The sequence below is a fragment of the Serratia sp. PL7 genome (assembly GCF_945957435.1).
This window is the reverse complement of record NZ_CAMFLB010000024.1, coordinates 56,378-114,048: the sequence shown is the minus strand read 5'-3', so window position 1 is coordinate 114,048 and position 57,671 is coordinate 56,378. Positions and strand designations below refer to the sequence as shown.

Annotated in this window: 52 protein-coding genes and 1 tRNA gene (2 of these 53 running past the window's edge); 35 read left to right on the top strand and 18 right to left on the bottom strand. The window is 59.7% G+C overall.

Going from position 1 to position 57,671, the window contains the following annotated elements; all coding sequences use genetic code 11:
- A protein-coding gene (locus N6G83_RS44340; protein WP_260516200.1) for an amino acid adenylation domain-containing protein crosses the window boundary here: on the bottom strand, nt 1-916 show its 5' end (the start). It extends 2,180 nt beyond the left edge of the window; 916 of the gene's 3,096 nt are visible here — the first part of the coding sequence; the start codon lies at nt 914-916; its stop codon lies off the left edge, out of view.
- A 33-nt stretch (nt 917-949) separates the two neighbouring features.
- Nucleotides 950-2,560, bottom strand: coding sequence for a condensation domain-containing protein (locus N6G83_RS44335; RefSeq protein WP_260516199.1), 1,611 nt, complete (start codon nt 2,558-2,560; stop codon nt 950-952).
- A gap of 535 nt (nt 2,561-3,095) precedes the next feature.
- On the opposite strand from N6G83_RS44335, the gene N6G83_RS44330 reads away from it, so the two are divergent.
- From N6G83_RS44330 to N6G83_RS44320, 3 genes are all read left to right on the top strand, one after another.
- Nucleotides 3,096-5,189, top strand: coding sequence for a TonB-dependent receptor (locus tag N6G83_RS44330; RefSeq protein WP_025304960.1), 2,094 nt, complete (start codon nt 3,096-3,098; stop codon nt 5,187-5,189).
- 78 nt (nt 5,190-5,267) lie between these two features.
- Nucleotides 5,268-8,177, top strand: coding sequence for a condensation domain-containing protein (locus N6G83_RS44325; RefSeq protein WP_260516198.1), 2,910 nt, complete (start codon nt 5,268-5,270; stop codon nt 8,175-8,177).
- Nucleotides 8,178-8,224: 47 nt separating this feature from the next.
- Nucleotides 8,225-9,457, top strand: coding sequence for a YncE family protein (locus N6G83_RS44320; protein ID WP_260516197.1), 1,233 nt, complete (start codon nt 8,225-8,227; stop codon nt 9,455-9,457).
- A 219-nt stretch (nt 9,458-9,676) separates the two neighbouring features.
- Here N6G83_RS44320 and N6G83_RS44315 read toward each other — a convergent pair whose 3' ends face one another.
- Nucleotides 9,677-11,959 carry a TonB-dependent siderophore receptor gene (locus tag N6G83_RS44315; protein WP_141971570.1) on the bottom strand — a complete coding sequence of 761 codons (2,283 nt, stop codon included), beginning with the start codon at nt 11,957-11,959 and terminating at the stop codon, nt 9,677-9,679.
- A gap of 285 nt (nt 11,960-12,244) precedes the next feature.
- On the opposite strand from N6G83_RS44315, the gene fes reads away from it, so the two are divergent.
- The 11 genes from fes (at nt 12,245) to N6G83_RS44260 (ending at nt 26,539) form a co-directional block, all read left to right on the top strand.
- Nucleotides 12,245-13,618, top strand: coding sequence for an enterochelin esterase (gene fes, locus N6G83_RS44310; RefSeq protein ID WP_075201420.1), 1,374 nt, complete (start codon nt 12,245-12,247; stop codon nt 13,616-13,618).
- Complete coding sequence (locus N6G83_RS44305; protein WP_025304965.1) at nt 13,593-13,799, top strand: MbtH family protein; 207 nt, start codon at nt 13,593-13,595, stop codon at nt 13,797-13,799. Before fes ends, N6G83_RS44305 begins: the two co-directional genes overlap by 26 nt.
- A 32-nt stretch (nt 13,800-13,831) precedes the next feature.
- Nucleotides 13,832-17,776, top strand: a complete 3,945-nt coding sequence (locus tag N6G83_RS44300; protein WP_167324730.1) for an enterobactin synthase subunit F — start codon at nt 13,832-13,834, stop codon at nt 17,774-17,776.
- Nucleotides 17,777-17,952: 176 nt separating this feature from the next.
- On the top strand, nt 17,953-19,221 hold the full coding sequence (entS, locus tag N6G83_RS44295) for an enterobactin transporter EntS (RefSeq protein WP_197813024.1): 1,269 nt from the start codon (nt 17,953-17,955) through the stop codon (nt 19,219-19,221).
- A 211-nt stretch (nt 19,222-19,432) separates the two neighbouring features.
- Nucleotides 19,433-20,638 (top strand): isochorismate synthase, encoded by a 1,206-nt coding sequence (locus N6G83_RS44290; protein WP_260516196.1) that lies wholly within the window; start codon nt 19,433-19,435, stop codon nt 20,636-20,638.
- A 7-nt stretch (nt 20,639-20,645) separates the two neighbouring features.
- Nucleotides 20,646-22,274 carry a (2,3-dihydroxybenzoyl)adenylate synthase gene (locus N6G83_RS44285; RefSeq protein ID WP_260516195.1) on the top strand — a complete coding sequence of 543 codons (1,629 nt, stop codon included), beginning with the start codon at nt 20,646-20,648 and terminating at the stop codon, nt 22,272-22,274.
- A gap of 3 nt (nt 22,275-22,277) precedes the next feature.
- On the top strand, nt 22,278-23,138 hold the full coding sequence (locus N6G83_RS44280; RefSeq protein WP_004930014.1) for an isochorismatase: 861 nt from the start codon (nt 22,278-22,280) through the stop codon (nt 23,136-23,138).
- Between the two features lie 61 nt (nt 23,139-23,199).
- Nucleotides 23,200-24,264, top strand: coding sequence for a YncE family protein (locus N6G83_RS44275; RefSeq protein WP_260516194.1), 1,065 nt, complete (start codon nt 23,200-23,202; stop codon nt 24,262-24,264).
- A gap of 122 nt (nt 24,265-24,386) precedes the next feature.
- Nucleotides 24,387-25,007 carry a DUF2238 domain-containing protein gene (locus N6G83_RS44270; protein ID WP_260516193.1) on the top strand — a complete coding sequence of 207 codons (621 nt, stop codon included), beginning with the start codon at nt 24,387-24,389 and terminating at the stop codon, nt 25,005-25,007.
- Between the two features lie 325 nt (nt 25,008-25,332).
- Nucleotides 25,333-26,067: a transcriptional regulator gene (locus N6G83_RS44265; protein WP_239537019.1), complete on the top strand. Its 735-nt coding sequence runs from the start codon at nt 25,333-25,335 to the stop codon at nt 26,065-26,067.
- On the top strand, nt 26,048-26,539 hold the full coding sequence (locus N6G83_RS44260; protein WP_260516192.1) for a hypothetical protein: 492 nt from the start codon (nt 26,048-26,050) through the stop codon (nt 26,537-26,539). Before N6G83_RS44265 ends, N6G83_RS44260 begins: the two co-directional genes overlap by 20 nt.
- Nucleotides 26,540-26,605: 66 nt before the next feature.
- On the opposite strand, the gene N6G83_RS44255 is transcribed toward N6G83_RS44260, so the two are convergent.
- The gene (locus N6G83_RS44255; protein WP_060433939.1) at nt 26,606-27,364 is read right to left on the bottom strand and encodes a transcriptional regulator; all 759 of its coding nucleotides are present in this window, start codon (nt 27,362-27,364) and stop codon (nt 26,606-26,608) included.
- A 413-nt stretch (nt 27,365-27,777) separates the two neighbouring features.
- On the opposite strand from N6G83_RS44255, the gene N6G83_RS44250 reads away from it, so the two are divergent.
- From N6G83_RS44250 to N6G83_RS44215, 8 genes are all read left to right on the top strand, one after another.
- On the top strand, nt 27,778-28,326 hold the full coding sequence (locus N6G83_RS44250; RefSeq protein WP_025304976.1) for a fimbrial protein: 549 nt from the start codon (nt 27,778-27,780) through the stop codon (nt 28,324-28,326).
- Between the two features lie 74 nt (nt 28,327-28,400).
- The gene (locus N6G83_RS44245; RefSeq protein ID WP_260524177.1) at nt 28,401-28,964 is read left to right on the top strand and encodes a fimbrial protein; all 564 of its coding nucleotides are present in this window, start codon (nt 28,401-28,403) and stop codon (nt 28,962-28,964) included.
- 29 nt (nt 28,965-28,993) lie between these two features.
- Entirely contained in the window at nt 28,994-31,549 is a 2,556-nt protein-coding gene (locus tag N6G83_RS44240) for an outer membrane usher protein (RefSeq protein ID WP_025304978.1), read from the top strand.
- Nucleotides 31,550-31,579: 30 nt separating this feature from the next.
- Complete coding sequence (locus N6G83_RS44235) at nt 31,580-32,329, top strand: fimbria/pilus periplasmic chaperone (RefSeq protein WP_260516190.1); 750 nt, start codon at nt 31,580-31,582, stop codon at nt 32,327-32,329.
- Between the two features lie 47 nt (nt 32,330-32,376).
- Complete coding sequence (locus tag N6G83_RS44230; protein WP_127146728.1) at nt 32,377-32,982, top strand: fimbrial protein; 606 nt, start codon at nt 32,377-32,379, stop codon at nt 32,980-32,982.
- The gene (locus tag N6G83_RS44225) at nt 32,975-33,565 is read left to right on the top strand and encodes a fimbrial protein (protein ID WP_260516189.1); all 591 of its coding nucleotides are present in this window, start codon (nt 32,975-32,977) and stop codon (nt 33,563-33,565) included. Before N6G83_RS44230 ends, N6G83_RS44225 begins: the two co-directional genes overlap by 8 nt.
- Nucleotides 33,566-33,575: 10 nt before the next feature.
- Nucleotides 33,576-34,088, top strand: a complete 513-nt coding sequence (locus N6G83_RS44220; RefSeq protein WP_197771030.1) for a fimbrial protein — start codon at nt 33,576-33,578, stop codon at nt 34,086-34,088.
- 171 nt (nt 34,089-34,259) lie between these two features.
- Nucleotides 34,260-35,075 carry a hypothetical protein gene (locus N6G83_RS44215; RefSeq protein WP_260516188.1) on the top strand — a complete coding sequence of 272 codons (816 nt, stop codon included), beginning with the start codon at nt 34,260-34,262 and terminating at the stop codon, nt 35,073-35,075.
- A 4-nt stretch (nt 35,076-35,079) separates the two neighbouring features.
- On the opposite strand, the gene N6G83_RS44210 is transcribed toward N6G83_RS44215, so the two are convergent.
- Nucleotides 35,080-35,226, bottom strand: coding sequence for a hypothetical protein (locus N6G83_RS44210; protein ID WP_167324736.1), 147 nt, complete (start codon nt 35,224-35,226; stop codon nt 35,080-35,082).
- A gap of 223 nt (nt 35,227-35,449) precedes the next feature.
- Here N6G83_RS44210 and N6G83_RS44205 point away from each other — a divergent pair, with 223 nt between their 5' ends.
- From N6G83_RS44205 to N6G83_RS44195, 3 genes are all read left to right on the top strand, one after another.
- Entirely contained in the window at nt 35,450-35,959 is a 510-nt protein-coding gene (locus N6G83_RS44205) for a hypothetical protein (protein ID WP_167324737.1), read from the top strand.
- A gap of 256 nt (nt 35,960-36,215) precedes the next feature.
- Nucleotides 36,216-36,752, top strand: a complete 537-nt coding sequence (locus N6G83_RS44200; RefSeq protein WP_197837293.1) for a LuxR C-terminal-related transcriptional regulator — start codon at nt 36,216-36,218, stop codon at nt 36,750-36,752.
- Nucleotides 36,753-36,889: 137 nt separating this feature from the next.
- Entirely contained in the window at nt 36,890-37,174 is a 285-nt protein-coding gene (locus N6G83_RS44195; protein WP_197837292.1) for a hypothetical protein, read from the top strand.
- A gap of 774 nt (nt 37,175-37,948) precedes the next feature.
- On the opposite strand, the gene N6G83_RS44190 is transcribed toward N6G83_RS44195, so the two are convergent.
- From N6G83_RS44190 to aspA, 6 genes are all read right to left on the bottom strand, one after another.
- A tRNA-Phe gene (locus N6G83_RS44190) sits at nt 37,949-38,024 on the bottom strand.
- Nucleotides 38,025-38,184: 160 nt separating this feature from the next.
- Nucleotides 38,185-38,760 carry a division control transcriptional repressor DicD gene (dicD, locus tag N6G83_RS44185; RefSeq protein ID WP_004929655.1) on the bottom strand — a complete coding sequence of 192 codons (576 nt, stop codon included), beginning with the start codon at nt 38,758-38,760 and terminating at the stop codon, nt 38,185-38,187.
- A 42-nt stretch (nt 38,761-38,802) separates the two neighbouring features.
- Nucleotides 38,803-40,518 (bottom strand): protein-disulfide reductase DsbD, encoded by a 1,716-nt coding sequence (locus tag N6G83_RS44180; protein WP_197832096.1) that lies wholly within the window; start codon nt 40,516-40,518, stop codon nt 38,803-38,805.
- Nucleotides 40,494-40,817 (bottom strand): divalent cation tolerance protein CutA, encoded by a 324-nt coding sequence (cutA, locus tag N6G83_RS44175; protein ID WP_004929657.1) that lies wholly within the window; start codon nt 40,815-40,817, stop codon nt 40,494-40,496. The genes N6G83_RS44180 and cutA overlap by 25 nt, the downstream gene beginning before the upstream one ends.
- A 109-nt stretch (nt 40,818-40,926) precedes the next feature.
- Nucleotides 40,927-42,228, bottom strand: coding sequence for an anaerobic C4-dicarboxylate transporter (locus tag N6G83_RS44170; RefSeq protein ID WP_016929379.1), 1,302 nt, complete (start codon nt 42,226-42,228; stop codon nt 40,927-40,929).
- 125 nt (nt 42,229-42,353) lie between these two features.
- Nucleotides 42,354-43,790: an aspartate ammonia-lyase gene (gene aspA, locus N6G83_RS44165; protein ID WP_004929659.1), complete on the bottom strand. Its 1,437-nt coding sequence runs from the start codon at nt 43,788-43,790 to the stop codon at nt 42,354-42,356.
- A gap of 370 nt (nt 43,791-44,160) precedes the next feature.
- Between aspA and N6G83_RS44160 the strand changes: the two genes are divergently transcribed.
- The 5 genes from N6G83_RS44160 (at nt 44,161) to N6G83_RS44140 (ending at nt 49,322) form a co-directional block, all read left to right on the top strand.
- Complete coding sequence (locus N6G83_RS44160; protein WP_073531328.1) at nt 44,161-44,649, top strand: FxsA family protein; 489 nt, start codon at nt 44,161-44,163, stop codon at nt 44,647-44,649.
- A gap of 189 nt (nt 44,650-44,838) precedes the next feature.
- Nucleotides 44,839-45,132: a co-chaperone GroES gene (locus N6G83_RS44155; protein ID WP_004929661.1), complete on the top strand. Its 294-nt coding sequence runs from the start codon at nt 44,839-44,841 to the stop codon at nt 45,130-45,132.
- 44 nt (nt 45,133-45,176) lie between these two features.
- Nucleotides 45,177-46,823, top strand: a complete 1,647-nt coding sequence (gene groL / locus N6G83_RS44150; protein ID WP_004929662.1) for a chaperonin GroEL — start codon at nt 45,177-45,179, stop codon at nt 46,821-46,823.
- Nucleotides 46,824-47,048: 225 nt separating this feature from the next.
- Nucleotides 47,049-48,674 carry a methyl-accepting chemotaxis protein gene (locus tag N6G83_RS44145; protein ID WP_089196434.1) on the top strand — a complete coding sequence of 542 codons (1,626 nt, stop codon included), beginning with the start codon at nt 47,049-47,051 and terminating at the stop codon, nt 48,672-48,674.
- 303 nt (nt 48,675-48,977) lie between these two features.
- Nucleotides 48,978-49,322, top strand: a complete 345-nt coding sequence (locus N6G83_RS44140) for a DUF4156 domain-containing protein (protein WP_025305007.1) — start codon at nt 48,978-48,980, stop codon at nt 49,320-49,322.
- Nucleotides 49,323-49,405: 83 nt separating this feature from the next.
- On the opposite strand, the gene epmB is transcribed toward N6G83_RS44140, so the two are convergent.
- Complete coding sequence (gene epmB / locus N6G83_RS44135; RefSeq protein ID WP_049209618.1) at nt 49,406-50,434, bottom strand: EF-P beta-lysylation protein EpmB; 1,029 nt, start codon at nt 50,432-50,434, stop codon at nt 49,406-49,408.
- 42 nt (nt 50,435-50,476) lie between these two features.
- Between epmB and efp the strand changes: the two genes are divergently transcribed.
- The 4 genes from efp to sugE all read left to right on the top strand — a co-directional run bounded on the left by efp (nt 50,477) and on the right by sugE (nt 52,007).
- Nucleotides 50,477-51,043 carry an elongation factor P gene (efp, locus tag N6G83_RS44130; protein ID WP_004929666.1) on the top strand — a complete coding sequence of 189 codons (567 nt, stop codon included), beginning with the start codon at nt 50,477-50,479 and terminating at the stop codon, nt 51,041-51,043.
- A gap of 70 nt (nt 51,044-51,113) precedes the next feature.
- On the top strand, nt 51,114-51,245 hold the full coding sequence (locus N6G83_RS44125) for an entericidin A/B family lipoprotein (protein ID WP_004929667.1): 132 nt from the start codon (nt 51,114-51,116) through the stop codon (nt 51,243-51,245).
- A gap of 120 nt (nt 51,246-51,365) precedes the next feature.
- Nucleotides 51,366-51,497, top strand: coding sequence for an entericidin A/B family lipoprotein (locus N6G83_RS44120; RefSeq protein WP_004929668.1), 132 nt, complete (start codon nt 51,366-51,368; stop codon nt 51,495-51,497).
- A 192-nt stretch (nt 51,498-51,689) separates the two neighbouring features.
- Complete coding sequence (gene sugE, locus N6G83_RS44115) at nt 51,690-52,007, top strand: quaternary ammonium compound efflux SMR transporter SugE (RefSeq protein ID WP_004929669.1); 318 nt, start codon at nt 51,690-51,692, stop codon at nt 52,005-52,007.
- On the opposite strand, the gene blc is transcribed toward sugE, so the two are convergent.
- From blc to frdA, 5 genes are all read right to left on the bottom strand, one after another.
- Nucleotides 52,001-52,534: an outer membrane lipoprotein Blc gene (blc, locus tag N6G83_RS44110; RefSeq protein WP_049205241.1), complete on the bottom strand. Its 534-nt coding sequence runs from the start codon at nt 52,532-52,534 to the stop codon at nt 52,001-52,003. The two genes, sugE and blc, sit on opposite strands and share 7 nt — an antisense overlap.
- A gap of 84 nt (nt 52,535-52,618) precedes the next feature.
- Complete coding sequence (gene frdD / locus N6G83_RS44105; RefSeq protein WP_004929672.1) at nt 52,619-52,978, bottom strand: fumarate reductase subunit FrdD; 360 nt, start codon at nt 52,976-52,978, stop codon at nt 52,619-52,621.
- Between the two features lie 12 nt (nt 52,979-52,990).
- On the bottom strand, nt 52,991-53,383 hold the full coding sequence (gene frdC / locus N6G83_RS44100) for a fumarate reductase subunit FrdC (protein WP_025305010.1): 393 nt from the start codon (nt 53,381-53,383) through the stop codon (nt 52,991-52,993).
- A gap of 14 nt (nt 53,384-53,397) precedes the next feature.
- The gene (locus N6G83_RS44095; RefSeq protein ID WP_004929676.1) at nt 53,398-54,132 is read right to left on the bottom strand and encodes a succinate dehydrogenase/fumarate reductase iron-sulfur subunit; all 735 of its coding nucleotides are present in this window, start codon (nt 54,130-54,132) and stop codon (nt 53,398-53,400) included.
- Nucleotides 54,125-55,921 carry a fumarate reductase (quinol) flavoprotein subunit gene (gene frdA / locus N6G83_RS44090; RefSeq protein ID WP_049209616.1) on the bottom strand — a complete coding sequence of 599 codons (1,797 nt, stop codon included), beginning with the start codon at nt 55,919-55,921 and terminating at the stop codon, nt 54,125-54,127. The genes N6G83_RS44095 and frdA overlap by 8 nt, the downstream gene beginning before the upstream one ends.
- Before the next feature lie 385 nt (nt 55,922-56,306).
- On the opposite strand from frdA, the gene epmA reads away from it, so the two are divergent.
- Entirely contained in the window at nt 56,307-57,284 is a 978-nt protein-coding gene (gene epmA, locus N6G83_RS44085) for an elongation factor P--(R)-beta-lysine ligase (RefSeq protein ID WP_025305012.1), read from the top strand.
- 67 nt (nt 57,285-57,351) lie between these two features.
- Here the strand turns inward: epmA and mscM are convergent, their stop codons facing one another.
- A protein-coding gene (mscM, locus tag N6G83_RS44080) for a miniconductance mechanosensitive channel MscM (protein ID WP_049205242.1) crosses the window boundary here: on the bottom strand, nt 57,352-57,671 show its final stretch. The gene runs 3,028 nt beyond the window's last position; the window shows 320 of its 3,348 coding nt (coding positions 3,029-3,348); its start codon lies off the right edge, out of view; the stop codon is at nt 57,352-57,354.

Sequence of the window (57,671 nt, the reverse complement as noted above, 5' to 3'; positions counted from 1 at the left end):
GCACGTCGTCCTGCAAGGCTTGCGCGCGCTGGATAAAATCTTCGCCGTGGCGGGAATAGCGCACCGCCACGAAGCTGGAGGCGTTGCCCAGGGCGCCGTCGGCGGCGGGGAACGCTACCGGCACCCCGACACACAGCTCGCCGTCGGTGGTCCAGTGGGCCAGCGTATCGAGGATCAGCGCCGACAGCAGGCTGTTGCGCAGCAGCGCATGCGGCGATCCCAGACGGCCAAGCCGTTTAACCGTGTCGTGCGGCAACGTCAGGCTGGCGCGGCGATAGCGTGATGAGGTGAGATTGGCGAGCGGGGCGCGCCACGGCAACGCCGACGGGGTGGTGACATCCTGCAGCTTTTCGCGCCAGTAGGCGGCATCGGCCTGGCGTTGCGCCGCCGATGCGGCGGGGGGCGGCAAGGCGGCGGCGGTCGGCGCCAGAGGGCGATCGTCGAACAGGCGCGCGATCACGGTGGAGATCCCCTGGCCGTCTAAGATCAAGGCATCGAAGCTGGTAAAGATCAGCGTATCGTACGGCGATCCCGTCGGATCCTGCTGTTCGGCAAGTTGGATCACGGCGATGCGCCACAGCGGTTGGCTCGGATCGTGGCGCTGGTGGGAGTAACGCGCGCGCAGTTGTTCGACCTGGCGCTGCGCCGCTTCACCATCAAGGGCACGCAGATCGTGTCTATCCAGATGCAGCGTCACCTCCGGGCGTACGTGCTGCGTGCCGCGCGGCACATCGATGCAGGTGCGCAGTGCCGGGTAGTGTTGAACCAGCTCGGTCAGGCGCGCTTCAAGGCGCGGTACGTCCAGCTGCCGGGCACGGTATTCGCGAAAGTCGTGCATCGCCACGCCGCCCAGCGGCCATCGATCGCTGCGGCCCAGAAGATAGGCCTGCTGCAGTGCGGTTAATGGTGTCTCCATGGTACTTCCCTATAGTCGCTAACCGATTAAATCTCAGTGCTGCGGCGCCAGCGCGGCGAGCAGCGTTTTCGCATTCCGTCCTGCCTCGGGCGAGCGTTGGCAGATCAATGCCGCCAGCGCCGCCGGAGAGGGATGCGCCGCCAGATCCTGCGCCGTCAGCGCCGCCGCCAGATATTTGTTGAGCACCGTCAGCAGCGCGTTCACCCCAGCATCCGGCAGGGCCAAGCGGTGGATATCGTCGTGGTCGTGCAAGCTGGCCTCGGGAGCCACCCGCGCCAGCAGCCGGTGCAGCACCTGGCGCACCGGTGCCTGCTGCGCCAGCGCGTCGGGTGTGCATTGCGCCAACAGCTGTGACAGCGGGCGATCGAACGCCTCCGCTTGCCGTGCGGCCAGGTGCAGCAGCGCACGATAACAGGCCAGCAGGCGCGGCAGCGCGTGCTCGGGGAATGCGTCCAGCCGCACGTCCCAGTTAATCAGAATGCCGTCGTCGACGTGGGCGACCTGCGCATCCAGCGCAACCTGCGGTCCTTGAGAGATGACCCAGCCGAGACGGCCGAAGGTGTCGGTGACCCGTTCGGAAAACAGCGTCTTGCCGCGGATGCCGAAACCGGCGGTAAACACCACCGGAGAAGGCTGCAGGCTGCCGTGCAGGCGCGACAGATCGCGCATCACGTTCACGCCGGGGTAATCCGCATGTTCGATAAGCTCTGCCAGCTGTGCCATCAGGCGCCGGCAGAAAGCGCTCAGGTTTTCCGTCGGGTTCAGCTCCACGCCGAGCAGCACCAGGTTAGAGAAATCGCCGATAAGACGATGCGCGTCCTCCCGTTCGCTTTCGCGGTGGAACAGCGGCACGTTGAGCCGGAAGCGCGTCATATTCCAACCCTGGCCGACGGCCAGTGCGAACAGCGCTAAAAACAGCGTAGAGAGGGAGGTGTGGTGCCGCTTGGCGACATTCTCCAGCGCGCGGCTTTCTTCTGCATTCAGCTGTACGGCCAGGCGATCGCTGCGGCAGCGGTCCGGCGTGCGCAGCAGGCGCGGCGCCGGGGGCACCTGCGCCAGGCGTTCACGCCACCAACGCTGGCCGCGTTCGCGCCGCTGGCGTAGCGCCTCGTCGGCGTCGCGTCGTTCGAGGTGATCAAAGTAGGCCGCTGGTGCGTCATCGGAGGGGGGCAGCGGACACTGGTGATAAAACGCCGTCAGATCCTCCATCAACAGGCGAAAGCTCATGGCATCGCCGGCGATCATGTCGAGATCGACATGCAGGCGGCTGCGCCCTTCCGGCAACAGGCTCAGGCTGATATCGCAGGGCACGCCCTGTTCCAGCGGCAGCAGCTGGGTGCTTTTTGCCTGGCGTTTGGCGGCGAGCGCGGCTGCCAGCGTTGCTTCATCGGCGTGCTGCCAATCGTCGAGATGCAAGGCGTGCCGAGGGCCGGGAGGCGCGATCGTCTGCCGGCCATCGTCGGTAATGCGCAGGCGTAACAGCGGATGGTGCAGGTACAGCGCCTCGACGGCCTGGCGCAGCCGAGCGGTATCCAGCTCGCCGCCGTCGAATTCCGCATACAGGTGGGCGGCCATGCCGCCGAGGGGAGGAGCGGACTGTCGGCCTACCCAATAGGCGGCCTGCATCGTGGTCAAAGCTTTCATCGGGTATCCATTTTGATTCAGCCAACGAGACTGCAAGAATATATCCAAATGTTAATAGGAATGAAAATTATTATTATTTGATCCATTTGGCGATCGGGTGCTATCTATAAGGCGTTTTAGCGACGCCGGGCAGTGAGGGCATTGGGTGTGAATAATTTATCTATATTATTCTTAGCATTGAAATGATTGCTTGTTATTGCAGCGCTCGTTTTTCCTGCGAAAGTATAAGGGTTTCTGGCAGTTATCTTGTCAGGCCTCACACCTTTGTTGATAATGATTTGCATTAGAAAATGCAAAATATTATCATTCTTAACATTATTTTACGTTTTTATACAAGCTGCCGGCCGCTCCGCCGGCGGCTTAGCCGTGGACGGGGCCGCGCCCGTCCGGCCGCGAAAGGCATGGGTTTGCCGCAGGGATAAGCAACAGCAAGGCCGGGAAGGCCGCAGCGTCATGGTCTGTGTGAGTGTCGATGTAGGTTGTGTAAAAAAAAATCAAATTTTGTGCACCTCTGGGATGAAAGGAGAAGACATCTATGGGCAAGCATTTTGCGGCTCAACGGCATGAAAGCGTAGGAAACGGGGAAAAGGCGGGGTTGAAAGCCATTGGGGCGTTTTCCTCCGTATTTTTAGGGGTTTGTTCACTGGCGATCGGTAACGTCAACGCGGCGGAAACCAAGAGCAACGAAACCTACCAGGACGCGGAAACGCTGCTGGTCACCGGTGAGAAGATCAAACGTTCCATTTTCGACACCGGCTCCAGCGTGCAGGTGTTCGACAGCAACCGCATCGCCTCGATGCCTGACGCAGTGCAGATCCCCGATCTGCTGCGCATGACCCCCAACGTGGTGGATCTAGGCATCGGCAACGAACTGCCGACCGTGCGCGGCATCGACGGTTCCGGCCCGAACGTTGGCGCCAATGCCTTCCTCAGCGGCACCCGTCCGCGCCTCAATCTGTCGTTGGATGGCCGTTCGCTGACCTATAACGAACAGGCTTTCGGCCCACAGTCGCTGTGGGATCTGGATCGCGTCGAAGTGTTCCTCGGCCCGCAAAGCTACATTCAGGGGCGCAACGCCATCGCCGGCGCCATCGTCATGGCCAGTAAAGATCCGACCTTCGAATGGGAAAGCGCCTTCAAGGGCGGGGCCGGCAACCAGCACTCTTCACAGCTGGCCGCCATGGCGTCCGGCCCGCTGGTGGAAGATCAGCTGGCGTTCCGCGTCAGCGTCGATCGCCAGCGCCGCCGCAGCGAAGCCGATCTGCCGGCCTATGCGCCGGTGGGCGATCCACGCGAAGTGGAAGCCACCACCGCCCGTGCCAAGCTGTTGTTCAATCCGGCCGGCCTGCGCGATCTGACCACCAAGCTGACCTTTAACCACTTCGGCAGCACCGCGCCACAGAACGAAAGCCTCAACCCGCAGCCGCATCCGACCAACCCGCGCCACGATCCGCGCCGCGCCGTGTTCAAAAGCAACATGAACAGCACCATCTGGGATCTGGCCTGGGAGGCCTCTGATGCGCTGACGTTTGAAAACCGCGTTATCTATACCGATTTCAACATCAACCGTCCGACCGCTTACAACATCCAATACGCCGAGATCGACGGCCAGGAAGTTCACGTGGAGCCGGTGGTGCGCTTCGGCGGTGCGGACAGCCGCCTGCACGGGCTAGCGGGGCTGCGTTACTTCCACGGCACGCAGGATGAGTTCGTCAACATCTTCGGCGGATCGACCTTCAAAGATAAAACCGATACCCATTCGGCGTTCGCCGAGCTGACCTATGCGCTGACGCCGCAGGTGGACGTGACTGCCGCCAGCCGCCTGGAACGCGAACACCGTCGCCGCGACGGCGGCAGCCAGGCGGTGCGCATCGATTTCGACGAAACCTACACCGTGTTCCTGCCGAAGCTGGACGTGGCCTGGAAACCGACGGATACCCAAACCTACGGTGCCAAGATCGCCCGCGGCTATAACGCCGGCGGCGGCGGCATCACGATCGGCACGCCGGTGGTCAGCTACACCTACGGTTCCGAGTATGTCTGGAACTACGAGTTGTACACCCGCCATCACCTGAAAGACGCCAACGTGGTGCTGACAGGTAACATCTTCTACAACGATTACAAAGACATGCAGCTGCCGTACTCGCTGGGTGAGAACTCCAGCGTGATCCGCAACGCCGACAAGGTGGAAACCTACGGTGCGGAAATCGGCGCCACCTGGCAGCCGCGCTGGGATTTCGAGCTGTTCGGCAACCTCGGCCTGCTGAAAACCGACATCAAGAAGTTCTCGGGCAGCGGCGTGGAAGGGCATGAGCTGGCGCGCGCACCGGCTTACACCGCCAACATGGGGGCCAAATATCAGTTCCTGAAAGGATGGGAGCTGAGCAGCAACGTGGCGTTTACCGACTCCTACTATTCGCAATACGACAACGACTCGCGCGGGCGCATCGGCTCCTATTGGACGGCTAACGCCCAGCTGGCTTACACCTTCGACTACGGTCGCGCCACGCTGTATGCGAAAAACCTGTTTGATTCCGACCGTCGTGAGATGGTCAGAAGCAATGACATTTACACGGCGACTCTCCAGCGAGGCCGCCTGGTCGGCGCGGCGGTTGAGCTGAATTTCTAACGCTATCGCGATGATGGGGGACGAATGTCCCCCGTTTTATGCGCTATCCCGGCACGGCCGGGCAAAGGAGATAACGCAGTGATCGGTGATTTTGACAGCATTCTGAGCGATGAAGAGGCCCAGCGGCTGGAGAGCGCGTTTCAGGCGCTGGGCGCGCCGTCGGCGAACGGCGAGCGGCCGGTAAGCGAAGCCGAAGAACGGGCATGGTTTGCCCATCTGCAGCAGGGTGACGCACGCGGGCAGCGGGCGCTGGCCTGGCGCCTGACGGGAGAGGTGGATATCGCCCAACTGACGGCGGCGCTGCAAGCGCTGGTGCGGGAAACGCCGGGCGTGAACGTGCGTTACGTTTTTGATGACGAAAACGGTTTGGTTAAACGCGCTGCCGATTCGGCGCCGTTGCCGGTGAGCCTGCGTCAGGTGGCGGATGAACAACACGCCATTTGTCGTCTGCTGCAAGTGCAGGCGGCGCCATTTGAACTGGAAAGCGAAGCGCCGCTGCGCTGCCTGCTGTTGCTCACGCCTGCCGATGACGTGATTTTGGGCGTGGTATTGCATGACATCCTGGCGGAAGCGCTGCCGTGGCGCCATCTGCCGGCGATGCTGTCCGCCCGCTATAACGGAGATGCGATGCCTCTGCCTTTCGCGGCGGCGCCGGTCGAGCTGCCGGAAATCCCGGCGCCACAGCTGCCCTGGGCGCGCCAGGCGGTCTCGCTGCAGGATTACCGCAGCCCGGCGCAGCGTACTGAAGCGTTGCCGCCGGTGGGCGCGCGCGTGGTCACACGCATTGATCGCTCGCTGTTGCCCGCCAACGACACGCCGCGGGCCTTGCTGGCGGCGGTGGCGGCACGGTTTGCCGAGTTCGTCGCCACGCAGGCCGGCGGCCAAGCGGTGCAGCTGTGCGTGCCGGCCGCAGAAACGGCAGAGTTCGTCGGCCTGGATCTGGGCCTGACGGCGGCGCCGCTGATGCGCCTGACCGTGCAGCATGGCGAGGGCGACGTCGGGCAGCGGCTGCTGGCGCAGGCCGTGGCTGAACAGCCGGATCCGCAGCGGGCGCAGCTGCTGGTGGCCTGGCGTGACGATCTGGCCGCAGAGTGGCGGCTGGAAGGCGTTCACGCCGAACGCCTGTTGCTGCCGCCGCTGCATACGCCGTTTGAACTGGCGCTGCTATTGGGCTTGCCCGAAGCGGAAGCGTTAACGCTGGAGCTGGTCACCGACCCGCGCCTGTCTCCGCACGCGGCGCCTTTCCTGCTGGAGCAGTTCAGCGCGTTCCTGGCCGGGCAGCGAATTGCCGTCGCATTGCCGGTGGCTGAGGCCGTTTCCCCGGCGATGGCCGCGCCGGCGGCGAACGGCGACGCCAACGAAAGCGTTGCGCCGCTGATTTTGCAGGAGTTCCGTGAGGCGCTGGTGGCGCCGGAAATGACCCTGGATGAAGACTTCTTCGATCGCGGCGGCCATTCGCTGGTCGCTACCCGGGTGATCGGCCGTTTGCTGAGCCTGCATCAGATCGAAATCAACATTAACGATCTGTTCAGCCATCCGACGGCGCGTGGGTTGGCGGGCTACGCCAAACGCCTGAACGTTGCGCAGCCGAATGCCGCGCTAGCCATCGCCGACGATCATGAGGGGGCGCAGGCGCCACTGTCGCTGGCGCAGGAATCGCTGTGGAAGGTGTATGAAGCCTTCGGCCATGACGAGATTTTCAACCTGCCGTTCTCTCTGCGCTTCTTCGATGCGGTGGACGAAACGGCGCTGCACCAGGCGTTTATCGACGTCATGACTCGCCATACCGTGCTGCGTTCACGCTTTGTCGAGCAGCAGGGGGAGGTGGTGCAGGTGGTGGTGCCGGCCGCAGAACTGCCGGATTATCAGTGGTTCCGCTTCTCTCACGAGACGCCAGCGGGTAATGCCGCCGCCCTGTTGGCCGACGCCGGCCAGCACCGGTTCGATCTGGCCGCCGAGCTGCCGCTGCGCGCCACGCTGCTGCGCGATGCGGACAACGGCCAACAGCTGCTGTCGTTGCTGTTCCACCATGTGGTGCTGGATGAATGGTCGCTCAACCTGATGATGGACGAATTGGGCATCGCCTATCGCCATCGCGTCGTCGGCCAGGCGCCGCAGTGGAGCGGGCAGCCGCCGCAGTTCCACACTTTCGCCCGGCAGCAGCGGGCCTCCGGGGTGCAGCAGCAACATCTGGACTACTGGCTTGATGCGCTGCGCGGCGCGCCGGTCGGCCAGCCGATCTTCCGGCAAGAAGCATCCACCCATCCGGCGGTGCCGGCACCGGCGGACGTCAACGGCGGCTGGCTGGAGTTCGAGGTCGATCCTGCCGTGGCGGAAGGCCTGTATCAGCTTGCCCGCCGCAACAACGCGTCGCTGTTCAACGTGGTGTATGCCGGGATTACCTCGGCGCTGCGTCTGCTGGGCGGCCCGGCGGATCTGCTGGTGGGCACCTCGACTTCCGGCCGTAACGACGCCGAGTTCTTCGATACCGTCGGCTATTTCACCACCGTGGTGGTGCACCGCGTGCGCTTCGACGAAGGGCTGACGGTGGCCGGGTTGGTCAGCCAGGTGAAAAACACCATCAATGGCTCGCTGCCGTACACCGACATTCCGATCGATCTGGTGGAAGAAGGGCTGTTCGGCGTGGACGCCGACCGCAAGAACCACATGTTCGAAGTGTTCATCCAGATCCACAGCCGCATCAAGCTGAACGGCGAGTTCCGGCTGCAGGACGGCAGCACGATCGCCTACCGTCAGGTGGAGCCGGAGAAAGCCGAATCGTTGCTCGGCCTGCAGTTTGAGGTGATGGAAGACGATCTGGCCGGGAAGAAATCCCTGCGGGTGATGATGACCTACCGTCAGGACCACTACAGCCGGGAGCAGGCCAATCTGATCGCCGATGGCGTTCAGCACGTCTTTACCCAGTTTGCGCAGCACATCGCTGGCGATATCGCTCTGGCGGCGTTGCCGCCCGGGCCGCAGGCATGACGTTGTTTCACTCTAACCGAAAGCATGATTTTCAAGGAGATAAAAGGATGTCTGGAACCCTAGCAACCCCGCGCGCGCTACTGTCGCTGCTGGTGGCGGCCTCTCTGGTGGTCGCCGGCGCCGCGCAGGCGGACGATGTCGGCATCAAACCGCAGGACATCAAGCGTGAGGCGCTATCGTCGACGGTGGTGGAGATGGCCTACAGCACCTCGCAACAGGCGCTGTTCGTCAGCGCGCCGGACTGGAAGGAAGAGGCGCGCTCCCGCGTGCTGCGGCTGGATCCCAACACCCTGGCGATCAAGGCAGAGATCCCACTGCAGGTGAAAGGCTTCGGCGTGGCGCTGAACGACGCGGGCAATCGCCTGTACCTGACGCAGGCCTTCAACGGCGAAGTCGGGGTGGTGGACACCACTACCAACCACGCGCTGGGCAGCATCAAGCTGCTGGACAAAGCGGTGCTGGAGCAGGCTTACAAGCAGGCGGGCATCAGCGGCAAGCGTCTGGATTTCCTGTTGGCGGAGCTGAAGAAATTCAAAATCACCGAGGACTACCTGTACCGCCTCCGAGAGCTCAAGTATGACGCGCAAAGCGGCCGTCTGTTCCTGCCGGGTCTGGGTTTCGGCGTCGACAGCGTGCTGTACGTGGTCGATACCAAAGCCGGCAAGCTGGAGAAAGTGATCCCGGGCTTCGGCTACAACGCGGTGGGCATCACGCTGGATGAGAAGGGCCGTCGGGTATTCGTTTCCAACATGCAGGGGCAGGTGATCACCCTTAACGCCGACACGCTGGCGATCACCGCCACCCACGAAGTACAGGCCGATCAGCTGCTGAACCTGGTGTATGACCCGGCGAGCAATCGCCTGTTGGGCGTCGATCAGGGTATCGATCGCGACGACTACCGCAACCATCATCTGGGGCACGACTACGTGAAGCGCAGCAGTGGCCACCGGGTGTTTGCGCTGGATGCGGACAGCGGCAAAGTGCTGGCCAGCGAGCTGACGGATGAGGTGCCGATCGGCCTGCTACTCGACGAGCGCAGCCAGCGGCTGTATGTCGCCAACCGCAAAGGGGTACGCGTGGATCACGGCGCCGGGACGCTGACGGTGTTCGACGCCAAAACGCTCAAGCGCCTGCAAACCGTAGCCCTGCCGCCGCACCCTAACAGCCTGGCGTTGGATCCGAAAGGCGACGCGCTGTTCGTGACGGTGAAAAACGACGGCGCTTCCACCAAGGCCGGCACGCCGGAAAGCGTGGTGCGCATTCAACTGCACACCAGGTAACTGAATATAAATATAAAAAAAGGGCGCTGAGGCGCCCTTTCTAGTGGCTGACAAAGGAGGAAAAAGCGTGGTTTTTCCTCCTTTTGTGGTTATCAGCCGAAAATCAATGAATTGATTTTCCTTGTTTTCTATCTGTCGCCTAATGAAAGCCCGGCAACGTCATCCGCTTTGTCATTTACCTCAAGGGGGCTGAGCCCCCTTTGTCGTTGGGTCATGTCATCAGAAGTGGGTGTTGATGCTCATGTAGTAGGTACGGCCCGGTTCGTTGTAGGTGGCCGCGCCCGCGCCGGCGATGTTGATCGCGCCGGTAATCGGGTCGCCCACGTTCTGCGCGTTACCGGCGCGGAACTGGCGTTTGTCGAACAGGTTGTCGATGCCGGCAGTGACGCTGACGTTTTTGGTCAGGTCATAGGTCGCACTGGCGCCGACGACGGCGTAAGGGCTAACCTCGCGGGTTTCGCCGCCGGTGGCCGGTTTACCCTGGTAGTTGTACTTCTTCGGCTTCTGACGGCCGTACCAGGTCAGGGTGGACTGCATCGACAGATCCTGCGTAGCCTGCCAACTGAGGGTCGAGTTGACGGTGAACTTCGGGATCACCGACAGGTAATCGCCGGTGGTCTTGTTCTTGTTCTCGATCATGTAAGTGGCGTTGTTGCTCCAGGTGACGGTCTCGCTGACCGGCACGTTCAGCGAGCCTTCCAGCCCCTGCACCACCGCCTTCGGTACGTTCTCCCACTGATAGACCGCCGTGCCGGTGCTGCTGGTGGCGATGCGCGAGTTACCCGCTTCAATCTTGTTGTGGTAATCGTTGCGGAAGTAGGTGACGCCGGCCAGCCAGCCTTCGTTATGGAACTCCAGCCCGATCTCTTTGTTGACGCTGGTTTCCGCCTTCAGATCGTCGTTACCGAGCAGGTAGCAGCCGTTTCTGACATCGCTGCCCGCACACCCTTGGCCTTTGCTGTACAGCAGGTAGTTGCCGTTGGTCTGGTACAGGGTCGGCGCCTTGTAAGAACGGGCGATGCCCATTTTCAGCGTGAAGTAGTCGCCCAGTTCCTGCGACAGGTTCAGCGCCGGGCTCCAGTTGTTGCCGGATTCTGAATGCAGATCGTAACGCAGACCCGGCGTCAGCATGGTGGTGTCGGTCAGCTCGATGTTGTCTTCGGCGAACAGCGAGAAGATATGCGCGGAAGCGTAAGGGCTGCGCGTGCCGTTGCCCATGCCGGGAATAGTGCCGCCCATCAGCGTTTGGCTGGTGGACGTGCCGTCTTTCATCCGCTGTTGGGTCCACTCGGTACCCAGCGTGGCGGTCTGTGAAACGCCCAGCTCAAACGGCACGCTGACTTCGCTGTGCGCCAGGAAGTCGTCCAGCTTGGTGGTGCCGAAACCGGTATTTTTGGTGTCGAAGATGCCTTCGGTGCCGCCGGCCAAGCCCTCGTTCAGGCGGGTGTTGCGGGTGCGCTCGAACTGCACGTAGTTGTTGGTGCTCACGCCGTTGTCCCAGGCGCCGCGGTGGGTCAGGCCGAAGGTTTCACGGTAGATGCGGTTGGTCTCTTTGCCGTAGTTGCTCTGCACCAGGGCATTGGTGTTGGTGTTCTGGGTATCGCCAGAATACAGGTTGCCCTGGCGGCCGTAGGCGTACTCGAACTCCAATGACTGCAGATGGGCGAAGTCCCAGTGCAGCAAGGCGTCGATGTTTTTATCGACCACCCCTTCACGCCCGGCGGGCAGGCTGTTGGCGTAGGCGCCTACGCGTTCGGACTTGTGTGATTCGTTAATGTCCCAGGCGTCGGCCTGCGTTTTGCTGTAGCCGCCGAACAGGCGGAAGCTCAGGGAGTCGCTCAGCGGGCCGGACAGGCTGAAGTCGGTGCGCTTGGTGGCGCCTTCCTGCTTGTGCTGCGGCACGTTGAAGTAGCCGTTCAGCGAGCCGTGCAGCGCATCACCGGCCTTCTTGGTGATGATGTTGACCACGCCGCCCGCGGCGCCGTTGCCGTAGCGCGCTGCGGCAGGGCCGCGCAGTACTTCGATGCGCTCGATCATTTCTGGCGGCACCCAGGCGGTATCGCCGCGCGAGTCGCGCTCGCCGCGCCAGCCCTGACGCACCGAGTTGCGGCTGGAGGCCGGTTTGCCGTCGATCAGAATCAGGGTGTTTTCCGGGCCCATGCCGCGGATATCGATCTGGCGATTGTTGCCGCGCTGGCCGCTGGTGGAGTTGCCGGTCAGGTTAACCCCGGGCATGGTGCGGATCAGTTCGCTGATGTCGCGCGCCGGCGGGCGTTTTTTGATCTCTTCGGCGGTGATGGTGGACACCCCCGGCGCCTGCAGGTTCTGCCGGGCGGCGGTCACGACGATGGTGTCTTCGCCGCGCGGCTTTTTATCCGCTGTGCCGCTGTTTTCTTCCGTGGTGGGGGTGTCGGTCTGCTGCGCGGCGTTGGCGAACGCGGACGCGCCCAATCCCAAGCCGATAAGAGTGGCTAAAGAATAACGTGATAGCTTGCTTTTCATTTGAGTGTCCTACCTTGCTGCCATCCCTCGCCGAACGGGGGGGAAGGGCGGTTGTAGTTTTTGTGTAGTCGGAAATAGAAAATCGGCTGCGGCAAGGGATGCCATTGATGTATCCCCGATCCCTGTCCGTTGCGCGCAATACCAGCACGATCTCCAAGCCTTACACACTATTGCAAATGCAAATTATTATCAATAGTATTTGGCGTACAGTGCGTTCGGGCGGTGGCCGGCGATAGGGAAAAGTCGACGTTCCCGGTGCCGCCAACTACAAAATGGGTAGGCGTTGTGAATACAGAACTACAGTCAGAAAGCAGCAGATTATTGGCCAGCAGCAATGCGGGCAGTCCAGGGTGGTGGTTGACGGTGGCACGGCGCGGTACGCCATGGGTAGAACCGGCGGGTAACGGCCGCTGGCGAACCACCTTTTTCTGGCGCGATCCTCAGGGATGCGAATTGACCTCCGCCTACCGTCGCGTGTGGATTAACATTAACTGCTTGACCGACCATCACCAGCCGAATCCGCCGCAAAGCCTGCAGCGTTTGGCCGGTACCGACGTGTGGTACTGGCAGACCGAGCTGAGCGGCGCCTGGCGCGGCAGCTACTGCTTTATCCCCTGTTTTGACGAGCGGCCGCCGGCGTTCAGCGGCGACGATGCGCACGCCAACATGCACAACCTGCGCCACTGGTGGCATCAGGTGTTCGCCAGCGCCACCCCCGATCTGCTCAACCCTTATCGCTCCTGGCAAAGCGCCAGCGGCCACAGCGTCTCCGGCCTGCACATGCCGGATGCGCCGCCGCAGCCGGTATGGCGCTCGTTCGACGAGTATGAGATCGCCAGCGGGCGCTGCACGCCGCCGCTGCCGGCGCGTTTGCAGCGCCATACCTGGTGCAGTGAGCGCCTGGGCAACAGCCGCGATGTCTGGATCTACACGACCGGCGACAGCAAGCCGGCCGAGCGCCCGCTCGCGATCCTGCTCGACGGCCAGTTCTGGGCGAAGCAGATGCCGGTTTGGGAGCCGCTGATGCAGCTGACCCGCGAGGGGGCGTTGCCGGAAGCGGTGTATGTGCTGATCGACATCATCGATCTGCCGCACCGGGCGCGAGAATTAACCTGCAAGGACGATTTCTGGCTGGCGGTGCAGGAAGAATTGATGCCGCAGCTGGCCGACTGGGCGCCGCACAGCGACAAACCGGCCGACACGGTGGTGGCGGGGCAAAGCTTTGGCGGCCTGGCTTCCCTGTATGCCGGGCTGCGCTGGCCGCAGCGCTTCGGCGCGGTGATCACCCAGTCCGGTTCCTACTGGTGGCCGCGGCGCGACATGCTGCAGCTGCCGAGCATTCCCGACGATGCCTGCTGGCTGATGCAGCAGGTGGAACGGCACGGTTTGGGCAACCACGGCGCGCTGAAGGTATTTATGGAAGCCGGTTCGCAGGAAAAGCTGGTGCACCGGGTCAGCGGCGAAATGGCGGTGCGCCTGAGCGACGCTGGCCATCGGGTGCACTACCGGGTGGTGGAAGGCGGGCACGACGCGCTGTGTTGGCGCAGCGGCCTGACCGATGGGCTGCAGGCGGTCTGGGCTTCCGCTTTCGCCACCGCTTACCCGGCATCGGCGACGGCACGAGGAACACATGATGGAAAGCCTGAATCCGTTCGATGATCAACAGCAGCGCAGCCTGGTGCTGCGCAACGTACAACAACAATACAGTTTGTGGCCGGATTTCCGCGCCATTCCGTCCGAGTGGACGATCGTCTTTGGCCCGGCGGCGCACACCGCGTGCGCCGAATGGCTGGAACAGCATTGGCAAGACATTCTGCCGGTCGCAGCACGCGAGGCGTGACCGGCGCCAGGTAATCACGGGAGCAATAAGCAGTGTCACACACCCCTAACTCTCTCAGCGGCCCGGCGCTTGCGGGCGAATGGCCGTTGGTCGCGGCGCAACCCGGCATCTGGGTCGCCGATCAAATCTCACCGCATCGCAATGCCTACGCGGTCGCACATGCCATCGAACTCAACGGCCCTGTCACCGTAGAGCCTCTGCTGCAGGCCATCATCCAGGGCCTGAGCGAGGTGGACATGCTGCGCCTGCGTTTTGCGGAACGCGATGGCGTGCCGGTGCAATGGCTGGACGACGCGCTGGCGGTGCACGAGCCGGAACTTGTCGATCTGACGACGTCGCCGGACCCTGAAGCCGCCGCGCGTGCGCTGATGGACATCGATCTGGCGAGCGATCTGCGCGCCGGCAGCGGCGCACCGCTGTATCGCCATGTGGTGATGCGCCTGGCGGACGATCGCTGGTTCTGGTATCAGCGCTATCACCATCTGCTGGTGGACGGTTTCAGCTTCACCGCCATCGCTCGCCGTGTGGCGGCGATTTATACCCACCTTTGCCGCGGCGACGCGCTGGAGCCGACGCCATTTACGGCGTTCAGCGACGTGGTTGCGGAATACCAGGCTTACCGGCAGGCGCCGGCCTGGCAACGCGACGCCGATTTCTGGCTCGAAAAAGCGCGGCAGTTGCCGCCGCCGGCCACGCTCTGCCCGCAGCCGCTGGCTGGGCAAACGCCCACGCCGCGCATCCATCGATTGGAACAGCGCTGCGATCCGCAGGCCTTCGCCGAACTGGTGCAGTGTGGCGCGCAGCAGAAGTTGAACGCCGCCGATATGGCGGTGGCGCTGGTGGCGCTGTGGGTATCGCGCCTGAGCGGCCAACCGAGCTTCAGCGCCGGTTTTATCTTTATGCGCCGCACCGGATCGGCCGCCCTGTGCGCTGCCGGCCCGGTGATCAACGTGTTGCCGATGGAGATGCACCTCGAGCCGCAGGCCACGCTGTATGAGGCTGCCACCCGCATCAGCCGCGAGCTGAAAACGGTGCGCCGCCATCAGCGCTACGACGCCGAACAGGTGCAGCGCGATCTGGGCCGCATCGGCGACGGCGAACCGCTGTACGGCACGGTCTTCAACTTCAAAATGTTCGATTACCAGCTGGATTTCGCCGGTATCGAAGGCATTACCCACGATCTGGCCTCCGGGCCGGTGCGCGATCTGGAGATTGCGCTGTTTATCGACGAACACCATCAGCTGAAGGTGGAGCTGCTGGCCAACGCCGAGCGTTACAGCCGCCAGGAACTGCAGGCGCACCTGCAGCGGTTGCCGCTGCTGCTGGCGCAGTTCGCCGCGCAGGCAACGTTGCCGATCGGCGAAGCCGATATGCTGACCGCCGACGATCACGCGCTGCTGGCGCGGGTCAACGACACGGCGCACCCGGTGCCGGCGACCACGCTGAGCCAGTTGCTGGCGCAGCAGGCGCAAACCACGCCGGACGCACCGGCGCTGGCGGATGCGCATTTCAATTTCACCTACCGCGAAACGCGCGAGCAGGTTACGGCGCTGGCGCGCGAGCTGGTGGCGCAGGGCGTGCGGCCGGGCGACATCGTGGCAGTGGCGCTGCCGCGTTCGGTGTTCCTGTCGCTGGCGTTGATGGCGATCGTGGAAGCGGGCGCCGCCTATCTGCCGCTGGACACCGGTTATCCGGACGAGCGGCTGGCGATGATGCTGGAAGACGCCGCGCCCCGGCTGGTCATCACTAACCCGGCGCAGCAGGCGCGTTTCGCCGACAAGGGCGAAATCTTGCTGTATGACGCGCCGCTGGCGGCCGATCACGCCGCCGGGGTGGCGATCGCGGGCCCGACGCCGGACCATGCGGCCTATATCATCTTTACCTCCGGCTCCACCGGGCGCCCGAAAGGCGTGCTGGTCGGCCATCAGGCGATCGTCAACCGCCTACTGTGGATGCAACACCAGTATCCGCTGGGGGCGGACGACGCGGTGCTGCAGAAAACGCCGTGCAGTTTCGACGTCTCGGTGTGGGAATTCTTCTGGCCGCTGATGGTCGGCGCCCGGCTGGTGATGGCGCCGCCGGAGGCGCATCGCGATCCGCAGCAGCTGCAACAGCTGATCGCACAACACCGCATTACCACGATGCACTTCGTGCCGTCGATGCTGGCGGCCTTCGTCGCTGCCCTGGACGACGACGCGGCGGTGGCGAACTGCGCCGCGCTGCGCCAGGTGTTCTGCAGCGGCGAAGCGCTGCCGGCGGAGCTGTGCCGCCTGTGGCAAAGCCGCACGGCGGTGCCGTTGCATAACCTCTACGGCCCGACCGAAGCGGCGGTGGACGTGACCTGGCATCCGGCCTACGGTGACGCGCTGGCGAAAGTGACCGGCGCCAACGTGCCGATCGGTCTGCCGGTGTGGAACACCGGGCTGCGCATTCTGGACGCGCGCCTGCGGCCGGTACCGCCGGGCGTGGCGGGCGATCTGTATCTGACCGGCGTGCAGCTGGCGCACGGCTACCTGGGCCGGCCGGATCTGACCGCCAGCCGCTTTGTCGCCGATCCGTTCGGCGAGGGCGGGCGCATGTACCGCACCGGCGACGTGGCGCGCTGGCTGCCGGACGGCACGGTGGAATATTTAGGCCGCAGCGACGATCAGCTGAAGATCCGCGGGCAGCGTATCGAGCTGAGTGAAATCGACCACGCCTTGCTGTCGCTGCCGGGCGTGCGCCAGGCGGTGACGCACGCGCTGGTGCTGCAGGGCACGCCGGTGGATGCCGGCGGCGATGCGCGCCAGCTGGTGGGCTATCTGGTGATGCAGCCTGGCGCGAGCTGGGATGCGCAAGCCCTGCGCGCAGCGCTGGCCGACCGTCTGCCGCCGCACATGGTACCGGTGGCGCTGGTGGAAATGAGTGATTTGCCGCTGAGCGCCAACGGCAAGCTGGATCGCAAGGCCTTGCCGCAGCCGCAGGGCGGTGAGCGCAAGGCAGGACGGCCGCCGCAGGCCGGGCTGGAAAGCGAGATCGCGGCGGTGTTCGCCCGTTTGCTGCAGCGCGAGCAGGTGTTCGCCGACGACGATTTCTTCGCGCTCGGCGGCCATTCGCTGCTGGCGATGCGGCTGGCGGCGGAGCTGCGCCGCGATCTGGGCAAGGCGGTGTCCGTCGGCCAGGTGATGGTGGCGTCGCGCGTTGAGCAACTGGCTGTCTTGCTGGCGGAAGATCGCACGCAGGAAGAGGCCGATCGCAGCGGCTTCGACAGCGTATTGCCGCTGCGCGTCACCGAGGGGCCGACGCTGTTCTGTCTGCACCCGGCGTCCGGCTTCTCCTGGCAGTTCAGCGTATTGCCGCGCTATCTCGATCAGCACTGGTCGCTGGTCGGTATCCAGTCACCGCGGCCGGATGGCCCGCTGGCGCTGAGCGAAGATATGGATCAGGTGGTGGATGCCCACCTGCAGACGGTGTTGCAGGTCCAACCGCACGGGCCATACCACTTCATCGGCTACTCGCTGGGCGGCACGCTGGCCCAGGGCATCGCCGCCCGGCTGCAGGCGCGCGGCGAAGAGGTGGCGTTCCTCGGCCTGCTGGATACTTATCCGCCGGAGACCCAAAACTGGGACGTGATGCTGGACGACAACGTGTTGAAGGAAGTGCAGCGCGAGCGCGAGCAGTTTCTGGCGGTGTCGCAGGATACGCTCGATCCGGCGCTGGGCGAGACGCGCACGGCGATGTTCGACAACATCGAAGCCAACTACGCCGATTCGGTGCGGTTGCTGTCGCACACGCGTACCGCCCGTTTCCATGGACAGGCGACGCTGTTCGTCGCCAAACGTACGCTGCAGGAAGGGATGGACGTGCAGCAGACCTGGTCGCAGTACGTCGATGCGCTGCAGGCGCACGAGCTGGACTGCGCGCATGTCGATATCGTTTCGCCGGCGTCGTTCAAAGTGCTGGGGCCGCTGCTGAACCGGATCTTGCGCACGCTGTGATCGCGCCCGTCATCTCGCCGCCAGGCACGGGGATTACCCCGCGTGTGGCGGCGTTTCTTGCGGTTGCTCACAATTGAATATCAATGATTTTTATTATCATTATTGATTTCGTCATCTGTGCTAGCATAGCGGTCCGCAATTGCAGAATCCCCGTTTAAAGATGTGGTGAACAACCGATGAGTAGCAAACCCTCCATCCTGCTTGATTTCAGCCTGTTGAAAACTAACCGGGCTTTCCGCGCGGTGTTCTGCGCGCGCTTTATCTCCATTGTGGCGCTGGGGTTGATGGCGATCGCCATCCCGGTGCAGATCCAGGCGCTGACCGGTTCCACCCTGCAGGTCGGGTTGGCGGTGACGCTGGCCGGCGGCGGCATGTTCGCCGGGCTGCTGATGGGGGGCGTATTGGCCGATCGCTATGAGCGGCGCCGGTTGATCCTGTTCGCGCGATCCACCTGCGGCATCGGCTTCGTCGGCCTGTGCCTCAACGCCCTGTTGCCGTCGCCTTCGCTGGCGGCCATTTATCTGTTGGCGGTGTGGGACGGTTTCTTCGGCGCGGTGGGGGTGACGGCGCTGCTGGCGGCCACGCCGGCGCTGGTGGGCCGCGAAAACATCGTGCAGGCGGGCGCCATCAGCATGTTGACGGTGCGCTTCGGCTCGATTCTTTCCCCGGCGATTGGCGGCCTGGTGATCGCCCATATGGGCATTGCCTGGAACTACGGCCTGGCGGCGTTCGGCACCCTGCTGACGCTGTTGCCGTTGCTGAGCCTGCCGCAGCTAATGCCGCCACCGCAGCCGCGTGAACACCCGCTGCGCGCGCTGGCGGGCGGCTTCTCCTTCCTGTTCCAGAACAAGGTGATCGGCATGGTGGCGCTGATAGGCGCGCTGCTGACCATGGCCAGCGCGGTGCGCGTACTGTACCCGGCGATGGCGGAAAGCTGGCACATCGACGCTGCCCACCTCGGTTATATGTACGCCGCCGTGCCGCTCGGCGCGGCCATCGGCGCGTTTACCAGCGGGCGCGTGGCGCACGTGGCGCGCCCCGGCTGGGTGATGCTGCTGACGGCGATCGCGGCGTTCGCCGCCATTGGCCTGTTCGGCCTAATGCCGTGGTACAGCCTGGCGTTGCTGTGCCTGGTGGCGTTCGGCTATCTGAGCGCGCTGAACTCGCTGCTGCAATACGGCCTGATCCAGAGCCTGACGCCGGACAACTTCCTCGGCCGCATCAACGGCCTGTGGACGGCGCAGAACGTGGTGGGCGATGCGCTGGGCGCGTTGCTGCTGGGGGCGATGGGCGCCTTCATGCTGCCGGCGATGAGCGCCAGCGGTTTCGGCTTCGGCGCGGCGCTGCTCGGCATCCTGTTGCTGTTCGCCATGACCGGTTTGCGCCAGGTCACGCTGCACAAACCGGAGCCGCATAACGAGGCGCAACCAGCTAGCGAAAAGTAATGTCATGCGCTAATGCGACGCTGTGGGATCAAATAGCAATGCTTATCATCGGCATGCGTAAAACCCACAGCGTTTATGTCATGATTTCGAAATGAAAGAAGTGCTTACGTTTATTGACATAGCAAATATCGGCGAGTAATTTAGCGCGGAATTAACTCAAATGATAATCATTATTATATTGGTTATCACTTCAAAAGATGAGGGCGAAGCGATGGATACTGCCGTGAACGACATCAATCGAAAGGAAATGCAGGAGCGCGAAGAACACCGGTTCGCCGCTGATTTTTCTCCGGCGTCGGGCTTCTTCTTTACCTCCCCTTTCCGCAGCTTGACCACCACCGGTTGTTTCAGCCGCATTCGCCTGCCGGCCGCGGACGGCGCCGATCTGAACGGCGAGTTCCAGCGCAGCGTACGGCAGGCGTTTGCCGAAGCCCGTCAGGCCGGCATCAAAAAACCGCTGCTGTGCGGCGCCATCCCGTTCGATACCCGGCAGCCTTCGGCGCTGTTTATTCCGCAGCAGAGCCGCTGGTTCGATCGCGCCGCTTTTATGGCTGGCGTTCGGCCGCCGGCGAACGGTCCTGAACTGGCCGGCGTGACGGAGCTGCCGCCGCAGCAGCCGTTTATGAAGATGGTCAGCGATGCCGTCGACGCGATGAAGGCCGGTGAGCTGGATAAAGTGGTCTTGTCGCGCCTGCTGGAGATCGAAACGCGCCAGCCGGTGGATCGCCATGCGCTAATGGCGCGCGTGATCGCCCAGAACCCGCAAGGTTTCCATTTCCATGTGCCGCTGGAGCAGGGCGCGCTGTTGGGCGCCAGCCCGGAGCTGCTGCTGCGCCAGGACAGCGGCCGTTTCTATTCTAACCCGCTGGCCGGTTCCGCCCGGCGCGAGGCCGATCCGCAGCGCGATCGCGAAGTGGGGGAGCGGCTGATGGCCTCGGCGAAAGATCGCCATGAGCATCGCATCGTCACCGAAAGCATGCGTGACGTGCTGGCCGGCCGCTGCCGCTACCTGAACGTGCCGCAAACCCCTGAACTGCTGACCACCACGACGCTGTGGCATCTCTCCACGCCGATCGACGGCGAGGCGGCGTCTCCAGACGAAAATGCCCTGTCGCTGGCCTGCCTGCTGCACCCGACGCCGGCGCTGTGCGGCATGCCGACGGCCGAGGCGCACGCCCTGATCGGCAAGCTGGAGCCGTTCGATCGCGGCCTGTTCGGCGGCATCGTCGGCTGGTGCGACGACGAAGGCAACGGCGAGTGGGTTGTGACTATCCGCTGCGGCACCGTTGACGGCAACCGGGTACGGCTGTTCGCCGGCGCCGGCATCGTGGAAGACTCTTCACCCGAATCTGAATGGCATGAAACAGGCACCAAACTCAGCACCATTCTGCGTGCCTTTGGTATGAATCAAGGATAACGACAAGATGAGCATTGCCTTTACCCCCTGGCCGGCGGAGTTCGCCAGCCGCTATCGCGAGCGCGGCTACTGGACTGACAAGCCGCTGACCGAGATCCTCGACCGCCAGGCCAACAACGACGCCCCGGCGATTATCGATGCCCAGGGCAGCCTGACCTACCGCGAGCTGCAGCAGCGCTCCGATCGCCTGGCGGCCGCTTTGCTGCGCCGCGGCGTGAAATCCGGCGATACCGCGTTGGTCCAACTGGGCAACGTGGCGGAGTTCTATATCGTGTTCTTCGCGCTGCTGAAGATTGGCGTGGCGCCGGTCAACGCGCTGTTCAGCCATCAGCGCAGCGAACTGAATGCCTATGCCGAGCAGATCAAACCGGCGCTGCTGATCGCCGACCGCCAGCACGCGCTGTTTGCCGACGACCAATTCCTGAACGCGTTCCGCGATGCGCATCCTTCGCTGCGTGTCGTGGCGCTGCGCAGCCAGCCCGAGGGTGAGCTGGCGCTGGCCGCCTGGCTGGACGAAGCCAGCGACGGTTTCGTCGCGCAGCCTTCTGCGGCCGATCAGGTGGCGTTCTTCCAGCTTTCCGGCGGCAGCACCGGTACGCCGAAGCTGATCCCGCGTACCCACAATGACTACTACTACAGCATTCGCCGCAGCGTGGAGATCTGCCGTTTCGACGCGCAGACCCGCTATCTGTGCGCGCTGCCGGTGGCGCACAACTACCCGATGAGCTCGCCGGGCGTGTTGGGTGTGTTTTATGGCGCGGGGCGGGTAGTGTTCGCCGCCGATCCGGACGCCGCGCAGTGCTTCCGCCTGATCGAACAGCACCAAATCAACGTGACGGCGCTGGTGCCGCCGGCGGTCACGCTGTGGCTGCAGGCGATCGAAGAGTGGGGCGGCAATGCCCAGCTCGCCAGCCTGAAACTGCTGCAGGTGGGGGGCGCCAAGCTAGGCGAAACGCTGGCGGCGCGCATTCAGAACGAAATCGGCTGCCAACTGCAGCAGGTGTTCGGCATGGCGGAAGGGCTGGTGAACTACACCCGGCTGGACGACGACGAACGCCACATTCTGACGACGCAAGGGCGGCCGATGTCGCCGGACGACGAAGTATGGGTGGCGGATGACGACGGCAATCCGTTGCCGGCGGGCGAGGTCGGCCGGTTGATGACGCGCGGGCCTTATACCTTCCGCGGTTACTACCAGAGCCCGGCGCACAACGCCGACGCCTTCGACGCTGACGGTTTCTACTGCTCCGGCGATCTGATCAGCATCAGCGAAGACGGTTACATCACCGTGCAGGGGCGGCAAAAAGATCAGATCAATCGCGGCGGGGAGAAGATCGCCGCCGAGGAGATCGAGAACCTGCTGCTGCGTCACCCGGACGTGATCAACGCCGCGTTGGTGTCGATGCCGGACGCGCTGATGGGGGAGAAGAGCTGTGCCTATATCATCGCCAACGCTCCGCTGAAGCCGGTGGTGCTGCGCCGCCACCTGCGCGAACAGGGCGTGGCGGACTTCAAACTGCCGGATCGCTTTATTCAGGTGGACAGCCTGCCGCTGACCCCGGTCGGCAAAGTGGACAAAAAACGGCTGCGCCAGCAGCTCGACGCGCAACTACAGACTCAGGCTCAGGGAGATTAATCGATGGCCATTCCAAAACTTAATGACTACGCGCTGCCGACGGCGGACGAACTGCCGCAAAATAAAGTCACCTGGCAGGTAGAACCGCAGCGCGCCGCGCTGCTGATCCACGATATGCAGCAGTATTTCCTCAATTTCTGGGGCGAAGACAGCGCGCTGATCAAACAGGTGGTGGAGAACATCGCCAACCTGCGCCGCTACTGCAAACAGCAGGGCATTCCGGTGTTCTATACCGCGCAGCCGAACCAGCAGAGCGATGAAGACCGCGCGCTGTTGAACGACATGTGGGGGCCGGGCCTGAACAAGCACCCTGAGCAGCAGGCGGTGACCGCCGCGCTGGCGCCGGACGAAGACGACACGGTGCTGGTGAAATGGCGCTACAGCGCCTTCCACCGCTCGCCGCTGCAGGAGATCCTGCAGGAGTCCGGCCGCGATCAGCTGATCATCTGCGGCGTGTATGCGCACATCGGCTGCCTGACCACCGCCATTGACGCCTTCATGCGCAACATCCAGCCGTTCATGGTGGCCGACGGCCTGGCGGACTTCTCGCGCGACGAACACCTGATGGCGCTGCGCTATACCGCCGGCCGCTGCGGCCGGGTGGTGACCACCGCGTCGCTGTTACCGGCGGCAGGCATTGCCAGCATCGATGCGCTGCGTCAGCAGATCCTGCCGCTGCTGGACGAAGACAGCGAAGACATGGGCAACGATGAAAACCTGATCGATTATGGCCTGGATTCGGTGCGCATCATGGAGCTGGCGACCCGCTGGCGCAAGATCCGCGGCGACATCGACTTTATCGCGCTGGCGCGCAACCCGACCATCGACAGCTGGTGGGCGCTGCTTTCCGAAGAGAAAGCCTGATTTTAATAACGATGAGAGGGCGGCCGCTCGGCTGCCCCGTTGGCTCTATAAGGAGATTTCGATGAATGCTTTGATCACCAAGGGAAAACGCGCGGCATTCCCGCTGATGCTGCTGTCCACGCTGCTGTTCTCCAACTCGTTGCTGGCGCAGACTGCGCCGGAAGTGCTGCGCAAGCCGGTTGGCAAGGGCGCCTATGAAATGGCCTACAGCCCGAGCGAGAACGCGCTCTACCTGGCGACGTCGCAGAGCCGCAAGCTGGACAAGGGCGGTATCGTCTACCGTCTGGATCCGACCACGCTGGACGTGACCCAGATTATTCATAACGACATCAAGCCGTTTGGCGCCGCCGTCAACGCTAAAACCGGCACGCTGTTCTTCGGTAACACCGTCAATAACTCGGTGACCGCCATCGACGCCAAGACCGGCGAAGTGAAAGGCCGCCTGGTGCTGGACGCGCGCCAGCGCTCTGAGACCGTCAAGCCGCTGGCGCCGCGCGAGCTGGTGGCGGATGCCGACAGCGATACCCTGTACATTACCGGGCTGGGTGAATCCAGCGTGGTGTGGGTGGTGGATGGCAAGGATCTGACCCTGCGTGCCACCGTGACCGACACCGGCAAATACGGCACCGGCCTGGCGCTGGACGCCGCCGGCAAGCGCCTGTACGTCACCAACGCCGACGGCGAGCTGGTGACCATCGATACCCAGAGCAACAAGGTGCTGTCGCGCAAGAAGCTGGATGAGGCTAAAGAGCACTTCTTCCTGAACATCAGCCTGGATACCGCCACCCATCGCGCGTTCATCACCGATTCCAAGCAGCCACAGGTGCTGGTGGTGGATACCCGCAGCGGCAACATCCTGAGCAAGATCGACGTGCCGGAATCGCTGGCGGTGCTGTTCAACCCGGCGCGCAATGAAGTTTACGTGACCCATCGCCAGGCGGGTGAAGTGAGCGTGATCGACGCCAAGAGCTACAAGGTGCTGAACACCATCAAGACGCCGACCCACCCGAACAGCCTGGCGCTGTCGCCGGACGGCCAGACGCTGTACGTTAGCGTCAAGCAGGCTTCCAGCCGCGAGAAAGAAGCGACCGCGCCGGACGACGTGATCCGCGTAGCGCTGAAATAATCCCGCGCAGGGTAAACCCCCTCGAACAGGCGAAGCGGCGACGCTCCGCCTGTTTTTTTTTTCGCCGTGCGATCTGCGGTATAAAGTGTGGATTGCCTTATTGATCCGAAGGAACGTGGGTTATGCCTGCCTCACGCACACCGCTGTTGTTGTCCGTTATCACCCTGCTGCTGCTGGCCGCGCTGATCCACAGCGGCATCAGCCCCTACGATCGCGCGACCTGGTTGATGGAGGTGGCGCCGGTATTGATTGTTTTGCCGTTGCTGTGGCTGACCCATCGCCGTTATCCGCTGACGCCGCTGCTCTACACGCTGATTTTCTTCCATGCGCTGATCCTGATTTTCGGCGGCATGTACAGCTATGCTCGCGTGCCGCTGGGCTTTGAGGTGCAGCAGTGGCTGGATCTTGGCCGCAACCCGTACGACAAACTGGGGCATTTCTTCCAGGGATTGGTGCCGGCGCTGGCGGCGCGCGAGATCCTGCTGCGCGGCGGTTATGTGCAGGGCCGCAAGATGCTGGGCTTCGTGGTGTGCTGCATCGCGCTGGCGATCAGCGCGGTGTATGAGTTGATCGAGTGGTGGGCGGCACTGGCGCTGGGCCAGGGCGCCGACGAGTTTCTCGGCACCCAGGGCGACCCGTGGGACACGCAGTCCGATATGTTCTGCGCGTTGCTCGGCGCGATAGCCGGCCAGTGGCTGTTCGGTGGCTGGCAGGGTAGGCAACTGCGGCGTTTAAAAGAGTAAGCCTTGTTGCGTTAAGCCTAGTGAAAATAGCGACTTCTCGTGCCGCCCAGTATTTTCCGGGCGGCATTTTAATGTCGACATGATAAGAAATAGATAATCATCAGTTAAATGTTTGGCACCCTGTGAGACAGCACAATGTTATTTCTTATATTTATGATTATTTAGCTTTTTATGCGTTTCTCTAGGAATTTTCTTAACTCGCGCCGTGTGCTACTATTCTCATGTTTAACAAGGGCTAATTATTATTAATTAGTTTTTTGAGCGGGGAATAATGAGATACATAATTAATAATAAGATTAAATATCATGAAGATAGATCAGAGTTGGTGGATATCAATGCTGAGCTACCGCCTCAACCGCTTACCGCCACCCTGAACCGCCTGCTGTCCGCATTGGTCAGAAACAATAACCTGGTGCTCTCCCGCGATACCCTGCTGACGCAGGTATGGGAAGCGCACGGCCAGGTGGCCTCCGGCAATAACCTCAATAACACCATTTCCATCCTGCGCAAGATGTTCGCCGCCCTGGGCGAGGACGAGATTATCGTCACGCTGCCGCGCCAGGGATTTATGTTTACCGCCACTTCGTTGAAGACGACGGACAGCTTGGCGGAGAGTTCGCCGGAGCCGCCGATCCCGGCGGCTGCAGAAAGCGCCTTGCCGACCAAGCCGCTGCGAGCGCAGCGATTTAAGCGCCTCGGGTTGGCCGCGTTGCTGCTGTTGGCGGCGGGGAGCGGTCTGTGGGCCTGGCAGGACGCCGGCTATGCGCCGATCAGCACGGTAAGCGTAGGCAACATCGGCAGCTGTGAGGTGAAGTTCATCGCTTCTTATCATAAGACCGGTTCCGGCAAGGCGGATTTGGCGCACTTGCAAACGTTGCTGGATAAACGAAATCATATTCACTGTAGTGAACCGGCGACGCTGCTTTATTACGACAGCCAGTCGGTGGTACCAGGCAGCGCAGAACGCGTGCGATCTTCTTACTTCTTTTATTGTCCGCAGACGGCGATGGCGGCGGGCAAAGCGCAATGCGAGAACTACTATGAAAGTCTGGAAAAATAACCGGATATGGCATTACCGTTACGCGCTGTTAGTCTTTGCGGCGCTGGCCTGCTGTTGCGCCGCCGCTTATGTGCTGTTCGCTATGCCGCAGGTGCCGGAATGCCGGGCGTCGATGCGGGTGCATAATCATGATAAAGATGCGGCGATGGAGCGTGTGCTGCTGGTGAGCATCGTGCCTGAGGGCGCGCGACAGCTCACTATGTTGATGAGCGGCAGTTTTTTTGATGGTGATACACGTTATGTGGTCGATCGCTCCGTGGAAATGAGTTACCAGCGTCGCGGCAGCAACTACACCATGTGGGTAACGAAAAATACCCGCAAGCCGCAGGACTCTGTTATTCGCGAGGATATGAATCGCCGGTTACCTATCGCCGGGCAGCAGCTGCATTTGCGCATCGAGCGTATCGATCGGCATCACTATCTGTTTACTGATAACCATTCGCCGCTTTTTGTCTGCGTGACTGGCGCATAACGGTCCCCCCCAGAATTACCGGGGGGCCGATGTTGTCTCTGACCCTGGGTATCAAGAGCGAAAAGATTAAGGTTGATTGCCGGCTATATAATTATTGATGCAAGGGCTGTTACCGGTACGCGGGCAGTAGGTGACCTGCTGTTCATCCTGGTTAGTGCTCTCATTAAGAATGTTAGCGTAATAATAGACGTCGGCCCGCGTACGGCAATTGAAGCCCGCCTGTTGTATCACCTGCTTGATGTTCTCCAGGCTTCCTCCACCTAAAGTCATACTGTACACCTGGCAGCTTTGGTAATTCCCAAGTGGATAAACGCTGATACGCGTGCTGTTTTGATACAGCACAATGATGGCAAAAGGCACCAGACAGGCAGCGGCAATCATTATTAAGCGTTGTAATGCTCGTCGGATGCCGGGGGGAGAAGTCCCGGGGGGCGGCGTAGACGCTATTTCCGTTTCACGGTGCTTTTCTTCTCTATATATTTCCACCTTATTTTCATTCGCTTCATGAATGTTTCGTGCAATGAATTTAAACCCCTGGCGTGGATAGGTGACGATAATCTCCTCGGCGCCAAACTGCGCCAGTGATTTACGTAACCCGGAAACGTAATTGTTTAAGTTATTGTTGGAGGCTTTCAGCCCATAATCGACCCAAACATCATTAAGCAACCTCTCTCGCAACAACAGCTTGTTATTATTCTTGATGAACAACGAAAGCAGTCTGCTGGTCGGCTTCAGTAAAGCTATTTTATTGCTGGCATTATCGACATGCATCAATGTGCCTTCCTCCTCGTTATAGAGGATGCTCTCATTTATAATGAAAATCATTTTATTTACCCGTCAACTTTCCTGTCGAGAGATTATTCTGAGACCTCTGTGTACTTTTTTCAATCCCTTGAGTTGCAGGGCAATAGGATTTTTCTCTTTATTCGTGTAATTGAAATGAAATGTTTATCTGCTTACAAGTTTTTTAATATAAATACTGATAATTAAATCCTATTTATCGTGATTTTAATCTATTTAATTATTATTTTATCGATAATAATTCTGTGTTTTTGTATTTTTGCGACATAACATTTCAAATGGAAGGCGCTAAGTGTAAATTTGTCTCCACTGATACGGGGCGCGGAAACGCAGCGTATTAGCCACGGAGACAATGCGCAGGAATACTGCTTCATTGCATGCGTGACTTAAGGATTTAATTCTTCTCCACTACTTACTAAGGAATGTAAGGAATTTCTATGAAACTGAACAAAATTATGATTGCAGCGGTATTGGCCTTCGGCGCTTCTTCTATGATGGCCCAGGCAGCTAACACCGGTAAGGTTCACTTTGAAGGTTCTATTGCGAAAGCTGCATGTTCAATGGATCAGAAGAGCGTTGAGCAAACTGTAAAAATGGGCCAAATCGGCGACTCCAGCCTGCTGAATGGCCGTGATTCCGCTGTTAAGACTCCGTTCGATATTGTGCTGAGAGACTGTATTTTGCCTGACGCTCCTACTGAGACGGCGATGACGATCACTTTCAACGGTCTTAAAGGTGTTAAAGACGATATGCTGCAATTCGGTCCAATGAGCACCGCTAAAAACGCCGGTGTCGTTATCTCTCATGGCGCGGACACTGTTAAGCTGGGTACGCCAATTAACATTGGTGTACTGAAAGCGGGCGCAGATACTGAATATACTCTGAATTTCACCTCTCACCTGCGTGGTAATGGAGACGATAAAAATAAACCAATTCAAGCCGGTACCTTCTTCAGTACTGCTAACTTCATTGTAAATTATAACTAATCGATTTACGACAGGTTAAATAATTATAGCATGCGGGACTAGCCCGTATGCTTTTTCCCCGAATGGATTCCTGTTTGCAAGGGATAATCTCTATGGCCCTTATTGGCAAAAATGTAGTGGCGCCTTCCCTATTGGTCGCGATTTTTACGGCCCAGACGATGCCGGCAACGGCTTCGGTTATTGGCTGGGGAAGAGTCAATATGGAAGGCGCTATTGTCAACGCGGCCTGCGCCCTTGAAGCGGCCAGCCGTGATCAAACCATCGATATGAAAATTTTGCCGGTGGAACAAATTACCCGTGATGGGCACGGGCTGACCCGCCCCTTTACGCTGAAGCTGGTGAACTGCGGGCTGGCAGGGGAAAACAGTACCAATACCGGGCGCCAGCATTTCCGCATGATATTTGACGGTAATGCGGAAGGAAAAAACTTCGGCGTCATCGGCGATGCCCGTGGCGTGGCGTTACGCATTGTCGATAGCATCGGCACAGATATTTACCCTGGGGTGCCGATGTCAATAGAAAATACCCTAACAAAAGATTATCGATTGAATTATTCAATGCAGCTGGTGGCTAACAGCCAGGTATTGCGCGCAGGGGATTTCCGCTCCGCCATTCGTTTTAAATTGGATTACTACTGATTATAAATAAGTTAAAGGTTGGCGGGATCATGGATGCGAGAAAATTTAAATCGGGGGCGCTCCCGTTAAGTTTATTAGGGATATGTATTTCTCTGGCTCTCTGCGGCCTGGCGTTGCCGGGACGGGCGGATGATGCAATTCAGTTCAACACTGACATCCTGGATATCAACGATCGTAAAAATATCGATCTCGGCCGCTTTGCCAAAGGCGCCTTTATTATGCCGGGCAAGTACAGCATGACGGTAGTGGTGAACAAGCAGCCATTGGATGAGCAGCCGGTGGTTTTCTATCCGCCGGAAAACGATCCCGATGGCAGTGCGGCCTGCGTCTCGCCGGAGCTGGTTGAAAAACTGGGCCTTAAAACCGAGTTTCTCAAGCAGCTGCGCTGGTGGCATAACGAGCAGTGCCTGGATCTGAGCAGCCTCAAGGGCATCGAGGCCAGGGGCGATCTGGCGGTGTCGGCGCTGTATCTGAACATTCCCCAGGCCTATTTAGAGTACTCCTCGCCGGATTGGGATCCGCCGGCGCGCTGGGATAACGGCATTCCCGGCCTGCTGCTGGACTACAACCTGAACGGCCAGGTGCAGCAGAATAGCAACGGCGGCGGCCAGACGCAGCGCCTGGGCGGTAATGGTGCGGTGGGCGCCAACCTGGGCGCCTGGCGGCTGCGGGCCGATTGGCAGACCAGTCTCAATCACCAGACCGGCTCGGGGGAATCGAGCCAGAGAACGTTTGACTGGAGCCGCTATTACGCTTTCCGCGCGTTGCCGCAGTGGGGCGCGCGCCTGGCGTTGGGAGAGGATTCGCTGCAGAGCAACCTCTTCGACAGCTTCCGCTTTACCGGCTTCAGCCTGATGTCGGACGACAACATGCTGCCGCCCAACCTGCGCGGCTATGCGCCGGAGGTGACCGGCATCGCCAAAACCAACGCCAAAGTCACCATCAGCCAGCAGGGGCGCGTGCTGTATGAGGCGCAGGTCGCCGCCGGGCCGTTCCGCATCCAGGATCTGAGCGATTCGGTGATGGGCAAGCTGGACGTCAAGGTTGAGGAACAAGACGGCAGCGTGCAGCAGTTTCAGGTGGACACAGCCAGCATTCCTTATCTGACGCGCCCTGGCATGGTGCGCTTCAAGTTCGCCGGTGGTCGGCCGTCGAACTGGGAGCACCAGGTGCAGGGGCCAACCTTTGCCACCGGTGAATTCTCCTGGGGGGTCAGCAACGGTTGGTCGCTGTACGGCGGGGCTATCGCCGGTGGCGATTATAACGCGCTGTCGCTGGGGCTGGGGCGCGATCTGCTGGTGCTCGGCGCGCTGTCGTTTGATACCACATATTCGCGGGCAAGATTGCCGATTGACGACGGCACCAAAAAAGGCGGCTCGTACCGTTTGAGCTATTCGAAAAGCTTTGATGAATACGACAGTCAGATCACCTTCGCCGGTTATCGCTTCTCGGAAGAAAATTTTATGACCATGAGCGAATACCTGGACGCGCGTTATCACGGCTTGCGGAACGGCAAAAGCCGAGAAATGTACACCATCACCTTTAACAAGCAGTTCCGCGATCTGGGGGTCAGTACCTATCTCAACTACGACCACCAGACTTACTGGGATAAGCCGACCGACGAACGCTACAGCCTGGCGCTGTCGCGCTATTTCAACCTGGGATCGTGGAAAAACCTGAGCGCCTCACTCTCGGCTTATCGCAACAAGTCCAGAGGGACCAACGACGACGGCATGTATCTGAGCCTGACGGTGCCGTGGGGAGAAGATACCAACCTCAGCTACAGCAGTTCGTGGAACCGTAACAATAACAACCAGCGGGTGGGCTACTACCAACGGTTGGATGAACACAACAACTATCAGCTGACCGCCGGCAGCTCGCGCAACGGCGGCTCCGCCAGCGCGTTTTACAGCCACGACGGCGACGCGGCGCGTATCGACGCCAACGCGAGTTATCAGGGGGGCCAGTACTCCGCGTTCGGCATGAGCCTGCTGGGCGGGGCCACGCTTACCGCCCAGGGGGCGGCGCTGCACCGTAGCGGAAGCTTCGGTGGTACCCGCCTGATGCTGGACACCGATGGCGTGGCCGGGGTGCCGGTACGTGGCTATGGCGCCACGAGCCGCACCAACATGTTTGGCAAAGCGGTGGTGACGGACGTCGGCAACTTTTACCGCAGCCGGGCGAGCATCGATCTGACCAACTTATCGGACGAGGCTGAAGCGACGCAGTCGGTGGTGCAGGCGACGCTCACCGAAGGGGCCATTGGCTACCGGCGCTTCAACGTGATTTCCGGCCAGAAAGCGATGGCGGTGATCCGCCTGGCGGACGGCAGCACGCCGCCGTTTGGCGCCGAGGTGTTCAACCGCCGCAGGCAGCAGACCGGGATTGTGAATGACGGCGGCAGCGTTTACCTCAGCGGCATCCGCGCCGGTGAACAAATGACGGTGCATTGGGAAGGGAAGGCGCAATGCGAAATCGATCTGCCGGCGTTGCGCACGGATGTTGCTCTGAGCGATCTGCTGCTGCCGTGCCGGCGCGTGGCCGCAGGCAGTGAAGGCCAGGCAGATGCGCCGGAAAACCCGTAAATGCAATTTTTGACCAAATGGAAGCTTATTATGCGAAACAACACTGTAAAAACGCTGTCGGTAGCCGGCCTGCTAACCACCACCTTGCTGAGCGGCCAGGCGCAGGCCGCTATCGCGCTGGATCGCACCCGCGTGATTTTAAACGGCGGCGATAACTCGGCCAGCATGAGCATCACCAATAAAAACACCCAACTGCCTTATCTGGCTCAGGGCTGGCTGGAGAATGAGCAGGGTGAAAAAATCAACAGCCCGCTGATCGTGTTGCCGCCGGTGCAGCGGGTGGAGCCGGGCGCGCAAAGCCAGGTCAAGGTACAGGCGCTGCCGGCCGCCAAGGCGCTGCCGCAGGATCGCGAGAGCCTGTTCTACTTCAACCTGCGCGAGATCCCGCCGAAGAGCAACAAGGCCAACACGCTGCAGATCGCGCTGCAGACCCGCATCAAGCTGTTCTACCGCCCGGCGGCGATCGTGCCGAACAAAAATTCCGCGTACAGCCCGTGGCAAGAGCAGTTGACGCTGACCCGCCAGGGCGCGGGCTTTAGGGCCAATAACCCGACCCCTTATTACATCACGCTGGTCGATGCCCGCAGCAGCAAGAGCGGTAAAACCGCCGCCGGTTTTGAACCGCTGATGGTGCCGCCGAAAGGCAGCGTGGCGTTAGGCGCCACTGGCCTGGGCAATGCACCGGTGCTGACTTATGTCAATGACTATGGCGGCCGCCCGGATCTGACCTTCAAGTGTGGCACCGGTGATTGTCAGGTGGTGCCTGAGAAGCAAGGATAATCGGCGCCGGCAGCGGCGCTCCATCAGTTGAAGCGGCAGGGAAACTAATGCAAATAATCGATAGCGGCTGCAACAGCCAGGAGAGAGGCGCTTTAACGCGACGGGCAGGCCAGGCGGCGTTATTGGCGCTGGTTTTGCTGACGAATCGGGCAGAGTCAGGTAACCACGGCATGCTGTTTGTGCATGGCGCGCTGACCGAAGGCGCCTGCCGGCTGGAGATGTCTTCGGCCTACCAGGATATCTGGCTGGGTGAAACCACCACGAGCAGCCTGGCAGTGCCCGGCAACCGCACGCAGCCGGTGGCCTTCCAACTGCGCTTGCGTGACTGCACGCGCATGGGGGCGGCCATCAGAGACACTCGCCTGGGTTACCGGCTGTGGGATGCCTACCAGCCGGCAGTAACGGTGAGCTTCACCGCCCCGGCCGATGCGGATAACCCGCAGCTGGTGCAGGTGCAGGGCGCCGAAGGCCTGGGGCTGCGGCTGTTGGATGCGGATAACCGCGATGTGCGGCTGGGCAGCCGCAGCCGGCCGCAGCTGCTGGCGCTGGGCGATAACGGGCTGCAGTTTTATGTGATGGCGGAGCGCACGCGTGCGCCGCTGTTGGCGGGCGCCTACCGCGCGGCGATCGATTTCCGGCTGAACTATGACTGAGGTGGACGGTATGGGCGATACAGGGCGACGCACGCTGGCCATCGGCGGCGAATATCTCCTTCTGGGCTGTGCGCTGGCGGCCAGCACCGCTGCCGCTTCGGCGCTCACCCTGCTGGCGGTGCTGAGTTTTGGCCAGCTGGCGCAGGCCGCCACGGTGAATGTCACGGTGAAAGGTGAAGTGCTCGCGAAACCAAAGTGTGAAATCAACGGCGGCAATGACATCGATGTGCCCTTCAGCGAACTGAATATCGCAGACATTGACGGCGTCAACTACGGCAAGAAAAAGATCCCCTATAGCGTGAGCTGCAGCGGCGATACCTCCGGCTCGAACGGAAATATGAAAGTGTCATTGCAGGGCGATAGCCCGAATTTTGGCGTCGGTTTGCTGCGCACCCGCGAGAAGGAAGATTTGGCGATCAAGCTGCTGTTCGAAAATGGCCAGCAGCTAAAGCTGAACGAGTGGCATAACTTTTTTTATCCCAATTATCCACTGCTCTATGCCGTACCGGTCAAGCGCGGCGGCGCCAAGTTGAGTGGCGGGAACTTTTCCAGTTCCGCCACATTATTAGTCGAGGTTCAATAAGGAGATGAAGATGAAATATATTCCAGGGCTGGCCGCCTTGGCCTGTATGGGATTGCTGGCCAGCGGCGCGGCGCAGGCGATAAAGGTGAACTTTACCGGTACGCTGGTGGCGGCGCCAGACTGCACCCTCAACGAGGGTAACGATGTCAGCGTTAATTTTGCGGAAGTGGTGATCAACAAGATTAATGGTAAAGACTATAAGAAAATGCCGATCCCCTACGGCATCAAATGTGAGGGCGGTTCACCAGGCAGCGGCCAGCTTAAGGTGATGTTGGAATATACGACCGTCCCATGGGGCGATTACAACGCGATCCAGGCCCTACCCCTCCCGGCATTTAATAATCTCGGGTTGCGTATCATCGAGGGGGACGGGGATAAAACCTATGTGCCTAAGAGCAAGGTGGCGGTTACCGATGTGAATAACCCGCCTAAGTTTTACGCCGTGCCGATCGGCAAGCCGAACTCGGGTTTACCTACGGCGAGTTTCAATGCGTCGGCAACCATGACCGCCATATATGAGTAAAACGTTAGACCGGCACCGAAGCTGCACTGCTCCGGTGCCGGGCTGCGGCAGCAATTAAAGCCGCCGCGTTATAAACGCGGTGGAAAGAGGCGCACCGACGGCACTTAACCGGCGGAATATTTTCGCCATTGGCGATGGTCGGATAAGCTATTTTTCCGGCAGGGTAACCAGATGAAAAAGATTTTTTTATTATTGCTAATCGTATTTTTCGGCGGCATGAATGCGGCCCGCGCCGCTAATTTTGAGGCCATTCCTCGTATAGAGCCTACAAGTGGATCCTATGCTTTTCTCTCTTTTACGTTTCTCCGTATTTTACCGGAGTCGCAGGAACCCAACCCATGTTATGGACAAAGAGACTGCATGTTATCTGTGGTGATGACCTTATCGAGCTCCCCACGTGCCTCTGTGGCATTGGCTGAGGCCAACAGCAGCTGTAACACGGCGGATTGCAAGACCAGCACGAGCACGGCCAAAACCATGGGGGAGCTCGCGCCGTTAGTCAGGTATTTAGGGCGCAATGGGACGAACTCGACGAGAGATATAAACCAGGTTGGCAGCTGGCCTCTTCGACTCTGCTTCGGTGTGGCAATTAACGGTAGATGGAGTGGCGCTTTCGGCTGCGGCCCCGAAATACCCAAGACGAACAGTTGCGATATTCTTGACACTAACGCCATCGTTGACTTTGGCACATTCAGCAGCGATGTCACGGCCCGGCAGGCCACGGGAACCATCAAGATAAATTGTGCCAGCGAGGCTTACTTGCGCGTTAAGTTTAATTCCAATGTCACCAATATGCCGTTAAGCCAGGACGGGCGAATGACCGCCAGCCTGAAGTTTAGAGATCTGATCGCTGGCGTGGGCGAGAATTATGTCAAAGTGCCAGGCGGCAATAGAGAAATCTTTATCGATGGTGATATCAGGAATAACAATAGCTCGCATACCGGCCCGTTTTCTGTGCCTGTGGTGGCTATTGTTGAGATAATATGAAAGGTCATTCGATGAAAAGTGCTCTTTTATTTTTAATCGTGTTTTTTTGCAGCGTCAGCACGGCGAATGCCGCATACCACAACGCCACCACCATCATACGAAAAGGGGAGATCCCGGGGTCTTTCCTTGTCACCACCACGCTAAATGACATTGGGCCGATACCCGATAGTAATATATGCAATGGCACGATAACTAGTACTGCGTACCCATGTGGTTACACTTTCGCTATCTACCCAATTGCCTCGAACGGATCTGTGGCTACTGCCAGGTTGATCACTGACTTGGTTGACCGACGCCCCCCTAACCAGTGTTCGACCAGTACTTGCAAGACAAATATAGCAACAGCCAAAACTATTGGGGAACTGGTGCCATTGATGAAGTACCGTGGCGGCTTTGGCATAGCCAAGACGGAACTGATTCGTCCCTATTTTGAACTTGAGGGTTTCAGATCATGTTTGTATTTTTCTAATTCTTCAGCGGTTGGGAATGGGTCTTCGGGGCGATTCGATTGCAGCCCACTTATCCCTCTGACGACAAGCTGCGATATTCTGGATACTGATGCCCTGGTCAATTTTGGAACGTTCGGCAACGACGTGGTAAGCCGGCAGGCCAGTGGTTCATTTAAAATTGACTGCTCCGGTGACAGCAGCGTGCGGGTCAAGTTTGCCTCCAATGTGACGAATATGTCACTCAGCCAGGATGGAAAGCTGACGGCCAGCCTGAAAGTGAGGAATTCAACCCCGGGTGCGAACAGTTTGGAAAGTTTTGTTAACGTGCGGGCCGGTACGCAAGAGATATTTATCGATGGCGATCTTAAAAATAATAATACCTCACATACGGGCCCGTTTTCTGCCTCGGTGGTGCTCATCGTAGAGGTGGCATAAAGTAATGTGCTATCGCGCGTATTAAATAAGTCATTAGTCAATGAGCAAGTGAATGAGATTGTTGCCGTGTCGCTGCTTATTTGGTAAATGCGAAAAGAACATATGTGATATACGCATTCTCTTACCTGGCGATGTCATGGAGTGAGCCTGAACGACCCGCTATTTTCAGTCATACACTGTAAAAGCGAGAGACAAAGGGTCGGCGGAAGGTTATCGCCGGTACGAATTAATACTATGCCTACAGGAGGCTCAGGGAATGAAACCGATCAATATTGTGATTGATGACGAAAATCGCTATTTCGCTACCGGCTTGCGGTTAAGCATTGCGAAATATGCGCAGCAGTATAATAAAGTCGCGCATTTCCTGCGGCCAGGCAGCGATGAGCGGCCCGACATCGTGTTGACCTCGCAGCTCCGGCGCGCTCGGCGTTGGACTGCCTATTCAAGGGCACACGTCGTCACCATTGAAGAAAGACAGACCCTTGTTGCTAGGCGAGCGAAGCGAGTGCTTTATCGAACCGACGATCAACAACGGCTGTTTACGCTATTGACCGATGCCCTGGCCAATCCCGGCCCGGCATGCCATTTTTCCGGACTGGTGCTGACCCCTCGTGAGCGGCAGGTTATCGGCTATATGCGGCGCGGGTTGGATCAATCGCAAACCGCCAGAATAATGGGGGTGAGCGTTAAAACGGTGCACAGCCATAAACGTTCGGTAATGGGTAAGCTGATGTTAAACCGCAGCCATGACTTTATGTATTGGTTACTATCTCCAGAGGCAGAGTATTCCTAACTGTGATGGGGAATAATTATAATTATTCTCGTCTGTTATCTTTAGAACGCTAAAAGATATTTGATTCTGATTGAAATTCATCAGGGGAATGTTAATTCTCGCTTTATTCATTTATTAAATAACAAAAAGGGAAAATTATGAAAAAGACAGCAGCTTTACTTATTGGCGCTTGCATCATGATGGCATCTTATGCCTATGCCGGTTTTAACGGCAATCAGAACGTGCAGGGCAATAATGGCAACGCCAGCGGTGCCGGCAATAGCGATTTTGGCCAATGCATCAATGGTCAAGGGAAAAATGGCGGGCAATGTGCGGGCAACACCAACACAGGCGCCAAGCCTAAAGAAAAAGATAAAGGCGAAGTCATGAATGCGATATGTGAATCGCCGTTTATGAAAAAATACTCGCCGTTATGCCAGTAATATTTATTTTTTGAATGACAAGCAGGGTTATCCTCCCTGCTTTTTTTGTGACTGTTGATTAAATAGCCTGTTGTTCCGAATCAGATCATAAGTTAGGTGAATTATTATCGTTGGCAGTGATGGTAGCTGTACGTAATTTACTTTGGGTATTATCTACACCAAGGGAAAGGTGAAGTGGATTTGTTTTATTTCGCGATATTTTTGTTCTGTTTAAGCATCTATTCATTCTACAAACATGCGCAGCGGATGAAGAAAAGGCAGCTATCTATTCAAGAAATTGGCCATTCTTCCCGTTGGTTAGCATTGCGACGTCATCATTGACGCTGCTACGCATTGCATGACGTAGCGTTTTTTACCAGAGAGTAAGTATCCGCCTCAACGAAATTGGGCATTGCTCGTCTAGCGTCGCCACTTTCACACCTAATGCCGAGAATGCGGCAATTCGCTTACCCTTGGAGCCAACGTTTCTGGGGGATGCAAGTAGAGAAGGGAGCATTCGTCCTATGCCGCTGGCCCGCAGGGGGAGGCCTTTGGCCGAATAATCGAACGCAGTTCGATGAAGAGTCCAGTCCCTGAAAAGCAAAAACCCAGCCATAGATGGGTTCTTCTAAATAGGGCGACCGGACTCGGACAACCGGAGCTGGCGCCGCGTTGAACAGCGCTTCAGCGCTGGCCCGCAGGGTGAGGCCTTTGGCCGAATAATCGAACGCAGTTCGATGGAGAGTCCGTACCCCAGAAAGCGAAAAACCCGCCATAGGCGGGTTTTTCTGAATATGGTGCCCGGACTCGGAATCGAACCAAGGACACGGGGATTTTCAATCCCCTGCTCTACCGACTGAGCTATCCGGGCAACGGGCAGCATTAAACCGTATTGGCCGAAAGCCGTCAACGGCTTTATGCGTTAAAGACGTTAAAATACCTCCGGTTGCTGGCTTTTCAGGCAAAGGGCGCAAAAAATGCGCCTGTTCTGGCTATCACCTTGGGTTGGCTGTGCCGCCAACCCTGCCGATTCAGCTCAACGCCCCGTTGCGGCGGCACTGCGCCACCTGCAAGATGTCTTCCGCCAGCCGTTTGGCGACCGATACGTCCTGGAGCTGGCGTTTTACCAGCAGTTTGCTCAGGCAGCCTTCCTGAATCAGCTCCATTTGCTGTGCCACCATGTCGGCGTCGTCGGCGTCCATGTCGCGCAGCAGTTCGCGGGTCAGCTCCAGTGAGGTCAGCTTTTGCTGCTCCGCCAGTTGGTGGATCGGATGATCCGTTTCCGGGAAGAAGCTGCAGGCGGCGATAAACAGGCAGCCGGGGTAGCGGTCTTGCTGCACGTATTCCGCCAGCACGTCATAGCGCGCCAGCAGCTTTTGCTGCGGGCTCAGGCTCTCGTCCAGCAGCAGCTGGCGGCGCCAGGTGTCGATCTGTTGGCCGTGGTAGCGCAGGCAGTCGTACAGCAGCGCTTCGCGATCTGGCCAGAACCGCTTGAGATCGCCGGGCTGAACGTCGAGTTTTTCCGCCAGCATCTCTAATGTGGCGGTCGCCAGGCCCTGTTGTTCCAACAGGCCCAGCGCGGTATCAAGGACGTGTTCACGTTGCACTTGTGCTTCCTCCTCTTCGGTTCAGAACCTCAGTGTTATTTATCACATCACTTTCTGCAAATGCGCGTTGAAGGCTGCCGCCTTCATAAAACCGGTGACCCGCTGTACTGTCAGTTCCTGGCCCGCCGGATCGAAGAACAGGATCGTCGGCAGCCCCAGCACCTGCAGATGCTTCAGCAGCGCTGCCTGTTCCGCACTGTTAGCGGTGACGTCCGCCTGCAGCAGCACCGCGTTGGCCAGGCTCGCCTGCACCGCGGCGTCGCTGAAGGTGTATTTCTCGAACTCTTTGCAAGCTACGCACCAGTCGGCGTATAGGTCCAGCATCACCGGTTTGCCCCGCGCCTGTTGCAGCGCGAGATCGAGCTGTTCGACGTTGTTGATGCGGGTAAAGGCCAGATGCGGTTGAGCCGCCTGCTGCGCCTGGTCGGTGCCGAAAGCCCAGTCCTGCAGCGGCCGCGCGGCGATCACCGCCACCGCCAGCAACAGCAATTGCAGGGCACGCGCCCAGCCGCGTGCGCTTCTTAGGCTCAGGGCGAAGGCCCAGCTGAAGAACGCCAGGCCGAGCAGGCTCCATAGGCGCATGCCCCACAGGTCGCCGATCACCCGCTCCAGCAGGAACACCGGTAGCGCCAGAATGACGAAGCCGAAGGCCTCTTTCACGTACTGCATCCACGGGCCGCTGCGCGGCAGCAGGCGGTTGCCGAACAGGGTGACGATCACCAGCGGAATGCCCATTCCCAGCGCGTACAGGTACAGCGTGCCGCCGCCGGCCCACAGATTACCGCTCTGGGCGATATACAGCAGGATGGCGCTGAGTGGCGCGGTGGTGCAGGGGGAACAGATCAGCCCGGCCAGGGCGCCCATCAGGAACACGCCGGTCAGTGAGCCGCCGCGCTGGGTGTTGCTCCAGTTTGCCAGCCGGGTTTGCAGCGCCGAGGGCAACTGCAGGGAATAGAGGCCGAACATCGACAGCGCCAGCGCGATGAACAGCGCCGACAGGCCAATCAGGACGTAAGGATGCTGCAGCGCCGCCTGGAACTGCAATCCGGCGGCGGCCACCACCAAGCCCAGCAGGGTGTAGGTGAGCGCCATGCCCTGCACGTAAACCACCGCCAGCGCCAGAATGCGGCCGCTGCTTTGCGGCCGGTCGCGGCCGAGGATGATGCCGGAGATCAGCGGGTACATCGGCAGTACGCACGGGGTGAAGGCGATACCGATGCCGATCAGCAATGCCCACAGCGGCGAGAACGGCAGGCTGGCCGGTGCGGCAGGGGCTTCAGCCGGCGCAGAGGCCGAGAGCGGCGCGGCGGCGGTGGCGCTGACCGCGTCCAGCGGGATGGTTCGGGTTTCCGGCGGATAGCAGAAGCCGGCCTCGGCGCAGCCCTGATAGGTGACGCTGAGGCTGGCGTTGGCCGCCGCCTGTTGCAGCGGCACCTGCAGATTCAGCTGCTGTTTGAAAATCGCCACTTCGCCGAAGAATTCATCCTTGTGGCTCAGCCCTTCGGGCAGGGTAAACGCGCCGAGCGTCGCCTGCTGCGGCACCAGTTTGATCTGCTGACGATACAGGTAGTAGCCGGGGCGGATCTGCCAGTTCAGCGTTACCTGGTTGCCTTGCTGTTTGAAATCGAAAGTGAAGGCCTGATCGACAGGCACGAACTGGCTGCCGCCCTTCGGCGCGAACAGCGAAGCCTGCGCCGCCTGCGGCAGGAAGCACAGGCTGCACAGCAGCAAAATCAGTTTAAGGAAGCGTTGATCCATAACAGGTAGTCTTTATCTCCGGCCATCACCGGCAAGACCAGCAGCTCGGGCGTCTGGTAAGGGTGATGTTGTTTCAGGGTGTCGAGCAGGGCTTGCTGACGGCGGCGATCGCTTTTGAACAGCATCTGCACTTCGTATTCCTGTTCCAGTTTCCCTTCCCAGTAATACAGCGAGGTGGCGCCGGGCAGCAGCGTGGCGCAGGCCGCCAGCTTATCGCCCAAGACCCGCGCCGCCAGTTCCTGGGCGCTGGCTTCATCGGGTGCGGTACAGAGTATGACGACAGCTTCGCAATCAGACATCTTCAGCCCTCTCTTCGGTTTGAATGGGCACTATACCCTGAAGGCGGATTGGCTAGAAGGCGAGTTTATCGCCAGAAAGAAAACCGGGGCCGTAGCCCCGGTCGATGCCTTACAGCATGACGCTGCCGAGCAGGAAGCCGAATACCACCGCGAAGATCACGCCCATGGTGCCGGGAATGAAGAACGGATGGTTGAACACGAAGCGGCCGATGCGCGTGGTGCCGGTATCGTCCATCTGCACCGCGGCGACCAGCGTCGGGTAGGTCGGCAGGATGAACAGGCCGGAAACGGCGGCGAAGGAGGCGACGGCGGTCAGCGGCGACACGTTCAGCGCCAGCGCCATCGGCATCAGCGCCTTGGCGGTGGCGGCCTGCGAGTACAGCAGCGCCGAGCAGAAGAAGAAGATCACCGCCAGCAGCCACGGGTGCGCCTGAATGACGCTGCCGGCCGTCTCTTTGATCCAGTCGATGTTGGCTTGCACGAAGGTGTCGCCCAGCCAGGCGACGCCGAGGATACAGATACAGGCGCTCATGCCAGCCTTGAAGGTGCTGGAGTTCAGCACCATGTCGGTGTCGACGCGGCACAGCAGGGTGGTCAGCGTGGCGACGCTCAGCATGATGATCAGGATGGCGTTGGTGGTGTTCATCAGCGGCTTGGCCACCAGGCCCAGGCCAGGGCTGTTGATGATGGCGTAGGCGACCACGCACAGCACGCCCAGCAGGAACAGCAGCACCGAGGTTTTGGCGCGCGGTTTGATCGCCAGCGCGTTGTTGCCGCGCAGGGTGATCAGGCCTTCTTCCAGGCGTTTCAGGTACACCGGATCGTTAGACAGCTTGGAGTCGAACAGCCAGGTCACCAGCAGCGACATCACCAGCACGGCGCAGAAGGTGGATGGGATCACCACCATCAGCAAGTGCAGGTAGCTGACGCCGTGGCCTTCCATCACCGAAGACATGTACACCACCGCGGCGGAGATCGGCGAGGCGGTGATGGCGATCTGGGCGGAGACGACGGCGGTCGACAGCGGGCGGCAAGGCTTGATGCCCTGCTCTTTCGCCACCTCGGCGATCACCGGCAGCGCCGAGAGCGAGATGTTGCCGGTGCCGGCGAAGATGGTCAGGAAGTAAGTGACGATAGGGGCGAGAATGGTGATGTGTTTGGGGTTCTTGCGCAGCAGTTTTTCGGTCTGCTGCACCAGATAGTCCATCCCCCCGGCGACCTGCATCGCGGAGATCGCCGCGATCACCGCCATGATGATGGAAATCACGTCGAAGGGAATGCTGCCTGGCTTGACGCCGATCAGCGCCAGGACCAGAACGCCCAACCCCCCCGCGAACCCGATACCGATACCGCCCAACCTGGCCCCTAAAAAGATGGCCAGCAGAACGATAACCAATTCTACGGCTAGCATAGTGTTTACTCCTTAAAATGAGAGAAATTGAAAATCAAACGTTAAAATTTTGTGGGCGCCGGAAAGTAAAAAGGCACGCTATCCAGAGGATTTAGCGTGCCTTTCAGGGCTACCGGGTAGGTCTGTTATTGTTCATTTTCATCCGTATAGCGTTTAGCTTTATAAGCCGGGTGCATCAGGTTCTCCACGGAGAAGATGTCATCCAGCTCGGCTTCGGTCAGCAGGCCGCGTTCCAGCACCACTTCGCGCACGCTCTTGCCGGTTTCGGCGCAGATCTTCCCGACGATGTCACCGTTGTGGTGGCCAATGAACGGGTTCAGATAGGTGACGATACCGATCGAGTTGAAGACGTAGTGTTCGCAGACTTCTTTATTCGCGGTGATGCCGTTAATGCATTTTTCCAGCAGGTTGTAGCAGGCGTTGGTCAGGATGTGGATCGACTCGAACATCGCCTGGCCGATCACCGGCTCCATCACGTTCAGCTGCAGCTGGCCCGCTTCGGCCGCCATGGTAACGCAAGTGTCGTTGCCAATCACCTTGAAACACACCTGATTGACCACTTCCGGCACCACCGGGTTCACTTTGGCCGGCATGATGGACGACCCCGCCTGCAGCTCCGGCAGGTTGATTTCGTTCAGGCCGGCGCGGGGGCCGGAGGAGAGCAGGCGCAGATCGTTACAGATTTTGGACAGTTTCACCGCCAGGCGTTTGAGTGCGCTGTGCACCATCACGTAGGCGCCGCAGTCGGAGGTGGCTTCGATCAGGTCTTCCGCCGGCACCACCGGCAGGCCGCTGACTTCCGCCAGTTTTTGCACCGCCAGCGGCTGATAGCCTTCCGGGGTGTTGAGCGCGGTGCCGATGGCGGTGGCGCCCAGGTTAACTTCCAGCAGCAGCTCCGCGGTGCGGTGCAGGTTGCGGGTCTCTTCGTTCAGCAGCACGCTGAAGGCGTGGAATTCCTGGCCGAGGGTCATCGGCACCGCGTCCTGCAGCTGGGTGCGGCCCATTTTCAGGATGGTTTCGAACTCTTTCGCCTTGCGATCGAAGCCTTCACGCAGCTGGTTGATGGCGTCGATCAGTTTCTGGTTGGAGGCGTACACCGCGATGCGGAACCCGGTCGGGTAGGCGTCGTTGGTGGACTGGCACTTATTGAGGTGATCGTTCGGGTTCAGGTACTGGTATTCGCCTTTTTGATGGCCCATCAGCTCCAGGCCGATGTTCGCCAGCACTTCGTTGGTGTTCATGTTCAGCGAGGTGCCTGCGCCGCCCTGGAACACGTCCACCGGGAATTGATCCATGCACTTGCCTTTATCCAACACCTCGTCGCAGGCCTGGATGATCACGTCGGCGATTTTGCGCGGGATGGTTTTGAGTTCTTTATTGGCCATCGCCGCGGCCTTTTTCACCATCACCATGCCGCGAACGAACTCGGGGACATCGCTGATTTTGCTGTTGCTGATATAGAAGTTTTCAATCGCACGCAGAGTGTGAACTCCGTAGTAAGCGTCTGCGGGGACTTCACGTGTTCCTAACAGGTCTTCTTCGATACGAATGTTGTTTGACATGAGAACCTTCTCTATGTGTTGCTGCCGAATTAATAATTTGTCAGGTCAAGGCTAGTAAGGGCACAGCCTAAATTAATGTTGCCGAAGGCTTGGGGCGTGAAACGATTAACCAAATCGCCCGTTGCTGCCCAGATCATATGCTGGTTGGTAAGAAATGACTGAACCCAGATCACCTTATGGTGTTTAAGGATATGCCCTTTTCCGGTTCTGTGACTTCTTTCACGTTTGTGAACTTTAGCAATAAAAACCGGCTCTCGGTTGAAATGGTGGGGTGATGCCCTCATTGTAATGGTGTCGGCCGTTTACGGCCTCTTTTTTCGCGCTGTCGCCCCCATGGCGGCCGTGCTTTATCTACCGATAGGAGAACCAGGTGCGCTGGTTACCGCTACTGCTGATATTTCTGCTGGCTTACATAGAAATATCCATTTTTATCAAAGTCGCCGCCGTGCTCGGCGTGGCTGTCACCCTGCTGCTGGTGGTGTTCAGCTCCTGCGTCGGCATTTCGCTGGTGCGCAATCAGGGCATGAAAACCTTCGTGCAGATGCAGCAAAAACTGGCGGCCGGCGAAAGCCCGGCGGCGGAAATGGTGAAAAGCGTTTCGCTGGTGCTGGCGGGCTTCCTGCTGCTGATACCGGGCTTCTTCACCGATTTCCTCGGCCTGTTGCTGCTGCTGCCGCCGGTGCAAAAATCGCTGACGCTGAAGCTGATGCCGCACCTGTCGGTGTATCGCCCCGGCGGTTGGACCGGAGGCGACGCCGCCAACGGCAATACCTTCGACGGCGAATTCCAGCGCAAGGACGACGATCGCCCGGTGCTGGAACACCGCCCGGACGAGGATCGCAAACCTCACGATCGTTAAGCAAACGCGGCTCAGGCCGCGTTTTTCATCTCTGCGGCACTCGTCGGACCAAAAATGCGAAATTTTTTTTGTTCGCCCCCTTGAAGGGGGCTGGAACGCCCCCATCTCAAATGCCACGAGGCCGGTAATAACAACCATCCGGTGTACAACCCTAAATCTGATAGAGACCTTCTTACAGGAGAGCGTTCAATGAGTATTCGTCCATTGCATGACCGCGTTATCGTCAAGCGCAAAGAAGTTGAATCAAAATCTGCTGGCGGCATCGTCCTGACTGGCTCTGCTGCGGGTAAATCCACTCGCGGTGAAGTGGTTGCAGTGGGTAAAGGGCGTGTGCTGGAAAACGGCAACATCCAACCGCTGGATGTGAAAGTTGGCGATATCGTGATTTTCAACGACGGCTACGGCGTGAAAGCAGAGAAGATCGACAATGAAGAAGTGTTGATCATGTCCGAAAGCGACATTCTGGCAATTGTTGAAGCGTAATTGCGCTTTATCTTCTGAACTGAACGAGTTGAAGGGAAATACCAATGGCAGCTAAAGACGTAAAATTCGGCAATGACGCTCGCGTGAAAATGCTCCGCGGCGTGAATGTTCTCGCTGATGCAGTAAAAGTGACCCTGGGCCCGAAAGGCCGCAACGTAGTGCTGGATAAATCTTTCGGCGCACCGACCATCACCAAAGACGGCGTTTCCGTTGCGCGTGAAATCGAGCTGGAAGACAAGTTCGAGAACATGGGCGCACAGATGGTGAAAGAAGTGGCCTCCAAAGCGAACGACGCGGCGGGCGACGGCACCACCACTGCAACCGTACTGGCTCAATCCATCATCACCGAAGGCCTGAAAGCGGTTGCTGCAGGCATGAACCCGATGGATCTGAAGCGCGGCATCGACAAAGCGGTTGTCGCTGCGGTTGAAGAACTGAAAAAACTGTCCGTACCTTGCTCCGATTCCAAAGCTATCGCTCAGGTCGGCACCATCTCCGCCAACTCCGACGAAACCGTGGGTAAACTGATCGCGGAAGCGATGGAGAAAGTGGGCAAAGAAGGCGTTATCACCGTTGAAGAAGGCACCGGCCTGCAAGACGAGCTGGACGTGGTTGAAGGTATGCAGTTCGACCGCGGTTACCTGTCTCCATACTTCATCAACAAGCCGGAAACCGGTTCTGTTGAGCTGGAAAGCCCGTTCATCCTGCTGGCCGACAAGAAGATCTCCAACATCCGCGAAATGCTGCCGGTGCTGGAAGCCGTTGCCAAAGCAGGCAAACCGCTGCTGATCATCGCTGAAGACGTAGAAGGCGAAGCGCTGGCGACCCTGGTGGTCAACACCATGCGCGGCATCGTGAAAGTGGCTGCCGTTAAGGCGCCTGGCTTCGGCGACCGTCGTAAAGCCATGCTGCAGGACATCGCTACCCTGACTGCCGGTACCGTTATCTCTGAAGAGATCGGTCTGGAACTGGAAAAAGCCACCCTGGAAGATCTGGGTCAGGCGAAACGCGTTGTCATCAACAAAGACACCACCATCATCATCGATGGCGTGGGCGACGAAGCGACCATCCAGGGCCGCGTTGCTCAAATTCGTCAGCAGATCGAAGAAGCGACCTCTGACTACGATCGTGAAAAACTGCAGGAGCGCGTAGCGAAACTGGCCGGCGGCGTTGCCGTTATCAAGGTTGGCGCAGCCACTGAAGTTGAAATGAAAGAGAAGAAAGCCCGCGTTGAAGACGCCCTGCACGCAACCCGCGCCGCAGTGGAAGAAGGCGTGGTTGCCGGCGGCGGCGTCGCGCTGATCCGCGTTGCAGGCAAAATCGCTGCGCTGAAAGGCGACAACGAAGACCAGAACGTGGGTATCAAAGTTGCGCTGCGCGCAATGGAAGCCCCTCTGCGTCAGATCGTGGTCAACGCCGGTGAAGAAGCTTCCGTTATCGCCAACCAGGTGAAAGCGGGCGAAGGCAGCTACGGCTACAACGCTTACTCTGAAGAATACGGCGACATGATCGCGATGGGTATCCTGGATCCGACCAAAGTGACCCGTTCTGCTCTGCAGTACGCGGCTTCCGTGGCTGGCCTGATGATCACCACCGAATGCATGGTCACCGACCTGCCGAAGGCTGACGCACCGGATCTGGGCGCAGCAGGCGGCATGGGTGGCATGGGCGGTATGGGCGGCATGATGTAATCATCCCCCACACGCTTGTGTGCTGAGAACCCCGGTCAAACGACCGGGGTTTTTTTTATCTTAAAAATCAATAAAAAGAATGTTTATTTAGCCTGTTATTAGTTCACTGAATGAATTATTGCATTATTTTGTTTTTACCCTAAACCGTTGTCGTTTCGTACCGATATAGCCCCTACCAGGCGGGGAATTTCCCCTCGCCGGTGTGACTGTCAACGGAGACGACTTATGCTGAAAAATATGAAAATAGCCACCTGGCTGATGATGATGCTGTTGCTGCTGGGCTTGATGCCCATGGGAACCGGCGCCATTGCCTTCTATTTCATGCAGCAAAACGGCCACAGTATCGACAGGATGAGCACGTTCTCCGACGAGGAAGCGGCGCTTAACCGCAGTTGGCGTGCTTTGCTGCAAACGCAGACGCTGATCGACAACATGGCGTTCGAGCGCTGGGCGCAGACCAGCAGAGCCGATATTCAGCAGGGAATCGATGAGGCGCGCGGTGAGCTGCGCAGCGCCGACGTCGCGTTCAACCTGTTTTGGGAGACGCCGGGCCTGACGGTATCGCGCCCGGATCTGGGCGAGGCGATGAAAAAGGTTTACCTGGCGCAGCAGGCGGTGCTGAAGCTAGAACTGACGCTGTTGGCCGACACGCCACAGACGGCGCTGATCGAGCGGCTGCACGCCATGGCGACAGAGAAGCGCCAGGTGCGCCAGCGGCTGGATAACCAGTTTGCCGACTACATGCGGGCCACGGTGGCCGCCCACCGTCTGGCAGTGGAAGAGGCGGAGCAGACCCAAAAAGTCTTCGCCCGCCTGCTGAGCGGCACCCTGGCAGCGATCCTGTTGCTGCTGGTCGCCGTGCAGCGTGATTTCCGCCGGCGCTTGATTCTGCCGCTGCGCCAGATCGCCGAACACTTGCAAAAGGTTGGGCGCGGCGATCTACGCAGCGAGATCGCGGTACGCAACAACAATGAGATCGGCATGCTGTTCGCCAGCCTACGGACGATGCAGCAGGAGCTGAGTGCGACCGTGCAGCAGGTGCGTGACGGTGTGGAGTCGATCAACCACGGTACGCACGAGATCGCCGTCGGCAACGCCGATCTCTCCAGCCGCACCGAAGAACAAGCCAGCGCGCTGACGGAAACCGCCGCCAGCATGGAGCAGATTACCGCCACGGTGCGGCAAAACGCCGATAACGCCACTCAGGCCGCCGGCATGGTCAATCAGACCGCCGGCATTGCCCGCAACGGCGAAACGCTGATGGCCAGCGCGATCGACAAGATGCGGGCGATCAACGACAGCGCGCGTCAGGTGGGGGATATTACCAGCGTGATCGACGGCATCGCCTTCCAGACCAACATTCTGGCGCTGAACGCCGCCGTCGAGGCCGCACGTGCCGGGGAGCAGGGGCGGGGTTTTGCGGTGGTAGCCGGCGAAGTGCGCAATCTGGCGCAGCGCTGCGCGACTTCGGCCAAGGAGATCAGCGGTCTGGTCGACGGCGTAACCGGCGATATCGCCGCCGGCGTGCGGCTGGTGGAACAGGCGGGCGAGACGATGAATGCCATCGTCGGCTCGGTGAACCAGGTGACGTCGCTGATGGATAACATCTCCTATGCGTCGGAAGAGCAAAGCAAAGGCGTCGAGCAGGTCGGGGTGGCGGTGACCCAGATGGATCAGGTGACCCAGCAGAACGCCGCGCTGGTGGAGGAGGTGGCGACCACCGCCGTCGGCGTGGAGGAACAGGCGGCCCTGCTGGCGCAGGCGGTGGCGGTATTCAAACTGGCGGAGGGGGAACCGCGCCAGGGCGACGTGGAGGCGCAGGCATCGGCGGCCGTTGCCGGTTGGGTATAACGCCGCCGCACTGTATTTGATGATATTTTTGCCGCCCGGGGCGATTTAGCTGGTAAACTGGTAAGTCATCAGCTGTCGCTCAAGACGTTGGCCCGCTCGCGCGGCAACGGATGCTTAAGAGATGGCATCGCTTTCTGATATACCCTATGAATTTCAAGTTGTAGCTAGGCGGCCAGCTCGTGAGTCCCCAGGCGCTTACTTGAGTAAGTAACTGGGGTGAGCGAGCGCAGTCAACAACGCTACAGCTTGAAAGGCGACGGGTAGAAGATTTTGCGTAATTCTCAACATCGAATGGGGAACAAGATGCGGATTAAAGCCTTACTGGGTCTTTCGGCAGCGATGCTGCTGGCGGGTTGCAGCACCACTCATGAACTGACCGCTGCGGGTCAGCAGATCAAGTTCACCGACAGCAAGCCGGCGGCGGAATGCCAGCTGCTGGGGGAAGTGACCGGCACCCAGAGCAACTGGCTGTCCGGCAACGGCGGTGAAGGCAGCTCCATGCGCGGTGCGGCCAACGATCTGCGCAACAAGGCGGCGGCCATGGGCGGCAACGTGATCTACGGCGCCAACAGCCCGAGCCAGAATCTGCTCTCCAGCTTCGCACCGCTGGACAGCAAAATGGTCGGCCAGGTTTACAAGTGCCCGTAAGGCGCTGAGACCGCAGTCGCAAAGAGATAAAAAAAGAGGAATGCCACGGCATTCCTCTTTTTCGTTACGGCATTTGGCGCACGTCACTCCGGCATCAGGCGCAGGTCGATCGGCGTTTTGCTCGGTTCGCCGCCCACTTCACGCGTCAGGCGCGGCACCAGATAACCGGACACCTTGCTCAGCAGCGCCTGCATGATGACGCGCGCTTCATCGTCGCTGACCATGAAGTGCGCCGCGCCCTGCACCTTGTCCAGCACGTGGATGTAATAGGGCAGGATGCCGGCGTCGAACAGCGCGTTGCTGAGTGCCGCCAGCGTATCGGCATTGTCGTTGACGTCGCGCAGCAGCACGCTCTGGTTGAGCAGCGTGACGCCGGCGAGGCGCAGCTGGGCCATGGCGCTCTGCAGCTCGCGGTCGATTTCGTTGGCGTGGTTGATGTGCGTGACCATCAGCACCTGCAGGCGCGAGGCCGACAGCAGGCGGCACAGCGCTGGCGTAATGCGCGCCGGGATCACCACCGGCAGACGGGTGTGAATGCGCAGGCGTTTCAGGTGCGGAATGGCCTCCAGCTCGCCGACCAGCCACTCCAGCTCGCTGTCTTTGGCCATCAGCGGATCGCCGCCGGAAAAAATGATCTCGTCCAGTTCCGGGTGTTGGCGGATATAATCCAGCGCCTGCCGCCAGTTGTTCTTGTTGCCCTGATTATCCTGATAGGGGAAGTGACGGCGGAAACAGTAACGGCAGTTGACCGCACAGCCGCCTTTGACCAGCAGCAGCGCGCGATTGCGGTATTTGTGCAGCAGGCCCGGCACCACGCTGCGCTGTTCATCCAGCGGATCGGTGGTGAACCCTGGGGCGTTGATGAACTCCTCTCTGGCGGTCAGCACCTGGCGCAGCAGCGGGTCGTTGGCATCGCCGGGGCGCATGCGCGCAGCGAAGGCGCGCGGCACGCGCAGGGCAAACAGCCGACGGGCATCGCGCCCCTGCGGCAGTTCCGGGTGCGTATTCAGTGACAAAAGCTGCAGTAATTCATCGGGATCGGTAATAACATCGGCGAGTTGATGCAACCAATCTTCTCTATGTGCCGTACTTTGGGTTATAATGTGTGCCATTTTTTTGGCTAAGCTACCAGTTCAAATATTCAGAGGGCCATCATGGCGACTTATTCTAGCAACGATTTCCGTCCGGGTCTTAAAATCATGTTCGAGGGCGAACCTTACGCCGTCGAAGCCAGTGAGTTCGTTAAGCCGGGCAAAGGCCAGGCGTTCGCGCGCGTGAAAATGCGTCGTCTGCTGACCGGCACCCGCGTGGAAAAAACCTTCAAGTCTACCGATTCTTGCGAAGGCGCAGACGTGATGGACACCAACATGAACTACCTGTACAGCGACGGTGAGTTCTACCACTTCATGCACCCTGAGTCTTTCGAACAGCATCAGGTTGACGGCAAAACCGTCGGCGACGCGGCCAAATGGCTGCAGGATAACGCAGAGTGCATCATCACCCTGTGGGATGGCCGTCCAATCGCCGTTCAGCCGCCGAACTTCATCGAAGCGGAAATCACCGATACCGATCCTGGCCTGAAAGGCGATACCGCAGGGACTGGCGGCAAGCCGGCTACCCTGAGCACCGGCGCCGTGGTGAAAGTGCCGTTGTTCGTCCAGATCGGCGAAGTGATCAAGGTTGACACTCGCTCTGGCGAATACGTCTCTCGCGTTAAATAAGTTTCAAAACAGAGGAACCCACGCGGTTCCTCTGTTTTATCCTATCCCCGTTCGTTGGCAGAAAATCCGCATGTTCAAGAAAACGTTGTTGGCCGTGCTCTCCCTGTTGTTCCTTTTCTCCCTCAGCAGTTGCAATACGTTTCGCGGTTTCGGCGAAGACGTTCAGCATCTCGGCGGCGCCATCTCCCGCACGGCCAGCTGATCCCGCCTTTAACCCGATGTATTTGCGCCACAAAGCCGGTCACGATCCCACACCCTCCGTCAATTTTGACTACGCTTAGAAAGCCGTACTTTTTCATCAACGACAAATAAGGACTTTCTTATGCTGAAGAAAAGTATTATCGCGATCTTCTCTTTGATGATTTTGAGCTCGCTGACCGCCTGCAATACCACCCGCGGTGTGGGTGAAGACATTCAGGCCGGCGGCAAGGCTATTCAGCGCAGCGCGGAATAATCCGTTCTCTACCCGGCGGCGTTCCGGCTGCGGAGAGCCGCCACATTTCTATCCCTTGCCTGAGCGTTAACGCTGCTGCTATCCTGCCGCAGTGCGGGTGAGGTTACCCGTCATGCGTCACCTCGCTAAACGGGACGACCCGTTTACGCGTCATTTTATCGGGGACGACCCCAGTGGTAGGGAGGCCGTCTCATGGCCTGGATTATTCTGCTTATCGCCGGTTTGCTCGAAGTGGTTTGGGCTATCGGTCTGAAATACACCCACGGTTTTACCCGGCTGACGCCGAGCATCATCACCATCGCTGCGATGGTGGTCAGCATGTTGCTGTTGGCCAACGCCATGAAAACGCTGCCCGCCGGCACCGCCTATGCGGTGTGGACCGGCATCGGCGCGGTGGGTGCAGCCATCATGGGCATGGTGCTGTTGGGTGAATCGACCAATATTGCGCGCATCATCAGCCTGTGCCTGATCGTGGTCGGCATACTCGGGCTGAAGTTCAGCAGTCACTGATCGGCGGACTGTTGCACCCAGATCAGCTTGTCGGTGGCGAAACCGTAGCCTTTGGCCGTCTGCAATAAGCTGTCGCGTACGCTGGCGTCAAGCGTCGGCGTGCGCGACAGGATCCACAGATAGTCGCGGTTAGGGCCGCAAACCAGCGCGTAGCGATACGCCGGGTCCAGGGCAATCACGTTATAGCCGCCGTAGAAGGGGCCGAAGAACGACACTTTCAGCGCCGCGACCTGGGGTGAACCGATAAAGTAGGCTTTGCCTTCGCTTTCTTGCCATTGCTGTTTTTGCGCATTGAAGCCGCGATTGATGACTTTCAGCCCGCCGTCGGCGCGCGGGCTGTAATGGGCGGTCACCTGCTGCAAACCGCGTTCAAAACGATGATCCAGACGAGCGATCTCATACCAGGTACCGAGATAGCGCTGGCTGTCAAAGGGGGTCACGACCTTGATGTCTTTAGGCGGGGAGACGCTGCAGGCGACGGAGAGCAGGGCGGAAAGCATGACGCTAAGCTTTGACCATAAACGCATCGGTGACTCCTGTTTACCGGGGGCGAGTAGACAGTATAGCCGATGAGAAAAGGGCGGCCAACGGGCGTTGGCCACCCGAGCGGTTTACAGAGTGACGACGCCGATGACGGTGACGACGCTGAGGATTGCCGCCAGACCGTAGAACACCCACTTGCCGGCCGGCACGTGGATCTTCAGATCGTGCATCGCATGGTGGATGCGGTGCAGGCCGCACCACAGCGGCAGAATGATCATCAGCAGCAGGAACAGGCGGCCGATCAGGCTCTGGCAGAACGCCAGCACGCGCTCGTAACCCAGCGCTTCACCGGGGAACAGCCCCAGCGGCAGCAGAATGCCGACCAGCAGCACGATAGCCGGCGCGACGATCGCGCCCCACATGCCGCCGGCGCCGAACAATCCCCAGAAAACCGGCTCGTCGGAGCGTTTAGGTGCTTGATTTATCATGTTTCCTCCGGATTAGAACAGGGCCACGGCCAGGATGACCACGCTGACGACGATCGTGACGGCCCACAGCCCTTTCACGATGGGGCCCGGTCCCATTTTCTCGCTGTTGACCACGATATTGGCGGCCTTCGGCGCCAGATCGAACCAGGTTTTGGTGTGCAGCGCCGCCGCCAGCAATGCGACGACGTTGATTAACAGCACCAGCGGATTCTGCAAGAAACCGACGAAGCCGGCCCAGCTCTCGGCGCCGCCCTTCAACGCGAACACGCCGTAGAGCAGCACGATGCTGAACCAGACCGCTAGCACCGAGGTGCCTTCGCGCAGCATGTAGAAACGGTAAAAGCCGAGCTTTTGCCACCAGGTGGGCGTCATGGTGCGCACATAGGGCTTACGTTGAGTTGTCATGGCAATTTTCTCCCTTATTGCGGCTTCAGCATGGCGATCATGAAGTCTTTGGCGCTCTCCACCTTGCCTTGCTGGATAGCGGCGGCGGGATCGACGTGTTTCGGACAGACTTCGGAGCAATAGCCGACGAAGGTGCAGCTCCAGACGCCGTTTTGGCCGTTGAGCTGCGGCATGCGCTGTTTCTTGCCGTGGTCGCGGTTGTCCAGGTTATAACGGTGCGCCAGCGTGATCGCCGCCGGGCCGATAAACTCGGGGTTGAGGCCGAACTGCGGGCATGCCGCGTAGCACAGGCCGCAGTTGATGCAGCCGGAGAACTGGTGGTATTTGGCCATCTGCGCCGGAGTCTGCACGTTTGGGCCATCCTCCGGTTTGCGATCGTTGCCGATGATGTACGGTTTGATCGCCTCCAGGCTTTCGATGAAGTGGGTCATGTCGACCACCAGATCGCGCTCGATCGGGAAGTTGCCCAGCGCTTCAACCTTCATGCCGCCGACGTAGTCGCGCAGGAAGGTTTTGCACGCCAACTTCGGCACGCGGTTGACCATCATGCCGCAGGAGCCGCAGATCGCCATGCGGCAAGACCAGCGGTAGGAGAGGTCCGGCGCCAGGTTATCCTTGATGTAGCCCAGTGCATCGAGCAACGAGGTCTGTTCGTCGTAAGGCACGGCGTAAGTGACGAAATGCGGCTCGGCGTCGCTTTCCGGGTTATAGCGCATGACGTCGATCTTCAGGGTTTGCATCTCAGCCATTTGCCTGCTCCTTATTCTTTTTCTCCTGCGCTTCGGCTTCTGCGCCGTAGACGCGTTTGGCCGGCGGCAGCTTGGTGATTTTCACGTCGCTGTATTCGAGACGCGGCGCGCCCTGCGGGTTATGGAACGCCAGCGTATGCTTGAGGAAGTTGACGTCGTCACGCTCGGTGCAGCCTTCGTCCAGGCGCTGGTGGGCGCCGCGCGACTCTTTGCGGTTAAACGCGGAGTGCGCCATGCATTCGGCGACGTCCAGGCCATAGCCCAGCTCGATGGTGTACAGCAGATCGGTATTGAAGACGCTGGTGTTGTCGGTGATGTTGACGCGCTTGAAACGCTCTTTCAGCTCGGCCAGCTTATCGATGGTTTTTTGCATCAGCTCCGGCGTGCGGTAGATGCCGCAGCCTTCTTCCATCGACAGCCCCATTTCGTCGCGGATCTTCGCCCAGTTTTCGTTGCCTTCCTGCTTCATCAGGTTGCTCAGGCGGGTTTCGACGTCGCGGGTTTGCGCATCCAGCGCGCTGCCGTTGGCCGGCGCGGTCTCGAGCGCGCGGCGCGCGGCGTGTTCACCGGCGACGCGGCCGAACACCACCAGTTCCGCCAGCGAGTTGGAGCCGAGGCGGTTGGCGCCGTGCAGGCCGACGGAGGAGCACTCGCCGACCGCGAACAGCCCCTTGATGCGGGTTTCACAGTTCTGGTCGGTTTCAATGCCGCCCATAGTGTAGTGCGCGGTAGGGCGCACCGGGATCGGATCTTTCACCGGATCGACGCCGACGTAGGCCTTGGCCAGTTCGCAGATGAACGGCAGCCGCTCCAGCAGCTTTTTCTCGCCCAGGTGGCGCAGATCGAGGTAGACCACGTCGCCGCGCGGGGTGGCGATGGTGCGGCCGGCGCGCCATTCATGCCAGAAGGCCTGGGACACTTTATCGCGCGGGCCCAGCTCCATGTATTTGTTCTTCGGCTCGCCCAGCGGGGTTTCCGGGCCCATGCCGTAGTCTTGCAGGTAACGGTAGCCGTCTTTGTTCACCAGGATGCCACCTTCGCCGCGACAGCCCTCGGTCATCAGGATGCCGGAACCGGGCAGGCCGGTCGGGTGATACTGCACGAACTCCATGTCGCGCAGCGGTACGCCGTGGTGGAACGCCATGCCCATACCGTCGCCGGTAACGATGCCCCCGTTGGTGTTGTAGCGGTAGACGCGCCCGGCGCCGCCGGTGGCCATCACCACCGCGTTGGCGCGGATCTGCACGCGGGTGCCTTCCATCATGTTGAGCGCCACCAGACCACGCGCCTGGCCGTCATCCACCAGGATATCCAGCACGAAGTGCTCGTCGAAGCGTTGGATCTGCGGATATTTCAGCGAGGTCTGGAACAGGGTGTGCAGCATGTGGAAGCCGGTCTTGTCGGCGGCGAACCAGGTGCGTTCGATCTTCATGCCGCCGAAGCGCCGCACGTTGACCGACCCGTCCGGTTTGCGGCTCCACGGGCAGCCCCACTGCTCGAGCTGGGTCATCTCGCGCGGGCACTGATGCACGAAGTGATCGACCACGTCCTGCTCGCACAACCAGTCGCCGCCGGCGACGGTGTCGTTGAAGTGGTAGTCGAAGGTATCGTGATCCTGGGTGACGGCGGCGGAGCCCCCCTCGGCGGCGACCGTGTGGCTGCGCATCGGATAGACCTTAGAGATCAGCGCGATTTTCAGTTGGGGATTGGCTTCCGCTGCGGCTATTGCTGCACGTAAACCAGCGCCCCCGGCCCCAATAATGGCAAGATCGGCGTTAAAGGTTTGCACTGCATTCCTCCAATGTTCTTGTTAAGAACGGCAAGTTAAATATCTATGCTTAAAATTTAGCGAACTCTTCGGGTGCTAACTAATTGAACCGATTAATGTTGCTTAAAGGTTAAGGATAGATATCTCCCACCAATAATGGGGAATTAACTATACCTAAAGTTAAGTAGTCGAAATTTGATGTGATCGATTGTTTTGTCGATTAACGCTCGACCAACAGGCTTGCCTGTTTTTTTGCGCGTTTGGCCTGCTTTACCCTTTTTAACGCGCTTTTGCCGCCCATTTATCGGAAATTGGCGTTATGGACGGTTGTGCATCGTGAAGAATTTGTTTGGCTGCAAGGATGCGAGTAGACTGCATCCCCTGTTTGATTTCGGAGTTAATTACCATGAGCGAAACGGCAAGCTGGCAGCCTAGTGCACCCATCGCCAATTTGTTGAAACGCGCAGCGATTCTGGCTGAGATCCGGCGTTTCTTCGCCGATCGTGGCGTGCTGGAAGTTGAGACGCCCACCATGAGCCAGGCGACGGTCACCGACGTTCACCTGTTCCCGTTCGAGACGCGTTTCGTCGGGCCGGGGGCGGCAGAGGGCCTGACGCTATACATGATGACCAGCCCGGAATATCACATGAAGCGCCTGTTGGCGGCGGGCAGCGGCCCGATCTACCAAATGGGGCGCAGCTTCCGCAATGAAGAAGCCGGGCGGCATCACAACCCGGAATTCACCATGCTGGAGTGGTACCGTCCGCACTACGACATGTACCGCCTGATGAACGAGGTGGACGATCTGCTGCAACAGGTGCTGGACTGCGAGAGCGCGGAGACCCTGTCCTATCAGCAGGCGTTCCTGCGCCATCTGGACATCGATCCGCTGTCGGCGGAGAAGGCGCAGCTGCGTGAAGCGGCAGCCAAACTCGATCTGAGCAACATCGCCGATACCGAAGAAGACCGTGATACGTTGTTGCAGCTGCTGTTCACCGTGGGCGTGGAGCCGCATATCGGCCGTGAAAAACCGGCGTTCGTGTACCACTTCCCGGCCAGCCAGGCGGCGCTGGCGGAGATCAGCACCGAAGACCACCGCGTGGCGGAGCGTTTCGAGGTGTATTTCAAGGGCATTGAGCTGGCGAACGGTTTCCGCGAGCTGACCGACGGCCGTGAACAACAGCAGCGCTTCGAGCAGGACAACCGCAAACGTGCGGAGCGCGGCCTGCCGCAGCAGCCGATCGACTACAACCTGTTGGCGGCGTTGCAGCACGGCATGCCGGAATGCTCCGGCGTGGCGCTGGGCGTGGATCGCCTGGTGATGCTGGCGCTGGGCGCCGAGAGCCTGAGCGAAGTATTAGCCTTCCCAGTCGGGATCGCCTGAGTTTCAGGCGGTAAGAAAAGCAAAAAAGGCCGGCATTTGCCGGCCCTTTTTTTATCGCGAGAAACGCTTACAGCCCCCCGGCGTCGCGCTTGGTGTTCGGCGCCGGCGTGGACGGCGGCGTACGGCCGTTGTTGGTCAACCGCGACAGCGTCTCGGTGCGCACCTGGAACGGCGGGTACGGCAGCGTGATGCCGTGCTCGCGGTAGCCCGCCAAGATCAACTGGTGGATCTCGTGACGCAGCGGCATACGGTGGCCCATCTCGGCGGCGTAAATACGCATCTCGAAGATCTGGATGCCCTGTTGCAGATCGACCAGGTAAACCTCCGGCGCCGGGTTATCCAGCACCAGCGAGCAGCGCTCGGCGGCGTTCATCAGGATCTTGGTCA

Bases quoted from the DNA above. Each gene is read 5' to 3' on its own strand.
- N6G83_RS44225 (WP_260516189.1), top strand. From the start codon at position 32,975: ATGACTGAGGTGGACGGTATGGGCGATACAGGGCGACGCACGCTGGCC.
- N6G83_RS44125 (WP_004929667.1), top strand. From the start codon at position 51,114: ATGTTCAAGAAAACGTTGTTGGCCGTGCTCTCCCTGTTGTTCCTTTTC.
- N6G83_RS44215 (WP_260516188.1), top strand. From the start codon at position 34,260: ATGAAAAAGATTTTTTTATTATTGCTAATCGTATTTTTCGGCGGCATG.
- N6G83_RS44235 (WP_260516190.1), top strand. From the start codon at position 31,580: ATGCGAAACAACACTGTAAAAACGCTGTCGGTAGCCGGCCTGCTAACC.
- N6G83_RS44270 (WP_260516193.1), top strand. From the start codon at position 24,387: ATGCCTGCCTCACGCACACCGCTGTTGTTGTCCGTTATCACCCTGCTG.
- N6G83_RS44255 (WP_060433939.1), bottom strand. From the start codon at position 27,364: ATGATTTTCATTATAAATGAGAGCATCCTCTATAACGAGGAGGAAGGC.
- N6G83_RS44170 (WP_016929379.1), bottom strand. From the start codon at position 42,228: ATGCTAGCCGTAGAATTGGTTATCGTTCTGCTGGCCATCTTTTTAGGG.
- efp (WP_004929666.1), top strand. From the start codon at position 50,477: ATGGCGACTTATTCTAGCAACGATTTCCGTCCGGGTCTTAAAATCATG.
- groL (WP_004929662.1), top strand. From the start codon at position 45,177: ATGGCAGCTAAAGACGTAAAATTCGGCAATGACGCTCGCGTGAAAATG.
- N6G83_RS44180 (WP_197832096.1), bottom strand. From the start codon at position 40,518: ATGGATCAACGCTTCCTTAAACTGATTTTGCTGCTGTGCAGCCTGTGC.
- cutA (WP_004929657.1), bottom strand. From the start codon at position 40,817: ATGTCTGATTGCGAAGCTGTCGTCATACTCTGTACCGCACCCGATGAA.
- epmB (WP_049209618.1), bottom strand. From the start codon at position 50,434: ATGGCACACATTATAACCCAAAGTACGGCACATAGAGAAGATTGGTTG.
- N6G83_RS44315 (WP_141971570.1), bottom strand. From the start codon at position 11,959: ATGAAAAGCAAGCTATCACGTTATTCTTTAGCCACTCTTATCGGCTTG.
- N6G83_RS44120 (WP_004929668.1), top strand. From the start codon at position 51,366: ATGCTGAAGAAAAGTATTATCGCGATCTTCTCTTTGATGATTTTGAGC.
- entS (WP_197813024.1), top strand. From the start codon at position 17,953: ATGAGTAGCAAACCCTCCATCCTGCTTGATTTCAGCCTGTTGAAAACT.
- N6G83_RS44155 (WP_004929661.1), top strand. From the start codon at position 44,839: ATGAGTATTCGTCCATTGCATGACCGCGTTATCGTCAAGCGCAAAGAA.
- epmA (WP_025305012.1), top strand. From the start codon at position 56,307: ATGAGCGAAACGGCAAGCTGGCAGCCTAGTGCACCCATCGCCAATTTG.
- N6G83_RS44230 (WP_127146728.1), top strand. From the start codon at position 32,377: ATGCAAATAATCGATAGCGGCTGCAACAGCCAGGAGAGAGGCGCTTTA.
- aspA (WP_004929659.1), bottom strand. From the start codon at position 43,790: ATGTCAAACAACATTCGTATCGAAGAAGACCTGTTAGGAACACGTGAA.
- frdD (WP_004929672.1), bottom strand. From the start codon at position 52,978: ATGATAAATCAAGCACCTAAACGCTCCGACGAGCCGGTTTTCTGGGGA.
- N6G83_RS44210 (WP_167324736.1), bottom strand. From the start codon at position 35,226: ATGTCATTTAGCGTGGTGGTGACAAGGAAAGACCCCGGGATCTCCCCT.
- N6G83_RS44240 (WP_025304978.1), top strand. From the start codon at position 28,994: ATGGATGCGAGAAAATTTAAATCGGGGGCGCTCCCGTTAAGTTTATTA.
- N6G83_RS44140 (WP_025305007.1), top strand. From the start codon at position 48,978: ATGCGGATTAAAGCCTTACTGGGTCTTTCGGCAGCGATGCTGCTGGCG.
- blc (WP_049205241.1), bottom strand. From the start codon at position 52,534: ATGCGTTTATGGTCAAAGCTTAGCGTCATGCTTTCCGCCCTGCTCTCC.
- N6G83_RS44095 (WP_004929676.1), bottom strand. From the start codon at position 54,132: ATGGCTGAGATGCAAACCCTGAAGATCGACGTCATGCGCTATAACCCG.
- N6G83_RS44275 (WP_260516194.1), top strand. From the start codon at position 23,200: ATGAATGCTTTGATCACCAAGGGAAAACGCGCGGCATTCCCGCTGATG.
- N6G83_RS44320 (WP_260516197.1), top strand. From the start codon at position 8,225: ATGTCTGGAACCCTAGCAACCCCGCGCGCGCTACTGTCGCTGCTGGTG.
- sugE (WP_004929669.1), top strand. From the start codon at position 51,690: ATGGCCTGGATTATTCTGCTTATCGCCGGTTTGCTCGAAGTGGTTTGG.
- N6G83_RS44205 (WP_167324737.1), top strand. From the start codon at position 35,450: ATGAAGTACCGTGGCGGCTTTGGCATAGCCAAGACGGAACTGATTCGT.
- N6G83_RS44285 (WP_260516195.1), top strand. From the start codon at position 20,646: ATGAGCATTGCCTTTACCCCCTGGCCGGCGGAGTTCGCCAGCCGCTAT.
- N6G83_RS44145 (WP_089196434.1), top strand. From the start codon at position 47,049: ATGCTGAAAAATATGAAAATAGCCACCTGGCTGATGATGATGCTGTTG.
- N6G83_RS44220 (WP_197771030.1), top strand. From the start codon at position 33,576: ATGAAATATATTCCAGGGCTGGCCGCCTTGGCCTGTATGGGATTGCTG.
- N6G83_RS44195 (WP_197837292.1), top strand. From the start codon at position 36,890: ATGAAAAAGACAGCAGCTTTACTTATTGGCGCTTGCATCATGATGGCA.
- N6G83_RS44290 (WP_260516196.1), top strand. From the start codon at position 19,433: ATGGATACTGCCGTGAACGACATCAATCGAAAGGAAATGCAGGAGCGC.
- N6G83_RS44250 (WP_025304976.1), top strand. From the start codon at position 27,778: ATGAAACTGAACAAAATTATGATTGCAGCGGTATTGGCCTTCGGCGCT.
- N6G83_RS44200 (WP_197837293.1), top strand. From the start codon at position 36,216: ATGAAACCGATCAATATTGTGATTGATGACGAAAATCGCTATTTCGCT.
- N6G83_RS44305 (WP_025304965.1), top strand. From the start codon at position 13,593: ATGGAAAGCCTGAATCCGTTCGATGATCAACAGCAGCGCAGCCTGGTG.
- N6G83_RS44260 (WP_260516192.1), top strand. From the start codon at position 26,048: ATGAAAGTCTGGAAAAATAACCGGATATGGCATTACCGTTACGCGCTG.
- N6G83_RS44330 (WP_025304960.1), top strand. From the start codon at position 3,096: ATGGGCAAGCATTTTGCGGCTCAACGGCATGAAAGCGTAGGAAACGGG.
- N6G83_RS44335 (WP_260516199.1), bottom strand. From the start codon at position 2,560: ATGAAAGCTTTGACCACGATGCAGGCCGCCTATTGGGTAGGCCGACAG.
- frdC (WP_025305010.1), bottom strand. From the start codon at position 53,383: ATGACAACTCAACGTAAGCCCTATGTGCGCACCATGACGCCCACCTGG.
- N6G83_RS44280 (WP_004930014.1), top strand. From the start codon at position 22,278: ATGGCCATTCCAAAACTTAATGACTACGCGCTGCCGACGGCGGACGAA.